Genomic DNA, 55,765 nt, shown 5'->3' with positions numbered 1-55,765 from the left:
GTTGATCTTTACCATTTCCCTGTCTTTACGGCTGCATATTCGTAACAACCGCTGTAATGCAGGCGAAATCTTCCCCACCACTACAGCGGTGTTGGACCCCAGGGGTCTCCGTAAGATACCAACTCACCTCAAACGGCGAACCGTCGGGATGGGGATCAATTAATGTAGTGAAATCGATGCCACGACAGTTCTTCAGTTTTCCTGCATAGGCCTGAACAGAAGGTTCAAAACCATTCTGCCTGGTCTTTCCCCAGACCTCTCCGGATTTCACTTGTTCAATCGCAACAGATTTTGATTGTGTATTGCGGTTTTCACGGCGGTTAAACTGTCCCAGGGCCACTGGCGCACTCTCTTTTAACGTAACAAACGTACAATGCGAACCTGCATCGAACTTGTCAAATGAAGCCCGGTGGCTACCCGACCCTCGGCAGCCGCCTCAAATGCGCTCCAAAATATCGTTTGGTTCGGCTTGTCTTCGCTCCACGCCTTCGGCTGATCCGTCCCAAGCACGAATTGCGAGACGTAGCCCATCGCCGGACTCAAGCATCGTGCCAGGCCCGCAATGGCTCAGGCGTACTATTTCGCGCCGCGCCCCGAGGGAGACTTACCAGAAAAATCACCAAGAGCGGGAGGTGCAGGAACATCAGGTTCCTGCCGGGGTGCAGGGGCAGCGCCCCTGCGAGCGTCACGCCGCCTCCCCCACCGCATCCCCTGCCCGCCCCAGCGGCACCACGATCTCGCAGACAAGCCCGGTCCGTTCCCAGGCCGACGACAGCCCGCCTTCCATCTGCCCGCGCACCACGGCGTCCAGCACGCGCGATCCAAAGCCGCGCCCGGGTTGCCCGGGCACCATGGGGCCGCCGGTTTCGACCCAGCGCAGGACCAGGGTTTGCCCCCCCGCCCGGGCTTCCTGCCGCCAGGTGATCGTGACCAGGCCCCCGGGCACCGACAGCGCGCCGTGCTTGACCGCGTTGGTGGACAGTTCGTGCACCGCCATGGCCAGGGGTTGGGTGATCAATGGCGGCAGGATCACGGCCGGGCCGTCCAGCGTCGCGCGCGGACCCTGGCCATCGTCGCCGCGGGCGGCAAAGGGGGCGAGTTCGGATTCCAGCAGGGCGCGCAGGCTGGCCCCCGTCCAGCGATCGCGGGAGAGCAGGTTTTGCGCCAGGGCCAGCGCCGAAACCCGGCCCTCGACCGCCTTGGCATAGGCTTGCGCGTCGTCGCGCGGGGTCAGGCGCAGGGTGGCCTGGACCACGGCCAGGACGTTTTTGGCGCGGTGGTCGACTTCGCGGGCCAGCAGGCGGACGCGGGCCTCACCGGCCTCGATATCGGCGGTGCGGGTTTTGACGCGCTGTTCCAGGCTTTCGTTCAGGGCATGCAGGTCGCGCGCGCCGCGCTTGGCAAGGAGCGCGAGGGAGAAGAGCGCCACCGACACCGCCAGGGCGAAGACGCCGTAGAAGGCGACGCGCGTGCGCCAGGGGGCCAGGACCTCGGCCCGCGACACGCTATGGGCGATGATGATGTCGAAACGGTCCAGCCGGCGAATGGCGAAGAGGCGGTCCACGCCGTCGAAGGCGGGGTTGACGGCCAGCACCACGCGGTTGGTGCCCGATGCGATGGCCCGGGCCAGGGTGCTGTCCGGGGGGATGGCGGTGCGTTCCTCCGGGTCGAGGGCGGGGCGGCGGGCCAGGATCACGCCATCGTCGCGCAGCAAGGTGACCGAGGCGCTGGGGCCGGGCGTGGCGCGGTCCCAGAAATCGATCAGCGTTTCCTGCCGGATGCCGGCGCCGATCACGCCGACAAAGGCACCGTCGCTGGAGGAGCGGCGCAGGGTGATGAAGACGAGGGGCGAGCCGGTGACCCGGCTGCGCACCGGGGCCGCGACATGCGGCAGCGGCGATGCATTGGCCTGGTGCCAGCGGAAATAGGATCGGTCGCTGACATTGAGGCCGGATGAGACGTCGGTGCGGTGGGAATCGAGCAGCGGGCGGCCATCCGCCGCGAAGACCATCACCCCCAGCGCCTGGCCCGAATGGTGGCGCAGGGCGCTGAGGTAGGCGTGGCCCGCGGCGGCGTCGCCCCGCAACTGGGCGTCGCCGCGGCCGCGCACCCATTCATCGGCGGCGCCGAGGGCGAGGGCCTGGAACTGGAAGACGTTCTCGGCATGGCCGTGCAGGGTGTCGAGCGTGGAGAGCAGGTCGCGTTCGGCGGCCATCAGGGTCTGGTTGCGGTCATAGGCGGCGACGGCGACGAAGCTGAGCGCGGGCAGCACGATGGCGGCCAGCAGCAGGACGTCGACGGCCTGCAGCCGCCATCGTCGCCGGCGCACGCGCACGCGCGGCGGAGCCTGGAGTGGGCCGGGGTCGTCGTTCGGCATCTGATCTCCCGCCAGATGGTGCCACCAGGCCCAGGGGGACCATGCGGTGGGCATCATAGACAACAGACCGGTCGTTACATCAGCACATTTGGCGGAGGTGGCGCGCCGCGATCGTCGCGGCGGGGGTGCGCGCGGGGGCGCGGCATGCTGGAATTGGGGGAATATTGGCTGGAGCCCCCCGCATGCGTCGACGCGATACCCTTGCCCTTTTGCCCTCCGCATTGCTGGCACGGGCGGCGGGGGCGCAAAGCCCCGCGCCGGCAGCAGGCTGGGTGCCGACGCGGCAGGTGACCCTGGTGGTGCCGTTTCCGCCCGGGGGGCCGACGGATCTTTGCGCCCGGGTGATGCAGCCGGGGATGCAGGCGGCGCTGGGCGTGCCGGTGATCGTGGAGAACCGGCCCGGGGCCACGGGGGCGCTGGGGTCGCGGTATGTCGCGGCCGCCGCGCCGGATGGGCATACCCTGCTGGTGGCGGCGGGTGGGACGCTGACCATCAACCCGGTGATCATGGCCCGGCCGGGCTATGACGCGGAGAAGGATTTTGCCCCGGTCACCCTGGCGATGAACGCGCCGAACATGCTGGTCGTGCACCCGTCGGTGCCGGCGCGGACGGTCGCGGAGCTGGTCGCCTGGATCAAGGCGCAGCCGGGCGGGGTGAATTACGCGTCGTCGGGGACAGGCTCGGCCGAGCAGTTGGGGTTCGAGTTGTTCCGCCTGCGGACGGGGACGGAGGGGGTGCATGTGCCCTTCACCGGCGGGGCGGCGTCGGCGACGGCGATCATCCAGAACACGGCGCCGATCGCGATGCTGAATGCCGCGACGGTGGGCGGGTTCGTGAACCAGGGGACGATCCGCGGGATCGCGGTGGCGGGGCCGATCCGCTTCGCGCAGACGCCGGATGTGCCGACGATGGCGGAGCAGGGGTTGGCGGACCTGATCTCGGGGTCCTGGACGGCGGTGGTGGCGCCGGCGGCGACGCCGGTCGCGGCGCTGGACCGGCTGAACGCGGTGATGGTGGCGGCGTTGAAGGCGCCGGATGTGGTGGCGCGGCTGGGCAGCATCGGGTTCGTCGTGGATGCGAGCAGCCGCCAGGTGCTGGCGGATGTGATCGCGGGGGAATTGGCGCGCTGGCGGGCGGTGGTGCGGGATGCGCGGATCGAGGTGAATTAGCAGCGTGATGGCCGTAGGCACGAATGCGCCGCGGGGCTGAATCACGCGACAAGACAACAAGCTGGACCGTGATGCGTGAGCGAAGGCATCGCGGTCCAGGGGCCACCGCCCGGCGGGCTACTCGGCCACGCAGGCGAAGCTGGCGGCCTGGTTCGGATCGCCGCTGCGGTATTGCGGCCAAGTCGGCAGGCGGCACAGCGGGCGGGTGCGGCCGCGCGTCGTGCTGCTGGTGCCGTCGGTGATGATGGCGGCATCGGGCGGCGTGCCGTTCTCCCGCCAGGCGTCGAGCGCCGCGAGGCTTTCCCATTGCGGCGCGAAGCGCCCGCCGCCATGCGCGAGGCCGGGGATCGCGAAGTAGCGCAGGAAGCCGTCGGTGGCGGCGCTGCCCATGCGGGCGACGATCGCCTCGAAGTTGCGGCGGTTTTCCAGCGGGCTGACCGAGGCATCGTCGTGGCCATGCAGCCAGATGATTTTTCCGCCGCGCGCGGCGAAGCGCGACAGGTCGGTGGCCGAGGCGTCGAACAGGCCGGAGATTTCCAGGATGCGGTCGCGCACCGGCCCGGGGGCGGTGACGTCGAGTTGGCGCATGTCCACATGGTTTCCGCCGAAGACGAAGTAGCGGAAGAACTGGTAGGCGAGCGCCGCATGGCGGGCGTTGCGGTCGACGTCGGGCGTGTCCTGCAGGTCGCGCTCGGTGCCGAGTTGCATGGTGATGCCTTCGAGGCTGTTGTAGCCACGATAGTCGCGCGATCCGTTGGCGAAGGCGTAGGGCAGGGTATAGCCCTCGTGATACACGCGCAGCGCGCGGTCGATCTGCGGCGCGGTCAGGCAGTTGTCGGGGTTGCCGGTCTGGCCGGCGGGGCAGCGCAGGGATTCGACATAGGCCGCGGCGCCGAGGCGGCAGCCGTCGGGATGGCTGACCAGGCCGTCGGCCACGCCGTCCAGCGCATCGCAGCGGGCGATCGAATCCCGGGCCAGGCGCGTGACCATTGCCGGCGGAATCCAGCCGGCGGAATTGTCGTCATAGACCGCGCGCGCCAGGGTCGCGCCCCAGAGCCGCAGCCCGGTGTAGCTGGTCACCGGATACCAGGTGATGATGCCGTCATAGGCGTCGGGCCAGCGGATGGCGGCGGTCATGCCCTCTCGCCCGCCGGTCGAGCCGCCGTTGAAATACACGCGGCGCGGGGCCTGGCCGTAATGCGCGGTGGCGACCTGGCGCACGGCGTCCAGCGTCTTGCGGATGTGCTGGTAGCCGAAGTTGTGCAGCGCTTCTTCGTTGACCGCGAAGGAGGCGTCGTCGTTGCGGGCGGCCTGGTGGCCGGAATCGCCGCCGAAGGTGAGGAAGCCGCGCGCGAGGGGTGTCGGCGTGCCCTCCAGCCCATGGGTTTCGAGCCCGGTCGTATTGGGGATGCGGCCGTTGTAGCCGCCGCCGCCGAATTGCAGCGCGCGGCCGTTCCACTGCGCCGGCAGGTTGGCCTGGAACAGGATGCGGGGGGCCGCGGGATCGACCGGCAGGATCGCGCCCATCACGCGGCAATAGGTGCCGTTGGCGTCGGTGACCGGGGCAGCGGAGAGCACCTGCGCGCCCGTCGTCGGCAGGGTGATGGCGGCGGGGTCGATCCGCAGGGTGGCGAGGCGGCCGCAGGTGTCGGGCGCGGGTTGCGCCTGGGCTTGGGGTGCCAGGGCCGCGCAGAGCGCCAGGCCCATGAGGGTCCTTCGCATTCTTTTTTCCTCCCCTGATGGCAGCGCCGGTTTGCCGGGCTCCTTGACCGCGATAGCGGTTCGGGGCCGTCGCGACAACGCGGCGTGTTGGTCAGGGTGCCGGCGGATCGGGCCGCCAGCTTTGCAGGGCGGGGTATCGGACCATGGCGGCATCTGGCCGGCAGGGGCCACCCGCGTCTAGGCTGCGGAAAAATCGGGAGGCGACATGCGCCGCAGCAGCGAACGGATCCTGACCACCCATACCGGCAGCCTGCCGCGCCCGCGCGCGCTGACCAGCCTGCATGCGCGGCGCGCGCGGGGCGATGCGGTGGATGCGGCGGCGCTGGCCGCGCAGGCGGAGGCGGCGGTGCAGGCCATCGTGCCGAAGCAGATCGCCGCCGGGATCGACATTCCGAACAATGGCGAACAGGGGCGGGAATCCTTCGTGCTCTATCTGCGCGATAGGCTCAGCGGGCTGGGCGGGGAAAGCCGGCGTGGCGGGTTCCAGGACGTGGACGATTATCCCGAATTCAAGGAAGCGCTGAAGGCGAGCTTTGAGGGCAAGGAGACCGCCAGCGTCACCAGCAACCTGCCGGCCGCCGTCGGGCCAATCGGCTATGTCGGCCAGGCGGCGATGGCGGCGGAATGCGCGGAATTCCAGCACGCGCTGGCCCCGGCGGCAGGGCGCTATGCGGAGGCGTTCCTGGCCGCCCCTTCGCCGGGTATCCTGGCCGCCGTGGTGCAGAACCAGCATTATGCGAGTGAGGAAGCCTATCTGGCCGCGCTGGGGGCGGCGTTGCGGGTGGAATATGCGGCGATCCTGGACGCGGGCTTCACCTTGCAGATCGACTGCCCGGATTTGGCGCTGGAACGGCACGGGTCGTACCAGGACCGTCCGCTGGGCGATTTCCTCGGCTTCTGCGAACGCGTCGTCAGCGCGATCAACACGGCGATCGAGGGCCTGCCCCGCGACAGAATCCGGCTGCATGTGTGCTGGGGGAATTACGAGGCGCCGCATGACCGCGATGTGCCCTTCGAGGATATCTGGCCTGTCATTAGGCAATTGCGCGTGGGCGGCTTCGTCCTGCCCTTCGCCAATCCGCGCCATGCGCATGAGCATCGGGTGTTTCGGCGCATGCCGCTGGGCGATGACCAGGTCCTGGTCGCGGGGGTGATCGACACGCTGACGAATTTTGTCGAGCACCCGGAGGTCGTGGCGGAACGGCTGGAACGCATCGCCGAGAGCATCGGCGACCCGACGCGGCTGCTGGCCGGGACGGATTGCGGTTTCGATACCTCGGCGGGGCGGGGGCGGGTCGCGGCGGATGTGGTCTGGGCGAAACTGGCCAGCATGGCGGCGGGGGCGCGGTTGGCGTCGTCGCGGATACTGGGCTGACGGCGATGTGCTGGCTTTGCACACTACGTCGCCCACCAAAACCAAAGCCGGGGAAACCGGTGTCACGGGCAAGGAAACCGATCATGATTCGCAGGATGTTTTTTGGTGCCGCGGCGGCCGTGCTGATGGCCGCCCCGGCGCTGGCCCAACCGCTGTCCCCGGCCTGGCCGGGCAATCGCCAGGTGCGGATCGTCATCACCTATCCGCCGGGTGGCACGTCGGATTTCGTCGCGCGGGTCTTTGCGCAGCGGCTGGGCGAGCAGACGGGTGCGAATTTCGTCGTGGACAACCGGTCCGGCGGCGGCGGCGTGGTGGGCTGGACCAATGTCGTGCGCAGCGCGCCGGATGGCACGACCCTGTTGCTGACCGATAATTCGCTGGCGACGGCGCCGCCCTTGCAGCCGAACCTGGGTTTTGACATCCGCACCGACATGACGCCGATCGCGGCGCTGGTGGATTACCCGACCGTGTTCGTCGTGCCGGGCAATTCGCCGGCGCGCAGCTTGCGCGACTTCGTCGATGCGCAGGTCGGCAAGCCCGCGGATTCGCTGTTCTACGGGTCGATGGGATCGGGGTCGTCGCCGCACCTGTACACTGAACATCTGCAGGACATCGCCAATATCCGCATGACGCATGTGCCCTATCGCGGCATGGGGCCGGCCTTTACCGACCTGCTGGCCGGGCGGGTGGCGCTGCTGATCGCCGCACCGCCGACCGTGCTGGGGGCGGTGCGCGACGGGCGGGCGCGGGCGATCGCCATCGGCACCACGGGCGGGCGCATCGCGGCCCTGCCGGATGTGCCGACGGCGCGGGAACTCGGCATCGATTTCCCCTATTCCTTTTGGTACGGGCTGCTGGGGCCGCGCGGGATGGAACCGGCGCTGGTCACCGCGGTCCAGGCGGAAATCGCCCGCGTGCTGGCGAACCCGGAGGTGCGGGAACGCTTCCAGCAACAGGGTGCGACGGTGATGTCGGGTGAGGCCGATGCGCTGCGCGCGGTGATGGACAGCGACCTGGCGCGGTGGAGCGAGGTGGTGCGGGCGAAGGGGATCACGGCGGGGAATTGAACCGCGCCGTCAGGTCATCGCCGTGTAGAGGAACTGCGTCAATTCGATGTTGTAGCCAGTCCTGGAGCCGCAGTAATCGGTCAGGTAGGTGTTGAGTTCCTCCAGCCCGCTGGTCTGGATATCGCCGTGGTTGGGATCGAACAGGATCACCCCGGCGTCATTCAGCCTGGCGGCGACGGCATGGGCAAAAACCTTGTCGGTGCCGCGAACCTGCCCGTCGATGCCGATGAAGAAGAATGTGCCGGTGCCGGAGATCGGCATCTGGTTGGATAGCCGCTTGCGGCAGTTCTTGAGCGTGCTGTTCGTCTTCAGGAACTCCGACATCTCCAGCAGCCGGCCGAGCGAGCCGGTCTTTTCGATGCCTTGCTTCTGCGCCCGCATCATGTCGCGGATCTTGACGACCACGTCGCCTGCGACCGGGTTGACCCGCCCGCTTTGCGGGGCTGCGCGCTGGCCCGCGCCGAGCCAGGCCCAGAAATCCTCGCCACGGGCATTGAGCGCGAGCCAATAGGCGCAAAGCGCGTAGCAGACGCCATCGGAGGTGCTGGTCTTCATCCAGGAGATGAAGCGGTTGCCTTCGATCGAGACACGTTCGCCAGCCTGGTGCGCCGCCCGATAGGCGTCCAGGCCGGGGAGTTCGGTCGGCTCGCCGGCATACCAGCGGATGTCCAGGGCCTGGTTATACGCGAACAGGTTATGCGCCATGACGTTCGCCCCCCGATGGTCTTTGACGAGTGGTAGCGCCAGGACGGGGGGGCGTGTTCGCACATCTCGATGAGCGGCTATTCCAGCGCGAAAACGCTCGTCCCTGTCAGCGATGTGCCGAGGTTGGCGGAAATCCCCGCCTCACGCGTGCCGAGCCGTTGCGGCGTGCCGTCGGCGTCCAGGCGCATCGTCAGATCATGGCCGCAGATCAGCAAGGTTCCCGGCTTTTCGCGCCATAGCGCGTTGATCGCGCGCAGGCTGCGTGCGCTGGCCGCGGCATCCATCGTCAGGTCGGCGGCTTCCTCGGTCAGTTCCGCGAGGTTCTTGGCCGCGTCGCCGGCAAAGATCGTGTCGTGGTCCGCACCGGCCAGGATGAAGGTCAAGTGGAAGGGCGTGTGGCCCGGCGTCAGCACGGTGGAAATGCCCGGCAGCGGTGACGCGCCTGGGGCGATGCGGGCCAGGCGCGGGCTTGTCGCCAGGCTCCGCAGGTCCGGCACCAAGGGATCGTCGATCGGGCGGGACAGCGCCCAGTCCAGTTCCTGCGTGCCGATATGGATCGTGGCCTTGGGAAAGATCGGCCAGTTCAGGCTGTGGTCGTAATGCGAATGGGTCAGCAGCACGTCGGTGACATCGGCGGGCGTGACGCCCAGCACCGCGAGCCGCGCGACCAGAGTGCGGCGCAGCGAGAAACTGCCGGTGTCGAGGATGGCGACACGGCCGGGGGCGCGGGCCAGGGCCACGCTGCTCCAGCCCAATCCGCCATTTCCGCGCGATTTTCCTGGGTAGCCCTGGACCAGGACCACCACATCCCATGTCGTCTTAATCATGACGTCAGTTATGGGCGGCTTCGCGCGCGCGGTCCACCAGGCGGTCGAGCATCGCGACAAGCTGCGCCGTCTCCTCGGGCGACAGGGCGCCGAGTAGTTCATGCTCCAACTGGCGGTCGTGCGGGGCCATGCTCTGGCACAATTCCTCGCCCTGGGGCGTGCAGCGCAGGGCCTGGCGCCGGACGTCGCCGGGGGCGGCGCTGCGCGTGACGTGGCCGGCGCGTTCCAGCACCCGCACGGCGCGGCTGATCGCCATCTTGTCGAGGCCGAGTGCCGCGCTGAGTTCGCTGCCCGATACGCCGGGACGCTTGTGAATACCGATCAGCACGCGCCATTCCGGCAGGCTGATGCTCCAACGTGCTTCATGGACGCGACCGAATGGCCGGGCGGCAAGGCTCACGAGAAGAAACAGCCTGGCCAAGGCCGGGGCGTCGGCTGCCGTGACTTCGGCCGCCTGTGTTTCTGCGTTTCCTTGGTTATGTGCGATGGCGTCCACGCTCAGAGGCGTAACATTGTTTGGATGACAAACTGAAGAGCAGATTATGAATTCGGTGTAACCAACCAATTTACTGCCCATTATTCGCTCTGAGTCGCAGAATTGCGCGGAGAGTAGGAAAGACGGGCATTTAACGCGGCCGGATCGAAGCCCGCGACCATCTTGTATTCAGCCGCCGTGGCCTGAAGCTCGGCCGCGGGGATCACGGCCGTAATGTCGGCGAAACCTTGGGGCGCCCGATCCTGCGCCATCTGCATCACCCGTTCCGGGCCGTTGCGCCGGTTCGCGAGCACGATGGCCGCGGTGGCGGGGCGGCGGGCGTCCTCATACGCCGCCAGGGCCGCGTCGGGATCGGCGGCGGTGGCCAGGTGCCAGGCCAGCACGCGCGCATCGACGATGGCCTGGGACGCGCCATTGCTGCCGATCGGATACATCGGATGCGCCGCGTCGCCGAGCAGGGTGACGCGCCCCTGCGTCCAGCGCGGCAAGGGGTCGCGGTCCACCATCGGGAATTCGTAGACGATTTTGGCAGCGCGGATCAGCGTCGGCACGTCGAGCCAACCGAAATCCCAGTCGGTGAAACGCGGCAGGAAGGTGTTGGTGTCGGCGACACGGTTCCAGTCCTCACGCGGGAAATCATGCGGTGGCACGCGCAGTTCCGCGATCCAATTCACCAGGGCGCGGCCATCCGGCAGGGTGTCGATCGGGTAGCAGACGAATTTCTGGTCCTGGTGGCCGGCCATCACCATGCTGGCGCCGGTGAGGTAGGGCGGCGCGGCCGAGGTCGCGCGCCACAGGATGCGGCCATTCCAGCGGGGCGGGCCTTCGTCGGGGTGGAATTGCGCGCGGGCGGCGCTGTGGATGCCATCGGCGGCGACGATGATATCGGCGGCGGTCGTGCTGCCATCGGCGAAGATGGCGACGGGACCGGGGTCGATGCGGACCAGGCGGCGGCCGTTGCGAATGGCGCCGGGCGGCAGGCGGGCGCGGGCCGCGTCCAGCAGCAGCATCTGCAAGCGGCCGCGATGCAGCGAATACTGTGGCCAGGCATAGCCGGCGGCGCGGCCGCGATCCTCCCGCCAGATGCGCTGGCCGAAGCGGTTGGTGTAGATGAGTTCACGGGTTTCGATGCCGATGGTGGCGAGCGCGTCGCCCAGGCCGAGTTCGGTCAGTTCCCGCACGGCGTGCGGCAGCAGGTTGATGCCGACGCCGAGGGGGCGGGTTTCGGCCACGGCCTCCGCGACCTCCACCGCGATGCCGGCAGCCTGGAGCGACAGGGCGGCGGTCAGGCCGCCGATGCCGCCGCCGATGATCAGGACTTTCATGCAGCACCTCCCTGGCTGCTAACCTGCCCCGAACACGGATTTGGGGGAACAGCATGGCGCGCATCGGTTTCGTGGGTCTGGGCAACATGGGCGGGCCGATGGCGCGCAACCTGGCCCGCGCCGGGCATGAGGTGCGGGTGTTCGACCTGGCGCCCGCCGCGATCGCCGCGGCAACGGGCTGCATACCGGCGGCGTCGGCGGCCGATGCGGCGACGGGGGCGGCGTTCGTGATCACCATGCTGCCCGCCGGCAAGCATGTGCGCGACGCCTGGCTGGGGACGGGCGGCATGGCGGCGGCGGCGGCGGGGGCCGTGCTGATCGATTGTTCGACCATCGATGTCGGCACCGCGCGGGAGGTCGCCGAGGGGCGGCGGATGCTGGATGCGCCGGTCTCCGGCGGCACCATGGGGGCGGAGAACGCGAGCCTGACCTTCATGGTCGGTGGGCCGGAGGAGGCTTTTGCCGCCGCCCAGCCCATCCTGGCGGCGATGGGCAAGACCATCGTGCATTGCGGGGCCGCGGGTGCCGGGCAGGCGGCCAAGGCCTGCAACAACATGCTGCTGGCGATTTCCATGATCGGCACGGCGGAGGCCTTTGTGCTGGCGGAGAAACTCGGCCTGTCGCACCAGGCCTTGTTCGACGTGGCGTCGAAGTCGTCGGGCCAATGCTGGGCGCTGACGACCTATTGCCCGGTACCGGGGCCGGTGCCGACCAGCCCGGCGAACCGGGACTACGTGCCGGGGTTTGCCGCGTCGCTGATGGAGAAGGACCTGGGCCTGGCGCAGCAGGCGGCGACGGCGACGGGGGCGGAGACGCCGCTGGGGGCGCATGCGCTGGCGCTGTACCGGCGATTTGTCGAGGAAGGCGGCGGGGGCACGGATTTTTCTGGCATCGTCAGGATGTTGCGGGGTTAGGTTTTGCTCAACGCCGAATGGCAGGACGGAGGTCACGATGCCCGATGAACCCAAGCCCAACCAACCCAAACCCACGGGCGAACGCAGCTACGTCATCGGCGATGTCGGTGCCGGTGCCAGGGTCGCGCAGGGCGAGAACATCACCTGGAGCGAAGGCATCCGCGGCCTGCCGGATGGCGAGGCGCTGACCGCGCAGTTCAACGCGCTGCTGGACCGCATCGCCAAGGACAAGACGCTGGACGACGACACCCGCGCGCTGGCCGAGGACAAGACCAAGGCGGTGGCGGAGGGGCTGGCGAAGGCCGAGAAGGAGCCGGGGCTGTTGCGCCGCGCGCTGATCGACGCGGGGTCCTTCTTCGGCAGCGTCGCCACCGGGATCGGCCGCGCGCTGGGCGATATCCTGAAAAGCGATGCGGCCCAGAAGACCATCGGCTCGGTGACCGAGGCGGCGACCAAGGCGGCGATCGCCAGCTTCGTGAAATAGCGCGATGTCCGCCGGGCTGGCGCAGTTCCGGATTGGCGACGTCGGCCCGGGCGCGGTGGTCGCGCAGGGCGAGAACATCACGATCAACCAGGCGATCGGCACGCTGGACCTGACCGGCCTGCCGGCCTTCATCCAGGCCTTCAGCGACCAGCAGAACGCCAGCAAGGCGCTGCTGGACGAGGCCATCCGCAAGCGCGACGAGATCGCGGCGAGCCTGGACATCACCAAGGATGCGGTCGGCGGCTTCTTCGACACGCTGCGCGAACAGGATGTGCCGCCGGAGCGGCTGAAGGCCAAGCTGGTCGAAATCGCGTCGCGCTTCGAGGATGCGCGGCAGCACCTGGCGGCCCTGGACCCCGACGACCCCGTGACCGGCGCCCTGGCGGCCGAGGCCAAGGCGGCGCTGGACCGCGGCCGGCCGGATGAGGCATCGGCGCTGCTGCAACGGGCGGAGGAGGCGGAGCTGGCGGCGGCCGCCCAGGCCCGGGCCCTGGCGCGGCAGGCGTCGGCGGCGGCGGATGCGCGCCAGGCCAATGCGGCGAAGGCGCGGGAGGGGCGCGGCGACGTCGCCCTGACCCAGTTGCGCTATGCCGAGGCCGCGGGGCATTTCGGCGCGGCCGTGGCGCTGCTGCCGGCAGCGCTCGCCGCCCAGCGGGGGCGGCTGCTGGCGCGCCAGGCGCTGAGCCTGTTCCGCCAGGGCGATGAATACGGCGACAATGCCGCGCTGATCGCCTGTATCGCGATCTGGGACGATCTGGCGCGGGCGGATTTTTCGCGCGCCACGGCGCCGGTGGAATGGGCCGAGGTCCAGTTGTATCGCTGCAACGCGCTCTGGACCCTCGGCGGGCGAGAGGCCGGCACGGCGCGGTTGCAGGAGGCCGTGGCCGCCTGTGCGCTGGCGCTGGAGGAGATGACGCGCGCGCGCGATCCGGCCGGCTGGGCCAAGGCACAGATGATGCTCGGCCTCGGGCTGACGAGCCTCGGCGGGCGGGAGGCCGGGACGGCGCGGCTGCTGGAGGCCGTGGCGGCCCTGCGCCAGTCGCTTGAGGTGTCGCCGCAGCCGGCGGCACGGATGAACCTCGGCAACGCGCTCTGGGCGCTGGGCGGGCGGGAAGCGGGGACGGCGCGGCTGGAGGAGGCGGTCACCGTCTATGGCCAGGTGCTGCGCGAATGGACGCGGGAGAGCGCGCCCTTCGACTGGGCACGGACCCAGGCGAACCTCGGCAATACGCTCTGGACGCTGGGGATGCGCGAGGCGGGGACCGCGCGGCTGGAGGCCGCGGTCGCGGCCCTGCGGCTGTCGCTGGAGGAATGGACGCGGGGGCGGGTGCCGCTCTACTGGGCCACGTCGCAGGTGAATTTGGGCAATGCCTTGCAGGCGCTGGGGGACCGGGAGGTCGGGACGGCGCGGCTGGAGGAGGCGGTCACGGCCTATCGCCTGGCGCTGGAGGAATTGACCCCGGCGCGCGCCGCCTTCGAATGGGCCAAGGCGCAGAACAACCTGGGCAATCTGCTGACGGCGCTGGGGTCGCGGGAAACCGGGACGGCGCGGCTGGAAGAGGCGGTCGCGGCCTTTCGCCTGGCGCTGACGGAATGGACGCGCGATCGCGTGCCGCTCGACTGGGCGACGACGCAGATGAGCCTTGGCAACGCGCTCTCGGCGCTGGGGATGCGCCAGGCGGGCACGGCGCGGCTGGAGGAGGCGGTCGCGGTGCAACGGCTGGCGCTGGAGGAGGCGACGCGGGCGCGGGTCCCGTTCGAATGGGCCAAGCAGCAGAACAACCTCGGTTCCGCGCTCTGGACACTGGGCATGCGGGAGGCGGGCACGGCGCGGCTGGAGGAGGCGCTGGTGGCGCATCGGCTGGCGCAGGAGGAATGGACGCGCGAGCGGGTGCCTCTCTATTGGGCCGTCGCGCAGTTGAACATCGGCAATGTGTTGAGCGCCCTTGGGCAGCGCGAGGAAAGCCCCGCGCGGCTGGAGGCGGCGGTGGTGGCCTATCGCCTGGGGCTGGAGGAGGCGACCCGCGCGCGTGCCCCCGTCGAATGGGCGAAGCTGCAGAACAGCCTTGGCGTCGCGCTCAGGACACTTGGGATCTGGGAGGGCGGGACGGCAAGGCTGGAGGAGGCCGTGGCCGCGCTGCGCCTGGCCCTGGAGGAATGGACGCGGGAGCGGGCGCCGGCGAATTGGATGATGGCGCAGGGCAACCTGTGCCATGCCCTGGCCGTCCTGGGCGCGCGTGAGGACGGGACCACGACGCTGGAGGAGGCGGTGGCGGCCGGCCGCGCGCTGCTGGCGGCATTGTCGCGGGGCGGGGCGTCGCTGGAATGGGCGCAGAGCATGGGCAACCTGGGCCACGTCCTGGCCGAACTGGGCTTGCGTGAAGCGGGGACGGCGCGGCTGGAGGAGGCGGTGGCGGGTTGGGATGCGTGCCTGGACTGGGCGGCGGGGGATGCGCCGCAGGGGTGGATCGAGGGGTTGCGGCGGAGCCGGGCGGAGGTATTGGCGGAGGTGGCACGGCGGGCGGCTGATCCAAGTGCTGCTGGATGAGTTCCCGCCCCGTCATCGACGGCACCGCATGGGGGTTGGGCCGTGATTGGCCCGGGCGCCGGGCCTTGATCGTTGCGCTTGCCCCGCGCCGCCGCTAATCCTGCCTGGCACCCCGGCGCCCAGCGCAGCCCCGTGCTGCCACGCGGCCCTTGGACGGGAGGCTGCGGCATGACCAGCATCGACCATGGCATCGACCACGGTTTCACCGGCTCGATCCCCGATACCTACACGCGCTGCATGGGGCCGATCTTCTTCGCGCCCTTCGCCGACATCCTGGCGGGGCGCCTGGCCGGCATGACGGGCGGCGATGTGTTGGAATCCGCCTGCGGCACCGGCATCGCGACCCGCGCGCTGCGGGCCGCGCTGCCTGGGGCCGTGGCGATCACGGCGACCGACCTCAACGTGTCGATGCTGGACCATGCCCGGACCCTGCCGGGCGGCGATGGCATCACCTGGCGCCAGGCGGATGCCCAGGCCCTGCCCTTTCCCGATGCGGCCTTCGACGCCGTGGTCTGTTCCTTCGGCGTCATGTTCTTTCCCGACAAGGTCGCGGCCTTTCGTGAGGCCAGGCGGGTGCTGCGCCGGGGCGGGCAATTCCTGTTCACCGTCTGGGACCGGCTGGAGGCGAGCGAGTTGATGTTCCTGGCCCATACCGCCGTCGGGTCGCTGTTCCCGCGGGATCCGCCAGGGTTCTTTCGCCGCACGCCCTGTGGCTACCACGACATCGGGACGATCCGCGCCGACCTGGCCGCGGCGGGCTTCGTCGGCGCCGGGGTGGAGACGCTGGAACGCCCCTGCCGCGCCGCCACGGCCCGCGATGCCGCGATCGGGATGGTGCGCGGCACGCCCCTGTGCGGGGAGGTCGCGCTGCGCGATCCGGCCGGGCTGGACCGGGCGGTGGAAGCGGTGGCCGTGGAGATCGCCAGCCGCTTCGGCCCCGGGCCGGTCGAGGCCCGGATGCGGGCGCATGTCGTGACGGTGCGGCGCCAGGGGATGGAGGCTACTCCGCCGCCGCCGCCGGCTTGACCCCCGGGCGCCAGGCCAGCACCGCATCCTGCTTTTCGCAGAGCACCAGGAAGCCCGCGACCATCGCATAGGCCAGCGCCACCCCGGGGGCGACGGCAAGCCCCACAGCCGGGCCGTGCATCAGGCCGAAAAACGCCATCGCCGCGCCGGCGCCGGCGAAGGCGGCGGCGTTGATGAACTGGCGTTCGATGATGAAGACGGCGATGGCGCCGAGCACCAGGCCGGAGAGGATCGCCCCCTCACCCATCACCGCCAGGCCGGGATAGAGCACGCCCATGCCGGCCAGCTTGTCCATGCCGACGGCGGCGGCATTGGTGCCGGCGGCCCCCAGCGCGCCGTCGATCAGGGTCTTGGCCCAGGCCGCGAGATGCGGGGTCAGGGCCAGGACGACGGCGGGGCCATGGGTTTTTGGGGTTTCCTGGAAGGCCTGCGCCCCGATCAGCATGCCGATGTAGAGCAGGATCGGCGCGATCGCGACGACGGGCACCAGCGCCAGCAGCACCGCCGCGATCCCGGCCCAGGTGAAGACCAGCACCGCGAGGCCGGTCGCGGCGGAATAGCCGATGCGGCCGCCCATCGCCTTCCAGCCCGGATGGCCGATGTAGACGGCGTTGATATAGGGGTTGCCCATCAGGCAGCCGATCAGGCTGACCACGCCATCGGCGGTCAGCACCTGGGTCGTGGGGAAGTGGTCGCCGGCGGCCTCGGCGCTTTCGACATTGTCCAGTGCTTCGACCAGATCGTAGATGCCGAAGGGGATCGCGGTGACGAGGATGATCCCCAAAAACTGGAAGCCGTTGAAGACGTGATCCACCGCCGGCAGGGGCACGGAGAAGCCGATCTGGGCGAAGGACGCGCCCAGCCGGTCCAGCCCCACCCCACCGACGCCCAGGCCGATGGCGGCACCACCCCAGGCGATGACCATGCCAAAGGCGATGGCGATCAGCCCGGCGGGGATGTTGCGCGGGTAACGGAAGCCGCCGAACCAGGCGACCATGATGACGGCGAAGCAGGTCAGGCCCACGACCGGGGTCATGAAGATCTCCAGCGCCGGGCGCATGGAGATGAAGGTGATCGACACGCCGGCCAGCGTGCCGAGCAGTGCCGCGCGCGGCGTGACGCGGCGGATCCAGGGTGCGGCGACGGCGCCGAACATCAACACGAAGGATTGGACGAAAACCCAGGTCAGCCCGGCTTCCCAGCCCTTGATCGGATCGCCCGTCATCTGCGCGATGGGCAGCATGATGACCAGCGACACGACGAACATGTGCGGCACGGAAATGCCCGATGGCAGGGCGCAGACATCGTCGCGCCCGGTCTGCTTCATCAGCCGCCAGCCGAGCCAGGCGTAGTAGCCGGTCGAGAGGAACATCATCAGCCCGGCGGCCGGCAGGATGCGGCCGAAGACGATGGAATCGGGCAGGCCCACGGCAAAACGCAGCAAGCCGGTCAGCACCAGCAGGTTGACCAGGATATTGGTGCCAAAGCCAAACAGGGCGTTCCAGTCGCCGGGGGTCCAGAGTTTGGTGCGGGTCATGGCGCGGACTCCAGGGCGGTGATGGTGGCGGCCGAGGTGGCGACCCAGCCGAAGATCCCGCCCTGGGCATGGATCATGGCGAGCGCCGCGTCGTGGAAGGCGGGGAAGTAGGAGGCGCAGGCATCGCTGATGGCGGCGCAGCGGTAGCCGCGGTCATTCGCCTCGCGCAGGGTGGTGCTGACGCAGACTTCCGTGGTGACGCCGGCGATCAGCAGGGCGGCGATGCCGCGATTGCGCAGGATCAGGTCGAGGTCGGTTTCGCAGAAGGCGCCCTTGCCGGGCTTGTCCAGCACGACCTCGCCGGGGATGGGGGCCAGGGTCGGGATGATCTCGTGGCCGGCTTCGCCGCGGATGAGGATGCGCCCCATCGGGCCGGGATCGCCGATGCGCAGGCCGGGCGGCGCGCGCAGGCGCTTGGCGGGCGGGCAGTCGGACAGGTCGGGGCGGTGGCCTTCGCGGGTGTGGATGACCAGCAGCCCGGCCGCGCGCGCGGCGTCGAGCAGGGCGCGGCAGGGGCCGATCGCGCGGGACAGCAGGCTGACGTCATTGCCGAGGGCGGCGCCGAAGCCGCCGGGTTCGAGGAAATCGCGCTGCATGTCGATGATGACGAGCGCCGTGGCGGCCGGGTGGAAGGAGAATGCGCTTGGCAGGGCGGCGGCGTGACGCACCAGTGATCTCCCGCGGGGAACCATCGCAGCAGATCAGGTTTTTGCCGGGCGCAACGGGCGAATTCTTGGGCGAAAGTGGTGCCGGGCGGGGGCCGCCGCTTGCGAATTATGCAAAGCGGCGGCGGTTGCCCAGGATCATGTCAGCCGGGCGGCATCGCCTGCCACGGAGTGTGGCTGTCCACAGGCCGTTCCATGCGCGGGATCAGCCCCAGGGCATCTCGCCCTTGGCGACCTTGGCGCCGATGTCCAGCGCCACGCCCATGCCGGCATTCGGGAAGCGCGCCTGCATCGCGGCGATCAACGCGGCGCTGTTGGCGGCCTTGGGCAGTTCCTCGTCAAAGGCCACGAGGTAGGCGCGGGTATAGGCGATGGCCGTGGCATCGGTCGCCGCACCCGGCATCATGTGGCCGGGCACCACGACGCGCGGTTGGCGGGCGGCCATGGCATCCAGGTTGGCGACCCAGGCCGCGCGCAGGGCCGGCGAATTGGTATCGGCGGTCCAGACATGCACGCCCGAGAAGACCAGCACGCCGCCAAAGATGGCGCCGAGCGACGGTGTCCACAGGTACCGGCGGTCGGTCATGCCGGCGGCATCAACGATGTCGATCGACTGGCCATCGACGGTCAGCGCGCGCAAATCCGACGCCGCGGGCACCACCACATCGGCCAGGGTGCGCGGGCCGTTGTCGCCAAGCTGCGGGCCCCAGGTGTCCAGCTTCTTCTGCACATTGGCGTTGATCGCCGCGACCGTCGCGGGGGCGGCGATGATGCGGGCCTGGGGGAAGGCGGCGCGGACCGGGCCAAGCCCGAAGTAGTAATCGGGGTCGCTCTGGCTGACGAAGATGGTGGTCAGGGTCTTGCCGGTGGCGGTAATCGCCTCGGCCAGGGCGCGGCCGTCGGACAGGGTGAAGCCGCCGTCGATCAGCACCGCTTCACGCGCGCCGGAGACCAGCACGGGGGCGCGGAAGAAGCCGGTGGGGCCGGCGGGGAAATGCCGCCAGGCGAGTGGCGCGGCGGTCTGGCCGGTGGCGGCGGTGGCAGCGCTGGCGGCGACGGCGGTCATGGCGAGTCTCCGGGTGAACATGGTCTTGGCTCCTGGTTGGTTCACGTCGCCTGCAACTGCGCGACGAGGGTTTGGGGTGGGCCGAACAGCAGGCTGCCGGGCACGAGGCGTGGCACCCCACCGGTGGTGACGACGAGGCTGGGCACGCCCTGGGCACCAACCGACCGCATCAGCGCCTGGGCACGGGCGGTGCGGGCGGCGGTGGCGGCGCGCAGCGCGGCATCCGGCACGGCATCCAGGCCGAGGGCGGCCAGGACGCCGAGGTCGGTGACGTCCCGGCCCTCGACATAGCGGGCGTGCTGGATGGCTTGCAGCGCCGGGCGCACCTGCTCCGGCTTCGTCAGGGCCATGGCGACCAGGGCCAGCGTGGCGGGGCCGGAGTCGAAGGCCCGGGTGCGGTCGGCCAGCACCTGGTCGCGGTACGCCGTCGAGAAGGGCTGGCCGGTCAGCTTTTCGATGCGCTGGTCATTGGTCCAGGCATAGGCGGCGAAGCCATCATCCATCGGCCGGGCGCCGGCGCCGGAAAACAGCCCGGTCGGGACCAGGTCGAGGTCGATGCCCGGCGTTTCCGCCAGGGCGCGCAAGGCCGGGGCGGCGCCGTAGCACCAGCCGCAGAGCGGATCGAAAAGATAGGTGGCCTGGGTCACTCGGGGTCTCCGTCGGGGGAGACCATGCGCGCGCCGGGATTTGCGAAAAAGACAAACGATAGAGACAGACTGTATGCTATTGACTGACAAATGCGCGCGACAGCGAACCTCAATCGACTGGCCTATTTCGCCGCGGTGGTGGAGACCGGGTCCTTCACCGCCGCCGCCCGGCGCCTGGGCGTCACCAAGGCCGTGGTCAGCCAACAGGTCGCGCGGCTGGAGGAGGCGACCGGCACGAGCCTGCTGATCCGCACCACCCGCCGCGTGCACCCGACCGAGGCGGGGCGCGTTTTCCACGCCCGCTGCGCCGTGATCCTGGGCGAGTCCGAGGCGGCCTTCGAGGAGATGGCCCAGGCCCAGGCGGAACCCAGCGGCACGCTGCGGGTGACGGCGACGATGGACTACGGCACGGCGGCGGTGGTGCCGGCGCTGGTCGCCTTCGGCCGCCGCTACCCGGATTGCGCCACCGAACTGACCCTGAGCGACCGGACGCTGGACCTGGCGGGGGGTGAGATCGATATGGCGATCCGGGTCGGCTGGCTGGCCGATAGCAGCCACCAGGCGCGACGAATCGCGACATTCCGCCAGTTGCTGGTGGCCGCCCCCGGCTTTGCCGCGGCAGAGCCGGCGGCGCTGGAGGCGCTGCCCTTCGTCGCCAATACCGCCCTGCGTGCGCCGTTGCAGTTGGGCTTCACCCGCGATGGCCAGGCGGCGCCACCTGTGCGGCCGCAGTCAACCATGGCGATCGATGCGACGCTTGCGGTGCATGCAGCGGTGCTGGCCGGGGCCGGGTTGTCGGTGCTGCCGGAATTCGTCGTGGCGGGCGATCTGGCCGCCGGGCGGCTGGTCCATGTGCTGCCGGATTGGCGCCTGCCGGATGTCGGCGTTCACGCGGTCTTCCCGGCGGCGCGCTTCCGCCCGGCCAAGGTCAGCGCCTTCGTCGAGACGCTGATCGCGGCCGAGCGGGGACGACGATCAGGCTGATGCCGGCGTCAGATGCGTCAGGATGCATTTCCAGCCGGCGTCGGTCCGGCGATAGACATCCGTGACCCATTCATCGGTCGTGAAATCCTGGCCGTGGTAGCGGCCGGTGTTCTGGGCGCGGGCGGTGACCACCGCCATGTCGCCCTGCACCGCGGCATGGCTGGCGGTCGAGGTCATGACGGAATGGGTCAGCGCGCCGCTGGCGATCAGGGCCAGCATCTCCGCGCCCTTGATCGGGCCGCGTTCGGGCGTGACCACGACCCAATCCTCGGCGACGCAGGCGGCGATTTGCGCGGGGTCGTTGGAGACCATGGCTTGGTTGAAGCGGTCTTCCAGGTCCATCAGGAATGCGGGGATGTCGGGGGTCATGGCTTGGCTCCCTTGCGGCGCGGTTGCGCGTGGTTCCAGGCCATCGACACCGCGCTGACCAGGTCTTCGGTTGTCAGGTCGGCGAGCGTGGCCGTGGTCCAGCCCTGCCGGCCCCAGGCGTTCGGCACCGGGGAAAACGCGTCGGGCAGCATCGCGCATTTCAGCGCCTGTTCGTCCGGGGTGAAGCAGAAATTCGCGGTCAGGCCATCGGCCGCCAGGGTCACGTAGATGCGCGCCACCTTGAAGGCGGCGCGGTCGACATGCGGCGCTTCGCTGGTGCCGTCCAGCGCCAGGGCGGCGCGCCGCAAATCCTCTGCCGATGCCATGGCCCATCGTGGCCATGGCATCAGGTTCAGTTCAAGATTAGAACGTGAAGCGCGTCCCGATCATCGCGCCGCGCCCGCCGACGACAAAGCCATTGGCCGGTTCGTAGCGCGTGTTGCCCAGGTTCTGCGCCGTGGCGAAGACCGTCACTTGCGGACGCCAGGCGTAGCTGGCCGTCAGGTTCAACAGCGCCCCCGCGTCATTATCCGCCGCCACCGAGACGAACTGCCCGGTGTTGCTGTAGGAGAAGCCTTCGCGGTAGCGGCCGATGATCGTCAGTTCCGGCGAGATCACCCATTTGGGCGCGGGCTGCCAGCGGGCGATCAGGCTCCATTGGTTTTCCGGCCGGCGGGCCAGGCGTTCATCGGTCGCGGCATTGCGCGCATCGGTGATGGTCCAGGCGCCGACCAGTTCCCACTTTTCGGAGATCCGCGCCGTGGCGGTCAGTTCGGCGCCCTTGATGCGTGCCGCGCCGACATTCACCAGCGAGGTGAAGGAGGTGTTGAAATCGATCAGGTCGCGGATGCGGCTGTCGTAGTACAGCGCGCCCAGGGTCAGGCCATCGGCGCGGCCAAAGATGTTGAAGTCGGTCTCGACCCCGGCTTCCCAGGATTCCGAATATTCCGGCCGCAGGTTGGGGTTGCCGCGGAAGGAGGTGCCGATCGTGCCGTAGCGCTGGTAGAGGGAGGGGGCGAGGAAGCCCGACCCGGCCGAGGCCTTGATGCGCGACGACAATTCCGGCACCGCCAGCACGCCGCCAAGCCGCCAGGTGGTGGCCTCGTCAAAATCGCTGGTGCGGTCCTGGCGCAGGCCGGCGGCGACATCCAGCCGTTCGGCCACGCGGAACTGCCAGGCGGAATAGGCCGCGTTGTTGGTGGCGGAGGCATCGGTCAGGGTGCGGAAGCTGGCGCTGCCGCTGGACTGGTCGATGCTGTCGTTCTGCTGGGTGATGCCCAGCACCAGGGATGACGCGGTGATCGCCCCCAGGTCGGGCAGGCGGATGATGTTGTTCCAGTCGATCACCTGGCGCGTGCCGCTGAACAGGTCGTCGGTGGAGGAGCGGCTGAAGTTGTCGACCATGTTGGTGTAGCGGCGGCGGTCCTCGACCTGCGCCAGGCGCAGCCCGCTGGTCCAGACGCCGTCGAACATCACCGCCTGGCCGCGCAACTGGCCGTAGAAGTTGCGGTCGTTGCCGTCGTAGTTGGGGTCGTCGTTCGGCACGCTGTCGAGTTTCAGATGGTTTTCGCGCCAGCGCAGCAGCCCCTCCAGCCGCACGCCCTGGGTCGGCGTGACGCCGAGGCGCGCGGTGGCGGCAGCACCCTGGAAGCCATCGCGTTCGCTGGTGCGGTTCTGGCTGAGGCGGGGGGCGACGGCATTGCTGCCGCGGGTGGTCAGGCCCTGCAACGCGGTCATGTAGTCCCAGGCGCCGACGGTGCCTGTCGCGCCGATCACGCCGCGCGCGGTGTCCTGCGTGCCGCCGGCGGCTTCGCCAAAGGCCTGGAACTGGCGGTCGGCGGGGGCCTGGCGGGTGACCATGTTGATCGCGCCGCCGATGGCCGAGGAGCCGTAGAGGGCGGAGGCCGGGCCACGGATCACCTCGATCCGTTCCAGATCGCCCAGCAGGGTATTGCCGAAGTTGAAGGCGCCGCTAGCCGTGGAGGGGTCGTTGATCGGGATGCCGTCGAGCAGCACCGCGACCTGGTTGGAATTGGCGCCACGCATGAAGCCGCTGGCCTGTTGGCCGATGCCGCCGGTCTGCACGATGGTGAAGCCGGGGACGGAGCGCAGGGCCTCGACCAGGGTCTGGTAGCCGCGTTCCTCGATCTGCTGGCGGGTGATGACCGTGGTGGCGGCGGGGACGCGGTCGGCGGGGGTGGGGACGCGGGTGCCGGTGACGATGGTGTCGGGCAGGTCGGGGGTCGGGGCTTGGGCGAAGGCAGGTATTGCGGTGGACAGGGCAGTGGCGGTCAGGAGAAGCAGGCGGCGCATCGGAAAATCCCCGTGCTGGCAGTCAACGACAAGTCCCGCCGTCACCTTACGGCGAAAGCGGGACGGCTGGCGTCGTGATCACACGGAAACGACAAGGCCGGGGGCCGGGTCGTCATGGTCCGTTGCGCCGGTGCACCCCGCCCGGCACGCGCGATACGTCTCTGCGTCGGCCGGTCTCCTGGCTCGCGGCGCGGTGGGGTGTGACCCACTTGCCGGCCCCGCCTTCTCACGGTCGCAAGCGACCGCAATGGCGTTGGGGGCTGGCATCGCCGCATACAGTTGCGGGGGCAGCCGCGGTGCCGGGGGGCAAGCCCCCCGTTCGCGTTCCCGTTTCAACCCTTTCGGGTCACCGTCGCATGGGGGCAGGCTTTAGGGCATGACCGCGCCCGGCGGAAGCGGTCACTCTTTGTTAATCAGATGACCCAGCCGAGAGCCTGGATCGCCAGCCAGCAGATGAAGCCGAGCACGGCGGTGGCGAAGGCGCAGCCCGCGATGCTGAGCGCGACACCCAGCCCGATGGTGCGGTTGTCGGCCTCGACCACGCCCAGGGCCATGACGATGTTGCCGAAGGCCGGCGGGCCATTGGTGCCCGGCCCGGGCAGGATCAGCATGATCGCGACATAGACGGTGATCCAGCCGACCAGCTTGTCGCCGGCGGCGGAGGTGAACCAGCCCGGCCGGGGCTTCACGTAGCGTTCGATCTTGCTGATCCATTTGGAGGAGGCGGTGGCCAGGCGCAGCAGGTCGGTCCGCTTGACCGATTGTCGCGCGATGAAGCCGGGCAACTTGGGGTTGCGCCGCCCCATGCCCATCTGCACGCCCAGGATCAGCATGGGCGTGCCGAAGACGCTGGCCATGCCTGGCAGCAGCGACGGCAGGCAGAGCAGCAGGATCAACAGGCCGAAAGCCCGGTCGCCGAAGAATTCGGCCATTTCGCCTAGGGTGATGCGTTCGCCCGGAAAGGTCGCCGCGACCTCGGCCACGATCCGGCTGATCGGCGCCGATTCATGGGCGGCGTGCAGGTCCGTGGTCACGCTAAGCGGTGCTGGCACGCCGGATGTGTCGAGGGTACCGTCCATGCAACTGCGTTTCCCTGGTGATGCGACGATGCCCGTTTTTTGAGGCGACGACCGCGGTATTGAAGCCCCTTCGGATCGCGGCGGCTTTTTGGGCAGCCCCCGTCGCATCCGATTGCACAGCATACCCGGCCCAGCGCGCAGCGCGAGTCTTCTATGCGATACGATCGGCACTGATTTGGATCGAAAGGATGAAGATTCTCGAAAAACGCAACGCGCGGCCTCGGTTCAACCCGTGCAATGCTTCAGCGGCAGGCGCAGGTCGGCCCGCAACCCGTCCGGCAGCCAGACCGAGGCGAGGGTGCCGTGCATCGCCTGGACGAGGCGCCGCATCAGGGCGGTGCCGGTGCCGGCGTGATCGGGGGCCGATGCGATCGGCGGGCCGCCGTGTTCCCGCCAGGTCAGGGCGACCTCCGTCCCCTGCAGCGCGATGGTCACCGCGACCTGGCCCTGCGGCGCCGACAGGGCACCGTGCTTGGCCGCGTTGATCGCCAGTTCGTGCAGCAGCATGGCGAAGGACTGCACGACCGACGGCCGCAGCGCCAGCACCGGTGCCGCCGAGACCACGACCTGGCCGCCAAAGGCCGCCGTTTCGTTCACCACGACGGTCCTGAGGTCAGTCTGCCAGGCGCTGCGGGCCAGCAGGTCATGGGTCCGCGCCAGGGCCAGGATGCGCGCCTGCACCGCCGCGCGAAACCCGGGGACGTCATCGGCGCGGGTGATGGCGACCAGGGCCTGCGCCACGGCCAGCACGTTGTTGGCGCGGTGGTTCACCTCGATGGACAGCAGGCGCTGGCGTTCCTCGGCCTCGACCAGGGCGGTCACGTCGCGGCACATGCCGACGATGTGGGTGCGGCGTGCCAGGGGGCCGAAGATGCGGCCCATCACCTCCAGCCAGCGGATCTGGCGGGTCTGCTGGTGGATGATGCGGACGCGTTCGAAATAGGTGTCGCGCGTGCGTTCCCGGCGTGTGTCGCCATTGGTGCGATAGCCGTCCGGGTCCTGGTCGTCGGGGTGGAAACAGTTCCAGAACAGCCTGCGCGGGACATCGGTGCCTTCCGGTTCCGGTATCGGCAGGCCGAAGATGGCGAACGCATTGGCCGTGGCCTTGACCGTGTCGCGCAGCAGGTCCGTCTCGTAGAAAGCCAGGCCCAGGTTGTCCATCGCCAGGCGGACGCGTTCGATGCCCGCGGCGCCGTGGCCGCCGATTTCGGGCAGGAAGCCGGGGCCGGGGACCATGCCCGCGACCTCGGCCAGGTCGTCATCCGTCGCGGGATCGGCGGGCAAGACGTTCCTCATGCGGAGTCATCCTTGGCAAACCGGACAGGGTCACCGGGCTGGCCCAAAACGAATTTGGACAAACCGGTGGCTGCTGGCGGCGGAACATTCTCGTCGGCGTTTGCTTTCTGCGAAAATTCATTCCTTCGACGCAGTCTGTCGGGGAAACGGGCGCGGATCCGATGGCGCATCGCAGCATGCGAAACGAAGAGGGAGGCTAGCGGTGATCGGCCAGGGCGAACAGACGATACGTGCGGATCGATGGCGCGGATCGTCGATCACATCATGGTCAAACGCGACAACGCCGCATGCAAAGCCATGGTGTCGTCACAGGCGTGATGGAAGATTGCAACGATGACCGCGCGCCCCATCCTGCTTGCCATGATCCTGTTGCTGCCGGCGCTTGGCGCGGCCGCGCAGACCACCCGCCAATACGACGCGCAAGGCCGCAGCACCGGCCGGATCGAACAGGATTCCAGCGGCAACCAACGTCGGTATGACGCGCAGGGTCGCTACCAGGGGCGGGTCGAGGTGCATCGCGACGGATCGAGCCGCAGCTACGACGCGCAGGGCCGCTCCACCGGGCGCACCGAACGCAGCGGCAATACCATCCGCGAATACGATGCCCAGGGGCGCAGCACCGGCCGGCAGGAGATCCGTGGCGACACGGTGCGCGACTACGACGCGCAGGGCCGCAGCACCGGGCGCCAGGAAACCCGCGGCGGCACGGTGCGGGCGTACGATTCCCGCGGCCGCTACGAGGGCCGCAAGGACACCCGGTAAGAGCTAGGGCGTGATGGCCGTAGGCGCGAATGCGCCGCAGGGCTGAATCACGCGACAAAACAACAAGCTAGACCGCGATGCGTGAGCGAATGCGAACGCATCGCGGTCTAAGGTCTGTGGGGATTTAGGATTCCCTTGCGGCGTCGGATGTGATTCACGCTGTGGATGGACCGCTATGTGCTGACGGACGCCCAATGGGCGAAGATGGAACCGCATTGTCTTGGGAAGCCGACCGATCCGGGACGGAGCGGGAGCGACAATCGGCTTTTCGTGGAGGCGGTGCTGTGGATCGCGCGGACGGGCAGCCCGTGGCGTGATCTGCCGGCGATGTTCGGCAATTGGAGCACGGCGTTCCGGCGCTACAGCGACTGGCGCAAGGCGGACGTGTTCGTGAGACTTTTCGAAGCCTGTTCGGATGAGCCGGATATGGAATACGCGATGATCGATGCCACGATCGTCAAGGTCCACCGCCACGGGCAGGGCGCAAAAGGGGGACTCAAAGCCAGGCCATAGGCCGCTCCAAGGGCGGTATGACGACCAAAATTCTCGCGCTGACCGATGCGCTCGGCAATCTGGTGCGCTTTGAACTGCTGCCAGGGCATCGGTTCGATACTGCCGGCGTTGAGCCGCTGCTCGATGGCGTCGATTTCGGCGGTCTCATCGCCGACAAGGCCTTCGACAGCAACACCATCATCGCCGACCTCAACGCCCGCGGCGCCAGCATCGTCATCTCGCAGCATTCCCGACGCACCAAACCGCTGCCGCTTGATCGCGCTCTCTACAAATGGCGGCACCTCATCGAGAACTTCTTCTGCAAGCTCAAGGAGTTCAAACGCATCGCCATGCGCGCCGACAAAACAGACCATAGCTTCTCAGCCATGATCTATCTCGCCGCAGCCGTCATCAACTCCAGATGAATCCCCACAGACCTTAGTCCGGCTGGAAATTCGCCAACCGCAGCAGCGCCGCGTTGCGCGCCACATCCGCGTCGATGAAGGCCGAGACCTGGTCGAGGTTTTCCGCCACAGGCTCGAACCCCTGGCCGGTCAGGCGGGCGACCACGGCAGGTTCCTGCAGGCCCTCGACCAGGGCCTGGTTCAGCCGCAGCGCGATCTCACGCGGGATGCCGCGCGGGGCCCAGACGCCGTACCAGGAATAGAATTCGAAATCGGGCAGCCCCGCTTCGATCAGGGTCGGCAGCCCGGGGGCCAGTGCCGTGCGTTCGCGGGTGGCGATGCCGACGCCGTGCAACTGCCCGCCGCTGACCATCGGCAGGGTCGCCAGCACCGGGTCGAACATCAACTGCGCATTGCCGGCCGCGACATCGGTCAGCGCCGGGGCGGAGCCGCGATAGCCGACGATTTCGATATTGGCGCCGGTCAGGCGGTTGAATTCGATGGTGCCCAGATGCCCCGCCGAGCCCAGCGAGGAGGTGGCGAAGGACCAGCGCGCGGGCTCGGCCTTGGCCGCCGCCACGATCTCGGGGATCGTGCGCTGCGGGCGGCGCGGGTCCATCACCAGGACCAGCGGGCCGCGCGCCGTGCGGGCGATGCCGATGAAATCGGTGACCGGGTCATAGGGCGCGTTGCGCATGACGTGCCGGGCCATCGGGTGGATGCTGGCCGAGGCCATGATGGTATAGCCATCAGCGGGCGCCGCCAGCACCGCCTGGCTGCCGACCGAACCATTCCCGCCGGCGCGGTTTTCCACGATCACCGTGACGCCAAGCTTTTCCTGGAGCTTCTGGGCCGACAGCCGGGCCATCGCATCGGTCGCGGCACCCGGGGTATAGGGCACGATCATGCGGATCGGCCGTGCGGGCCAGGCCTGGGCCAGGGCCGCGGGGGCCGCCAGCATCGTGGCCCCGGCCATTGCGGTGCCCGCCACCAGAAATTCACGCCGCCGCATTGTGGTTTCCTTTGCCGAAGGCCTCAATCTACGGCGCGGAATACGCATCGGCAAGACCTGGGGTGTCAGCGCAGGATTTCGAAGAATCCCGTCTCCTCATTCTGGCGGCGGTGTTCGTCGGCGCGAAAATCGTACCGCGAGACGATGCCGACGACCCGCCCCTGGTCCACCACCGGCAGGTGGCGAAAGCCCGCATCCTCGAACAGGCGCAGCGCGTCTTCGGCATGGGCGCCGGGCGGCAGGGTGGTCGGATCGCGCTTCATCGCGTTCTTCAGCTTGGTGCGGCGGGGGTGGCAATCCTCCGCCAGGCAGCTCAAGGCGTCGCGCCCGGTGAAGATGCCCAGCAGGTGCATGTCGTCATCGACCACCAGCACGGCGCCGACGCGGCGCTGGCGCATCGCGGCACTGGCTTCCTGCACCGTCGCGTCGGGGCCGAGGACGAGCGGGTGCTGGTCGCGCACGATTTCACGCATGGTGCGGTGCTGCATGGACGGCCTCCGTCATTCTTGTGATCTTGGGCGGGCCGGCGGGACAATGCGTTGATCCGGCGCAACTTGGCGGTGCGGACCCATATGGCCGGGATGGAACCGATCGATCTTGCCCTGTGCCTCGCCGTCGATGTCTCGGCGAGTGTGGATTTCGACGAATTCGCGCTGATGCTGGGGGGGTTGGCCGGGGCCTTCCGCCAGGCGGATGTGCAGGCCGCCTGCGTGGCGGGGCCGCGCGGGGCGATCGGGGTCTGCCTGTTGCTGTGGTCGGGGCCTGGGGCGCGGGAGGTCGCGGTCCCCTGGACCCGGCTGGACAGCCCCGCCACCGCCGATGCGCTGGCCGAGGCGATCGAGATGGCGCCCCGCCTGCCGCCCCCGGGTGCGACGGCCATCGGCGATGGCATGGCGGCGGGGCTGGCGCTGCTGGCGACGGCGCCGGGCGGGCCGACGCGGCTGACCCTGGATGTGTCGGGCGATGGGCGGCACAACACGGGTCGCGCGCCGGGGCCGGTGCGCGACCTGGGGGTCGCGGCCGGGGTCACGCTGAACGGGCTGGCGGTGCTGAACGAGGAGCCGGACCTGCTGGACCACTATGTATCGGAGGTGATCGGCGGGCCGGGATCCTTCGCCATGGTCTGCGCCGACTACGCCGATTTCGCCGATGCCATGCGCCAGAAACTGCTGCGGGAGATTGGCGGCGCGCTGATCGCTTGATGCGGCGTGCCGGGGCGTGCAGAACCCGGCCATCACCTTGGACGTCGCAAGAACATGCTGCTGTTGATCCCCGGCCCCGTGCAGACCGACCCCCGCGTGCGGGCCGCGATGGCCGAGGATATCGCCCCCTGGGACGATGAGTTCCGCGCCGAATACGCCGCGATGCGGCCGCGCATCGTGGCCATCGCCGGGGGCGACGCGGCGGACCATGCCTCGCTGCCCCTGCCCGGTTGCGGCCACATGGTGATCGAGGCGGCGATCCGCACCTTCGTCCCGGCGGGGAAGACATTGCTGGTGGTGCGTAACGGCGGCTACTCCGACCGCCTGGTGCGCATGGCGACCGAGGCGGGGCGCCTGGTCGTGACCCTGGACGGGCCGGACAATGCCCCGATGCCGGCCGCGCGCCTGGCCGAGGCCTTGGCGCAAAACCCCGACGTCGGGCACGTGGCGCTGGTGGTCAGCGAAACGGGCAGCGGCATCGTCAATGACCCGAACGTGCTGGGGCCGGTGATCGCGGCGGCCGGGAAGCGGATGATCTGCGACGCCGTGTCGGGGTTCGGCGCCCTGCCCTTCGCCATGCGCGACCATCCGGAATGCGACGTGGTGGTCTTCACATCGAACAAATGCCTGGAGGGGATGCCGGGGTTCGGCTTCGCCGTGGCGCGGATCGATTCCCTGGTCGCGGCGAAGGGCAATGCCGGATCCTGGGTGCTGGACCTGGCGGATGTCTATGACCACGCGCTGAAGAACGGGTTTGGGTCGTTCCGCTTCACCCCGGCGGTACAGGCGCTGCGGGCCTTTGGCGTCGCGATGGACCTGTATGACGCCGAAGGCGGGCAACCGGCGCGGTATGCGCGGTATCGGCGCAACGCCGATGTGCTCTACGCCGGGCTGAAAGGCCTGGGCTTCACCCCCTATGTCACGCCGGAACACCAGGGGCCGATCATCGTGAACGTGCACCAGCCGGCCGATCCCGCCTGGGATTTCGGCCGGTTCCAGGTGGCGCTGAAGAAGCGCGGCGTGGTGGTCAGCAACTTCTGGACGACCGCGGCACCGACCATGCGCATCGGCTGCATCGGGGCGATCAATGAGGCGGATATCCGCTTCGCCCTGGCGCAGATGGAGGCCGTGCTGGCCGAGATGGGGATTGGCCAGCGCGCGGCTGCCTGATTGGTGCGGCAGGCGGTCAAGTAACGGGGAGGTTGCGCTTTGAAAGGGGCTTTGCCCCTTTCAAACTTTCCCCAGCAAGGGGCCGTGGCCCCTTGCAACCCACGGGGTTTGGCAAAATAAAGGGAGGGGCATGGAGCACGCTGGATCAATGGCGCGACCTTGAGGCCCCTCCCTTTATTTTACCAATACATCGCGCCGGTCCAGGGGCGGCGGCCCCTGGTTGGGGGAGGTGTGGAGGGGGCGAACAGCCCCTTCCACGGCGCCACCCACCATTGCTTCACCCCGCCGGTTTCCAGTGCGGCGGCCAGGTTTTCTGGATGATCGGCAGTGCCGTCATCCGCGCCATCCATGCGGCCAGGCGCGGCCCGGGCAGGTCGCCGTCGAGCATGCCGGGATTGATCTGTGCGATGCGTTGCCCCAGCGCGATTTCCGGGAAGAGGGTGTAGTCGGCGGCGGAGAGGTCGCCGGCCAGCCAGTCGCCGCGGATCAGGCTTTCCCATAGCGCCAGTTCGCTGCGCATGGCGTGCCAGGCGGCCTTGATCTTGTCGGGTGAGTGGCGTTCGGGCGGGGTGCCGAAGACGGCCCGGACCAGATGTTCCAGGCCCTCGACGAAATACGCGTCGGCTTCGCGGATCAGGCGGCGTTCGATGGCGCGCTGGCGCAGGTCGGGGGAGAAGAGGCGCGGGCTGTCGGGCCACTTGTCTTCCAGATACTCGACGATCGCAGCGGATTCGTAGAGGACGAAGCCGTCGTCATCGATGACCGGCACCTGCCGCCGGGGGTTGAGCGCGGCGTATCCGGGCGTCTTCAGGTCGCCCGCGTCGTAGGACATGGTCTTGCACTGGAACGGGATCCCCTTGTGTTCCAGGGCCAGCCATACGCGCCATGCGTAGGGCGATCCGGACAGGTAATACAGGGTGAGCGCCATCCGAGCCTCCCGTGACCGGGCCGCGGGCCGCGTCGCGACCGCCGCCGCTTGTGTGGGAAGGGGACCACGGGCGGCGGGTGCGGCGCAATCGCGATGACGCGCGGCCTGGTCAGGTCGCGCGGACGACCGCCGGCGGGATCCAGCTCTGGTTGAGGATCGAGAAGGCCGGGAGGTCTTTTGGCCAGTAGAGGCGGAACATCAGGACGAAGTCGGCGGTCGGTGCGGGCAGCCAGTTGGATTGGCGTTCCGGCCCCGGATCCTCGGCCTGGATGTACAGGTCGAGCGAGCCATCGGCGTTGGTCTTCAGGGCGTTGCGTTCGCTGAGCGTGTAGCGGTTCAGCGGGTTGGCGACGAAGAAGTATGCGGCGTTGTACATCGTCAGCGACCAGAAGCCGCGCGCCGGGGGCAGCATGCCGGGCGGGATGCGCAGGACGTAGCGGTTGGCGCCGTTCAGCTTGCGGCCTTCGCTGTCCAGCGCCGTCAGCGGATAGACCGCATCCTGTGGGCGATTGGCGCCGAGGCCGACGACCGTGACGGTCGCGCGCTGGGCGTAGTTGGTGCCGTAGATGCCCGTCTCCAGCAGGATGGACCAGTTGTTGAGGCGGCGGCCCTTCGCTTCCAGGTCGCGCAGACTGGCCTCGACCACAGCGGCCGCGGCGCGGGGGGCGGCGGCGATGGCAGTCTTCACCGTGGCGGGCAGGCGCGTGGGGTCGAAGGGGCGGCCCGGGACGATGCCGATGCGCGCCATGCGCGCCAGGATCGGCGCATCGGCGGCGACGGGCGGGTTGGTCATCATCAATTCGGCGAGGCGCTTGAAGTAGTCCTCGCCGCTCATGCGATCGACCTGGGCGCGGACGGCCGTGGTCATGTCGACCGAGGGATCGACGCGGCCGGCGGGCGGGGTGAAGGGGCGGTTGTAGGAACTGAGCGGCACCAGCTTGATCTGGTCCTGGATCGCGTGGACCGCCGCATAGTCTTCCGGCGTGCCGGTGCAGTAGATGCGGCCGAGGATCCAGAGGGTGTCGGTCGGCGAGGAGATCACCGGCACGCCGGCGGGCAGCGGGCCGTTGTACTTCGGCCCCTTCAGCACATAGGTCTGCGCGGCCCCGCCGGTGGTGCGCGCGCCGGCGACCGCGATGACGTTGGTCCAGCCGTCGAGCATCGGCATCAGGTAATAGCGCGAGCCCATGTCGGGCCAGGTGATCACCCACGGTTCGGCGCCCAGGTCCATGAAGGCGCTGCTGTAGAGCGTGTCGGCATTCGGCGCGGTGACCGCGTTGAAGCTGGCGTCGGGGTATTCGCGCAGCATCGCGAACTGGTTCATGGGCGCGTGGAACCCCTCCGGCCGCGCGCGGTTGGTGCTGACGCGGCGCGTCAGGTCGACCGTCACGAGGGGGTAGCCGAAGAGGTAGGCGTCGCGGGCAATCTCACGCGCTTGCAGCAGGGTCAGCGCGGCGGCTTGGGCCTGGGCGGCGGTCGCCGTCACCGTCGTGGCGGCGGCAAGCAGGGCGGGGAGGGTCAGCGCCTGGCGGCGCGGCAGTTCGTCTTTCATTGATGTCACCTTGCGGTTATTTCATGTTGACGCAGCATAATTACCGGACTGGCGGTCGAAGACTTGCGACAGCCAATGATACTTGACGCCGACGTAGCGTGGTTGCCAATGCGTCGCAATGGCTAAAACGGGCGCCGCTTGGTTGATCCCATGCATGACGCGGCCTAGGGTTTTGCCCGGCTGTTGCTGCCTGCCGCTCGCCCCCGGAAGGGGATGGTGACAGCATCACGAGAGATCCTCCGCATCGCATCCCCTCCAGAGGCGGCGACTGCGTCGGCAAGGCGAGCCCCGACACCTGTTCGCCGAACCCGAGGATGGTTTCATGCGCCCGCTCCCCGACCCGAAGACCATGGCCAAAGCCCTGCGCACTGCTTTGCAGAAGCGCGAGATCGACATCCCGCACAGCCTGGCGCTGGACGTCGTGGCCGCGCAGCACGGCGTCGAGAATTGGAACGTGCTCGCCGCCATGATCGGCGATGGCGACATCCGTTTCAGCCAGACCTGTCCGATCCTGCGTATTTTCGACGAGGCCTTGGCACGGGAATTCTACCTCGGCTTTCTGGGATTCCAGCTCGATTGGGAGCACCGGTTTGGTGACAACTTCCCGCTGTATGCGCAGGTGTCGCGGGCTGGGCTGGTGCTGCATCTCAGTGGGCATCATGGCGATGCGACGCCGGGATCGACGGTCTTCGTGCGGATGCATGGCGTGCGGGCGTATCAGCAGGAACTGGCGCGCAGGAATTACAAGCACAACAAGCCGGGCGTGGAGGATGCGCCATGGGGGTTGGTGATGACGGTGACCGACCCGTTCAGCAACCGTATCCGGTTCTGCGAGGACAAGGCCTAGGCTCGACGACGCGGGGTTTGACCCGGTAGACTTCGCGGGCCGGTCTTAATCAGGCGACGCCAAAACACAGCAATCGATGCAAGCGAACGCGCCGGCGAGGTGAGGTTCGAGTGAATAGTCTTGGCAGGCGTGGCCTGTTGGCGGGTGTCGCGGGCTTGGTGACGCCGGCGGTGGCGCAGGAGCGCTATCCCTCCCGCCCCGTGCGGATGATCCTGCCGGTTGGGGTGGGCGGGTTGACCGATGCGGTCGGTCGTATCCTGGCGGAGCGGATGGGGGGCGTGTTGGGCACGCCGATGGTGCCGGAGAATGTGGTCGGCGCGGGCAGCACGCTGGGCGCGCTGGCGCTGCTGCGCAGCCCGGCGGATGGCTATGCGATCATGACGGTGACCAACAATCATCCGGTGATGCAGGCGCTGTATCCGAATTTTCCCTATGATCCGGTGACGGCGTTTTCGCCCATCGCGCTGACGACGCGCCAGGCGTTTTTGTTGACGGTGCATCCGGATGTGCCGGCGCGCGACATGCCGACATTCCTGGCGTGGCTGCGGCAGCAGAAGGATGCGGTGAATTTTGGCGCGGGCACGCCGGGCACGACGAACAACATGGCGGCGGAATTGCTGAAGCATACGATGGGGCTGGAGTTCACCATCGTGCCCTATCGCACCTCACCAGCCGCGGTGCAGGATTTGGTGGCGGGGCGGGTGCAGGCGATGATCGAGACACCGACCTTGATGGGGCCGCTGGTGCAGGCGGGGCAGTTGCGGGCGCTGGCGATCTCCTCGGCGGAGCGGTCGGATGCCTGGCCCGATGTGCCGACCCTGCGGGAATCGGGTGTGACGGATTTTGATGTGACGGCCTGGCAGGCGATGCTGGTGCGGCCGGAAACGCCGCCGGCGATGCAGGCGGCGTTGCGACAGGCGGCGGTGGAGGTGCTGGCCGATCCGGTGACGAAGGAACGGTTGTCGCGGATTGGGGTGGAGATCTGGCCGGATACGTCGCCGGAGGCGGCGACGGCGCATATGCGGGCGGAGGTGGCGCGGTGGTTGCCGTTGGCGGCAAGGATGCGGCCGGGGTGAGGCCATGGGTGGGATCGGCCTACATCGACACAACTCAGACCTACGCGGTTGGTAGCATTCGGCAGAGATGCTGGCAGGGCGACTCAGTCCCGGTCCCCACGTAGGGATGAAAACATTTCGGAAATGCTTCGATCACCGTCCCGGTCGAAGCGGGAACGCTCCTTCCATTCGTCCTGCATGTGATCGGCATATTCGTCCGCATGCTCCTCGAACTCCGCCCTTGCCTCTTCCACCCTTTCGATCAGCCGATCGACGTTGACGCCGAGGCCATCACGAAAAAGTTCAAGATCCTCGATCAGTCCATCAAACTGCTCGTCTGATCTGCATTCCCGCAGCTCCGAGTAGAATCCGTGCTGCTCAATGTGAGCAAAGCTCGCCTGCGCAGCCAGAACCGCCGGGGCTGCCCGGTCCGTGGTATCGACAACGCTAAGCAGTTCGCGCAGCTCATCAACGCGGCAACCAGTACGGGCCTCTATAAGGATCGCGCCCAGAATCAGCCTGTGCAGGACCTCTACCTCAGTGGCCGGCAGCGAGTTTGCGACGTCAAGTGCGCGCAACAACTCCACTCCGTCGTTGATGTCGGCCTGACCGGACTGCCATTCCGCAACGAGCCGAGCCATCGTTGGCGCAAACAACTCTAAGAATTGGCTGCTGCCTAGCCTATCGGCCATTTCCAAAATGATGACCAAGCGCCGCTCGTAACTCGGGCTACGAAATGCCGCGGCACCGCCACCCAGATCGATGCGTCGGTGCTCAATCGCGAGCCGCGCGACCGTCGGAGTAACGCGCCAAGCATTCTGACCTAACGCGGCCAGCACACCACCATTTGAGTGCGCTTTTGCAAACGTCCAAACTTTTCCGATTTGGTCGAAGCCGGCTGCACCCGCAACGATATCGGCGGCATTGTCAGGCGCGGTGCGGATCACGGCATTTAGAAGGTCCAGCACCGACGGGTCAATGACTTCGAAGCCGCCTACCCCGGTTGGTTTGATGAAGCTATTCGCCAACTCACTTAGGCCCAAGCCAAAATCCTCGGGGCGTGTTGAGAAATGGTGGCGGGCCGCTCTAGCCGCGTGAAGCTCGGAGAACGCCGCGAGCAGCGCTGGCTCCCACGATTTTCCGCCCAGAGACCAAAGGGAAAGGAGCATAGATCGACCCGCTTCGGTTAACTCCTGTTCGTAGGCATGGCGCCAAATCTCGGAGGGGTCGCGGAGTAGGTTTTCGACGAACGCGCGATAGTGCTCGACGGATACAGTGCGCAGCCGCCGAAAGCTCGACAACCACTCGATCAGACGTGGGTTGAATTTCTCGTGCTTGACGATCTTCAGATAAAAATCGTCACGCAGCAATTCTTCCACATGTGCGGTTGGTAGATCGCTAAAATACAGATGGTTGTAAAGGATGCACGCTCGCTGACGCTCAGTGTAACTCGGCATGGCAAGAAGGACGCGGAGGTCGCCAAGAGCAGCTTGGCGCAGACGCTCGGATCGATCGAGCGCCTGCGCATAGACGTGCTCGCGTGTCGTCAGAATGAGCCGCGCGGTCGGCGTGGCGCGAACCATCGCGATGAAGTCAAGAAGCGCGCGATCATCGACGCCAGTGCCAGCACCGTAGCGATCACCGGAAAATGTCGCGCCCATGAAATCGTCAAAGTAGAAGATCTGGCGCACACCGGGCTGGAAAAGCCGTGCACCCTCCTTGATGTCACGCTGGACCAAAACCGCCTGATAGCCCCGCTCCAGATGCGAGTAGAGTAGGAGGTCGGCCAGTGTCGTCTTGCCGACGCCTGGCGGGCCAGCGATGATTACCACACGCTCCTCTTGAAGCATCTTCATCGCCTCGGGATATGCATTGCCCGCGACATAGCGTTTGGCCTTTTCATAGACCTGCTGGACCTTGAACTCGCTCAGCGTGACAGCCGCGTTGTGGATAACCCGGTCGAGGATCGCGCGGCTTGCGAGCCAGAGTTTGAAGTGCCCGCCTTCGATGCTGGGATGCTGACCGAGCAGGTTGTTAAGGTCCCCCGCGCCCAATACATCCATCGGCTTGAGTATGTCCGCCCCGATCGCGGCAATGATCTCGTCCTTGTTGGAAGGCGACAGCGAAACCGACGTGACGAGTACGTATCGGCGCGGTTGAAGACGACGGGCCTTAACCGCTTCGACCTTGAGGTCGCGTAGGAGGCCATTGAGCCCTGTACGAAGGTAGTGTTTCACTTGGACGATGGTTTTGTCCGGTCCAGGCGCGTAGCGAAGATCCACGCCACCATCGCGGCCGACCTTGAAGCTCTCGAGCGTCACGCCCCAGTGCGCCTGCAGCAGATCGCGTGCCAGTATCTCCAGGTCATAGGGAGAGAGCTGATGAAAGTCGTACTCGGGCATTTTAAGAAAATTCCACCGTTTATGTTCGCTTTTTTCGATTTTGTTTCAGGGATGAACTTTCAAAATGCCCGACAAACCTCATCCCACCAAGTGTCAATTCGCGGTCTGAAGTCGGGGCCGCACCAGGAAATCGTCAAGCCGGGGCCGCTCGCCGGTTACGGGTTTACGACCTACTCAGCAAATCGCCGCATCAACGCCTCACCCAACCTCGACACCTGCCGCCCCTGCGGCCGGGCGTAGCTGCCGCTCGTCGCCTTGCGCAACCCAAGCCGCACCAGCGCCTCGGCCAGCACCACCGCGCAGGCGACGCCTTCCATCACCGGGACCGGCACGCGGTCGGCGATCTGCGCCGGCATGCCGGCCATCACGGCGCTGGTCAGGATGACGGAATCAGTCTGGTCTTCCTCCACCAGGGCGCAGGCGGTGCGGATAACGGCATCCTTCACGGCATCGGGGTCGTTCAGCGTGTACTGCGCCTCGATGTTCGTCGCGCGGATGCCGGCTAGGCGTGAGGTCAGGCCGTAGGCGGCCACCATCTCCCGCAGGATCGTCCCGGTGCGGGCCGAGGACACGACCAGACCAAAACGCCCGCCGACCAGGCAGGCGGTATGCAGCGCCGCTTCGGTGATGCCGATGACCGGCACGTCCATCATCTGCCGGATCGCCGCCAGCCCGCTGTCGATCGCCGAGGCGACGATCACCGCATCGCAATCGCCGCCTTCGCTCGCGACCAGTTCCAGGTTGGCATAGTCGCCGATGGTCATTTCCATCCGGCTGGCGATGACGCTGGCGCCCAGGCGGCCGGTGGCGGGCTTGATCTCGGTGCCGGGTGCCGCGACGGCGCGGGCGGCGGCGGCCATGCGCTCGGTGATGGCGGGGGTGGTGTTCGGATTGGCGAGTAGCAGCTTCATGACGGGGTCCCCATCGTGGGCGTGAATAGCCCGTTCAAAAATCCCGCGACATCGCGCCGCACCTCGGCGCCAGCAACAGCATGGCCACCGACATGCGCCGATGTCGCGACGCAGGCATCGGCGTAGGTGAATGGCAGGCCGGTCGCGGCATTGACCAGCAGGCCGGGCGCGCGTTCCTCGATCCGGCAATCGCGCACGGATTGCGCGCCGGCGATAAGGGTCGCGCTGCCCAGCGGATTGTCGAAACCGTGGTGGGCGTCTGCGTATTCGGTCAGCGCCACGTCGTGCCCGGCTTCGCGCAAACGCGCGACATGTGCGCGCACTGGCGCGATGGGGTTGAAGTCATCGGGCACGCCGTGGAAAATCCGCAAGGACGTGGGCAACAGATCCGTGTCGTCGATGTAGCGCGTGCCGCAGTCGGGATAGAGCGCGATCGTCGCCGCCGGGCGCGGGCCATCCGCGTTCCACATCGCGCGAAACCGCGTCATCCCGGCATAGACCGCGCCCTGCCCGCCCCGCGAAAACCCCATCACCACGATGCGCGCGGGATCGATCGCTGGATGCCGCGCGAGCAAGGCCAGCGCGCGATAGATGTCGAGCACGAAGGCCAGCCGCCCAAGCCGGGCCTGGTCGGTGGAGACGGAGACCAGCCCGCGCCCGGTAAACCCGTCGAGCACAAAGGCCGCCACCCCCATCGCATTCAGTTGCCGCACCCAGAGCGCCACGCCCGGGCCGATCCCGCCCGAGCCATGCATCAGCACCACGGCGGGTTGCGGCGTGGCGCCCTGCGCCAGGCTCAGCATCCCGGTGATGGTGGTGGGCACGCCCCCCGAATCGCCCACCAAAAATTGCTGGTCGGTCAGGGTCAGGGTCGGGATGGCATGCAGTTCGGTTCGTGCCGGCAGGGTTTTGTCCACGCGGCTATTCCATGGTGATGCGGCGGGCACGGATAATCTCGCCCCAGCGCGCGGTTTCGGCGGCGAGGTAGGCGGGAAATGCCTCCGGCGTGCCGACCTGGGGGATGAAGGCGGCGGCGCGCAGGCGCTCCAGCAGGGCGGGATCGCGCATGGCCGCATCCATCGCCGTCCAGAGCCGGCGGATGATCGGCGCGGGGGTCGCCGCGGGGGCGAGCAGCGCGAATTGGGAGGAGATTTCGTAGCCGGGCAGCGTCTCGGCGATGGTCGGCACCGCCGGCGTCAGGGCGAAGCGCGCGGCACTGCCGATGGCGATGCCCTGCACCGTGCCGGCCTGCATCAGCGGCAGGGCGGTGACGGCATCGACGAAGGCCATCTGGACCTCACCCGTGATCAGCGCCTGCACGGCGGGGGCGCCGCCGCGATAGGTGACGTTCTGGACCTCGATCCCCGCCATCGCGAGGAAAAGTTCCGTCGCGATATGCGCCGAGCTGCCGGCGCCGGAGGAGGCGTAGTTGAGCTGCCCCGGCCGCGCCTTGGCCACAGCGATCAGCGCCGGCACGTCGCGCGGCAAAAATTGGTTGTTGACGCAGAGGTAGATCGGCGTTTCGCACAGCAACCCTATGGCGGCGAAGTCGCGCGCATCGTCATAGCCCCGGTTGCCCATCAGGTGCCCCGCCATCGCGAAAGTGCCGCGGCCGGACATCAGGATGGTGTAGCCATCCGGCCGGGCGCGCGCGACCGAGGCCTGGCCGATGGTGCCGGAGGCCCCGGGGCGGTTTTCCACCACCACCGGCTGGCCGAGGGTCTTGGACATCTGTTCGGCCACCATGCGGCCGACCAGGTCGCTGGACCCGCCAGGCGCCCAGGCCACGACCAGGGTGATCGGCCGCGACGGGAAGGCGTCCTGCGCCTGGGCGGCGCCGCTGGCGAGGCTGACACCGGCGATGGATTGGATCAGGCTGCGGCGCGGCGTCATGCGGCGGTCTCCCGGACGGGTTCTTGGTCTGCCGTCCGTTTACCGCATGTCGTGCCTTCGTCGAGATGGGTCAGACGCGGGTGGCGGGCTTGCGCGCCGCATCGACCAGGGCGCGGATCGCCCAGTGCTTCACCGCCCGGGCGCTGGCGTCGTCGATCTGCAGGACGTCCTTGAAGACGATGAAGGCCTCCGTGCCGATGACGAGGGCGAGCGCCCGGGCCAGCCGTTGCAGGGCCGCCGGGTCGAACTGGTCGCGCGCGGGGGCGAGCGCTGCCTCGATCAACGGCGAGCGTCGGTTCTGGCGACGCGGCAGGTCGCCATCCGCATCGCCCCGGGCGATGCGTTCGACGGATTGCGCCAGCATCATGCGAAGCTGCGTTTCGTTGGCGCGCATCATCTCGTGAAACGCCGCTTCGACGTGTTGCACGCGCGCGACGGGATCTTGCGCGTCGGCGCCGCGAAAAAGCGTCTCGGCATCGGGGATGGCGACGTCGAGGGAGGCTTCCAGCAGCAGCGTCTCGACACGCGGAAAATAGCGATAGGCGGTGGTGCGGGAGACGAGGGCTTCCTCGGCCACCTCCTCCAGGCTCGGGCGGCGACCCTGTTTCAGCAGGCGCGACGCGGCCTGGAGCAGGTCCTTCCGCGTGCGCTTCTTCTGATTGGCCTGGCCGTTCCTGTCACCGCTGGGCATGTCAGACCTGGGGCAGTTGCCGGATGATGGCGGCAAGGTCGACCCAGACGTTTTCGCGTTTGATGTCGCTGTTGTCGGCGAATTCGATCACATGCAGCAGGCGGAATTCGAGCGGGCGGTCGCGGCCTTCGAGGCCGAAGGGACGGCCAGGCGCGCGGCCGCGCCAGATCGATTCATCGACCAGGAAATCATCGCCGTAGAGGCGCTTCAGGCATTCGACCTTGCCGTCGGACAGGTCGGCGAACAGGGCCTCGTAGAAGGGGCGCGCGCCGTCGCGGCCATGGGTCGGGCCGGTGGGCCAGCCGACGATGTCATGTTCGACCTGCGGCGCCAGGGTCGCCAGGACGCCCTGGACGTTGTCACTGGCCTCGAAGCTGAAGTGTTCGTCGATCTTCCGATCCATCTCGGTGCGGGTCAGCGACATGGCCGGTTCCTCCTCTCGTGGGATGTTGTGGACGAGAAAGAGCATAGCGGGACAAAAGTTCCATTTCAACACAAAAATTCCATTCGCCCGCGAATCGGCACGGCGCGCCGCCGCCGGCGCGCCGTGCCAGGTCCAGAATGATCCTCGAAGGCTCGCGATGGGCGCTGCGGGAGGGGCGAAGAGCCCCTTTTCACAGCGCCGCCCGGGCTATTCCGGCCGGATGTTCGCCGCCGCGATCACGCCGCGCCAGCGGGCGATCTCGGCCTGCTGGAAGGTGCTGTATTCCTCCGGCGTATTGGCGACGACGGTCAGGCCGATACTGCCCAGGCGTTCGGTGACCTGCGGTGTTTTCAACGCCGCGATGACGGCGCCCGCGACCTTGTCGCGCAGGGCGGGCGCCATGGCACCCGGCGCCATCACCGCCTGCCAGGAGGTGACGACGAAATCGGGCAAGCCGGCCTCGGCCGCCGTCGGCACGTCGGGGATGACCGCGCTGCGGGTCGGGCCGGTCTGCAGGATGGCGCGCAGGCGGCCGCCGGAGATATGCCCCGCGACGGTGCCGAGGTTCTGGAACGACAGCTGCACATTGCCCGCGATCAGGTCGGTCGCGGCCGCGGCCCCGCCGCCATAGGGGATATGGGCGATGTCCGCCCCGATGCGCTGCTTGAACAGTTCCGAGGTCAGGTGATCCGACGACCCCACGCCGCTGGTGGAATAGGAGGCGCGGCCCGGATTGGCGCGCAGCCAGGCGATCAGTTCGGGCAGGGTGCGCACCGGCACCTTCTCGGGGTTCACCACCAGCACGTTGGGGGTGGTGACGGCCAGGGTGATCGGGGTGAAGTCCTTCACCGGATCGTAGCCGAGGTTGGGGCGCAGGGCCGCGTTGATGGCGAAGACGCCGATCGATCCGGTCATCATCGTGTAGCCATCGGGGGCGGCGCGGGCCATGGCGCGGCCGGCGACCTCGCCATTCGCGCCGGGGCGGTTTTCGACGACGACGGGCTGGCCGATGGTGGTGGACATCGCCTGGGCGATCGAACGCCCGGTGATGTCGGAGGGTCCGCCGGCGACGAAGGGGATCAGCATCGTGGCCGGGCGGGTCGGCCAGTCGGGGGCGGGCTGGGCGCGCGCGATCCAGGGGGCGGCGAAAGGCGCGGCGGTCAGCGCCAGCACGGCGCGGCGGGGCCAGGTCTTGGTCATGGGCTGTTTTCCCGGGGTTGTTTCCTCGGTGTCATCCTGCCGTTAGGTTCCGCGGAAGGCCAGTGGTCCTATTGCGTGGTCCTATTGCGCGGCGGCCGCCATCGCCTGGAGCCGCTGGCGGGCGGCGGCCACGATCGCCGCCTGTTCGGCCTCGGTCGCCGTCGGCCAGGCGCCGATCTCGGCCAGGGTGCGCCCGCAGCCGAGGCAGAGCGCGCCATCTGCCCGCAGCACACAGGATTTGCGGCAGGGGCTGTCCATCGGCGCTGTGTGCCGCATCGCCGCGCGCGCCGCCAGCGTCGGCTTGCTTTGGCCCGGCTTGCCGCGCCCCGGAAGGCCACGTAATCCGGCCGGTAGGGGGGACCACCATCGCATGAGTACCGACCTCGAAATCGCCCGCGCCACGCCGCTGCAACCGATCGCGCGGATCGCCGCGCGGGCCGGGATCCCGGAGGAGGCGGTGCTTCCCTATGGCCGGTCCAAGGCCAAGGTCGATCCGGCGCTGATCCCCGACACGGGGCGGCGCGGCGCGCTGGTGCTGGTCACCGGCATCACCCCGACCCCCGCCGGGGAGGGCAAGACCACCACCACCATCGGGCTGACCGATGCGCTGGCCGCGGCCGGGGTGAATGCCATCGCCGCCCTGCGGGAGCCGAGCCTGGGGCCGTGCTTCGGCGTCAAGGGCGGGGCGACGGGCGGCGGGCGCGCGCAGGTCGGGCCGATGGAGGACATCAACCTGCATTTCACCGGCGATTTCCACGCCATCACCAGCGCCAACAATTTGTTGGCCGCGATGATCGACAACCACATCTACTGGGGCAACGCGCTCGGCATCGACACGCGCCGCGTGGGATGGCGGCGGGCGGTGGATATGAACGACCGGGCGCTGCGGCACATCACCGGGTCGCTCGGCGGGGTCGCGAACGGGTTTCCGCGTGACGACGGCTTCGACATCACCGTGGCGTCGGAGGTGATGGCGGTCTTCTGCCTGGCGACCGATCTGGAAGACCTGCAGGACCGGCTGGGGCGGATGGTGGTGGCGCAGACGCGCGACGGGCATCTGATCACCGCGCGCGACCTGCAGGCCGATGGGGCCATGGCGGTGCTGCTGCGCGACGCGCTGATGCCGAACCTGGTGCAGACGCTGGAGGGCACGCCGGCGCTGATCCATGGCGGGCCGTTCGCCAATATCGCGCATGGCTGCAACAGCGTGATCGCGACGCAACTGGCGCTGCGGCTGGCCGATATCGTGGTGACCGAGGCCGGCTTTGGCGCCGACCTGGGGGCGGAAAAATTCCTGGACATCAAGTGCCGCCAGGCGGGGCTGTCGCCCGCGGCCTGCGTCGTGGTCGCCACGGTCCGGGCGCTGAAGATGCACGGCGGGGTGCCGAAATCGGCCCTGGGGGCGGAGGATGTCGCGGCGGTCCGGCGCGGGGTGGTGAACCTGGCGCGGCATGTCGAGAATTGCCGCGGTTTTGGTTTGCCGGTGGTGGTCGCGCTGAACCGCTTTTCCGGCGACACGGCGGCCGAGATCGAGGCGGTTCGCGCCGCGATGGCGGCCCTGGACACCGAGGCGGTGCTTTGCACCCATTGGGGCGATGGCGCCGCCGGGGCGGCGGAACTGGCGCAGGCGGTGCGCCGCCTGGTCGATGGCGGAACCGCCCGATTCGCGCCGCTGTATGACCTGGACCTGCCGCTGGCGGAAAAAATCCGCGCCATCGCGACGGGGATCTACCGCGCCGCCGACATCGCCCTGCCCGCCGCCGTCGCCAAGAAGTTGCTGGCCTTCGAGGCGCAGGGGTTTGGCCACCTGCCCGTCTGCATCGCCAAGACGCAATATTCCTTCAGTTCCGACCCGACCGAGATGGGCGCCCCCAGCGGGCACCTGCTGCCGGTGCGGGATGTGCGGCTGTCGGCCGGCGCGGGCTTTGTCGTGGCCGTGTGCGGCGACGTGATGACCATGCCAGGCCTGCCGCGCAGCCCGGCGGCGGAACGCATCGGGCTGGACGCGGAGGGGCGCATCGACGGGCTGTTCTGACGCCCGATGCGAGAAACCTCCGGCGCGGGGGTTGCGGGGTCGCGGCGGCGGCGGTAAGAGCGCGCCTCCGCAGGATTTTCTGGTCCGGCGGATGTGTGGGGCCATAGCTCAGTTGGTAGAGCGCTTGAATGGCATTCAAGAGGTCGGCGGTTCGATTCCGCCTGGCTCCACCATTAAATTGCGCCAAACCCGTTGATTTTTCTATGATTTTTGGTTGGCGTCAGACCGTTGCCCCAACATACGCCCCAACGGGCTCTCGGTTTTCGCGGCCCGACGGCCCTGAATTGCCAGCCGTCTTCGCCCGCGAACTGTCATCGCCCGAGGCGCCAGCGCCGCATCATGTCCGGCGGAATGTCCTCCAAGTAGCAGATCGGCGATCGCCCCGCAGGGCGGGAATAAGCGCTGCGCCCGCCGCAGGCCGCACCATTCCGCATGACCGAATAAGGGCAGGCGCAGACGGATGGATACTGCGCGATGCTCTCTGCAATGATCGCCCGTCGCACCGCGTCGTCGGACAGTGCCTCGCCGCGACCAACAGCCGGCGCGTTCCAAAGCAGAACCAGCAGCGCAGTACAGGGGGCGTATCGCGCAATCGGTCCACGCGCGCGGGCTGAAAGTTCCATTTCGGGTCAGCCTACGGGCGTTGCAACCGGATCCGGCGACGCGCCGGGTGTGACGAGAAGGCTGAACACGCGATCCCCGCCGCGTCCATTCCTCCCGCTTTGAAGGCGCGGAATCAGGCGGTGTGGATCGGCAGCGCGACAAAGGCGATCGAATAGCCGTCGCCGATCGAGCCGCATTCTGTCCGGTCCGAATGGTCCGCTTCACAGTCGCCAAGCTGCCCCCTTCTCCCCCTATCCGGTGGGCCGGAGGACAACTGCGCTCAGACCACCCCATGGCCTCGTGGGGGCAGGCGCTGCGCGCTGGCGGGCTTCGCGCTCCATGAGGTCAGGGCGGATACCAGACAACACGGCAGGGGACTGATTGTCAGCCTTAGCGCCACGGCATGGGACGCTGGAGGCCGGATAGATACCAACCGGGCTAGTGTTCGCCGATGAAGTCAGGGCCGGGTGGTGCGCCAGGCGGCCGGCATCGTTCGCAGGTCCGCGCGCGTGGATCGATGCTGGAACCGCTGCCGTGGTCGCTGGCCGGGCGCCCCCCCCATTATCCGCTTCGGGGGGGGGGGTCTAGATATGGCCCTACCCGCGAATTTTCTCTTGAGTGCATTGGAGTTTCAAGGGGGCGCTGCCGGCCACACCGAATTTCCGACACGAAACCGATGCACAAACGAACTGAGGTGTGTCATTCTCCGATGATAGCGGGGGAAACTACGTGGCGCACAATCTATTCCGTGATTCGATGGTCTATGTCGGTGAAACGCCGTGGCACGGACTCGGTAAAAAGGTAGAGTCGTCAGCGAGCGCCGCCGAATTTCTGCGGGCCGGCAACCTCGACTGGCAAGTCCGTTTGGCGCCGGCGGCAGGGGCCAAGCAGGACGGCCGCGGTCGATGGAACCGCATGACGATCATGCGCGATCCTGTCGAGCCTGAGCCTGACCCCGTCGCGCTCGGAATGGTGACATCCCGCTACAAACCGCTTCAGAACACCGAAGCCTTCGCGTTCTTTGACCCGCTCATCGCGACCGATTGGGCACGTTACGAGGCCGCAGGCGCGCTCGGCGATGGAGAGACTGTCTGGGTGCAGGTACGGCTCCGGGACGACATGAAGGTCCAGGAAGATGAGACAATTGAACGCTACCTGCTCTTGCGGAATCGGCACAACGGAGAGGGTGCCGTCAGCATCCGGTTCACGCCAATCCGCGTCGTCTGCCAGAACACGTTGTCCGCTGCCGAGTGTGGATCAACGACTTTCGCGAAAGTGCGCCACACAGGCGCCATGCATGACCGCTTAGCCGGGGCGGCAGCAGATGCGATGATGAACGAGATCGAAGCCTTTGCGGAGCGGTCAAGGCGCACGTTCGCGGCGATGGTCGCGCGGGCCTTGAAGGCGCAGGAACGCTTGGACCTTCTCACTCAACTTTGCGGCCCCCCGCCGAAAGGGCCGGCGCCGGACAACCTGCCGTCGCGGCGGGAAATGGCCGAGACGCGACTGGCGGCACAGTCGGCTGTTGATCCGCAGGCCGGCAGCGAGACGGCCTGGGCGCTCTACAACGCCATCACCTGGGCTGAGGATGAGCGGGCGCGACTGCGCGCAAGAAAGGACCCGGAGGCGGGGCTGAACGCCATGTGGTTCGGCGGCGGCGCGGACAACAAGATCAAGGCATTGAAGGTGCTGGCCGCGGTTTCGGGAATGGCCTGATGGGTTTGGTGGTTTTTTCCCTCTTCGCGATCCCAGCAGCCTGCCTGGTCATTTTCGCCGGCTATCGCGCGATCATGGACTTCCGATTCGAGGCGCAGCAACAAGCCGATGTGGTAAGCCAAACGGTAGCAGCGGTCCGTGATAGAAAACCCACCCCGTCCCATTCGTCGGGCCGTTCAGCGCATGGCCCGGAGGCGGCGCCGGCACGCTTCACGCACGGTGAACTGGTCTTTATGACTGTCGAAGGAAACGGATCAAAAATCTGGCGTGTGATCGGTGAGACGACGGAATCGAGGCGAGGGCGGCGGATTGTCGTCGAAAGCGTCGACGGTTCAGACATTCCCTGGCGGATGACACACTTCGACGGGGCGCAACTGTCCCGTTTGCGTCCCGCCGCCGCGTTTGGCGACCGCGTTCAATTGGAGCGGGTTGCAGCGCCCCAGACCGCACAGTCTCATGGGGTTGACATCGTGGGGAGTCGTCGAAAACGCATGGTGATCGGATCCACTGCAGCTGTATTTTTCATCGCCGGATGCATCGTCGGTGGCTCTGCCGATTGGTCTTTCGGACGACCGTCGTCGCCTGAAGACGCTAGGGCGGGATGTGTGCTGCGACACTCTAACCGTCTGCCGCGCGCGAGCGGGTCAAATGACCTCGGCATGCGATGGCTCATCGGTGAGTGTTTCAGAAATCCGGACCTTCGCGCACCATGACAGATGAACCACGGATTGAACTTTCTAACAGCAGGGCAGACCACATCGCGGCCGTCCAGGCGCTGCTACCCTATGGTTGGCAGATCGTGGATGAGCACGGCGCCGTGTCGATCCTGGACCAGCACGGCGACTACGTAAGCCAGAGCGACGATCCCCCGAAGACGCCAGACGAGGTAGCGGGTCTGCTGGCGCAGGTAGATCGGTTGCTGCGCCATGACCAGGAGAACGGTTTCAACGCCACGATTGCTTTAAACGTCGAGGAAGCCATTGCGACACCCTCTGCCGTGACGACGCGCGCCACCATGCCAACCACTCCCGACCTGGCGAATGCCCGCGCGCTGACCGTTGTGGAATCACCATCTTCTGTCCTTGCTGCGCCGGAACCGAAGTCTCAGCCGGAGCCATTCCCGATGAAGCAGAAGCGATCTGAGAGGACGGCTGATAACGGTCAGCAAATCGGGCGACGCCTTTTCCAAACCGTTATTGCCTTATTTTTTGCAGCAGCCGGATGGTTTTGCGGCACAATGTTTCTCGGCTGCTGCTACAATTCCCAATGGTCGGTCTTTGGCGAACTAGTCCCGGCCGGATATCTGGCGCAAGTCGATCCGGCAGAAATCGCGAGGGCGATGGTCGCTGGAAATATCCAAATCGTAGAATTTTTGCGGCTTCCCTACGCCAGTACGTGGTTCCGGTTGCCGCTCAATATCAACGGCGTGATCGTTGCTATTTTGCTGACAACGGGGTTTGGCCTCATCGTTGGCCTTGTTGTCGCAAAGCGTATCCGAACGCCGAAATGATGGATGGCGGGGCGGCATAGACACCCCCACTTCGCCCCAGGTGGTCGGACAGGTGGAACTGGTCGGTCTGCGGGCGTGGATCAGGCTGGCCGTTCCACATCTTAGATAAATCGATGGATGCCCGTGCAATAGGCGGCATAGTCAGAGTTGAACCAATGGTCCCTTTTCTTTTGGTTGCAGCTTGCGTGCCAACGCATTCCCGCTGACCGTTCCACATCCGTGCGGTCTCGTTCAGTCTGCGCCGCCCCGCCAACACGACTGCCCCAGGAACCGAACGCCCGCCCATGAGCCAGTCCCTGTCCCTTTCCGCCCTCATCTGGTCCGTCGCCGACCTGCTGCGTGGTGACTACAAGCCCTCCGAATACGGCAAGGTCATCCTGCCCTTCACCGTGCTGCGCCGCCTGGACTGCGTGCTGGCCCCCACCAAGGCCGCCGTGCTGGCCGAGAAGGCGACCAGGGAGACGATGGGCCTCAACCCCGATCCCTTCATCCAACGCCTGACCGGCCTGGCCTTCGCCAACACCTCCCCGCTCGACCTCAAGACGCTGATGGGGGACCAGGACCACTTGGCGACCAACCTGGCCGCCTACATCCAGGGCTTCTCCCCGGCCGTGCGGGACGTGTTCGAAAGGTTCCGCTTCACCGAACAGGCCGACCGGCTGCAAAAGGTCGGGCTGCTCTATCAGGTGACGGAGAAGTTCGTCGGCTTCCCGCTGCACCCCGACACGGTGAACAACCATGACATGGGGCTGGCCTTCGAGGAGCTGATCCGCAAGTTCGCGGAAATCTCCAACGAGACCGCCGGCGAGCATTTCACCCCGCGCGACGTCATCAAGCTGATGGTCAACCTGCTGTTCATCGAGGACAGCGACATCCTGACGCCCGGCACATCGGCCGTTCGCACCATCTACGACCCCACGGCCGGCACGGGCGGCATGCTCTCGGTCGCCGGGGAGCATCTGTTGGCGCACAACCCGAACGCCCGCCTGACCATGTTCGGGCAGGAGTTGAACGACGAAAGCTACGCCATCTGCAAGGCGGACATGCTGATCAAGGGGCAGGACGTCCGCAACATCGTGCCGGGCAACACCCTTTCGGACGACGGGCATGGCGCCCAAAAATTCGACTACATGCTGTCAAACCCGCCTTTTGGTGTGGAATGGAAGAAGGTCGAAAAGGAGGTCCGCAAGGAGGCCGATCAGATGGGCTTTGCCGGGCGCTTCGGGCCGGGCCTGCCGCGGATCTCCGACGGGTCGCTGCTGTTCCTGTTGCACCTGCTGTCCAAGATGCGGCCGGCCCAGGACGGCGGTAGCCGGGTCGGCATCGTGCTGAACGGATCGCCGCTGTTCACCGGCGGCGCCGGGTCGGGCGAGAGCGAGATCCGCCGCTATGTCCTTGAGAACGATCTGGTCGAGGCGATCATCGCCATGCCGACTGACATGTTCTTCAACACCGGCATCGCGACCTATGTCTGGGTGCTGTCCAACCGCAAGCCGGCGGCGCGGAAGGGCCGGGTGCAGCTGATCGACGCCTCCGCCCTTTGGCAGAAGATGCGCAAAAGCCTGGGCAGCAAGCGTCGGGAGATGAGCGAGGAGGACATCGCTACCGTGACCCGGCTGTTCGGCGACAACGTCGAGGCGTGGCTGGCGACCATCACCACGGCCGATGGCAAGACCAGCACGGTGGCGGTGCCGGAGGGCAAGACGCCGCCGCCCGCGCCGCAGGGCGGCCAGTTGAAGCTGGCGCCGCTGTCCCGCATCTTCCGCACCGAGGATTTTGGGTATCGCACCATCACGGTGGAACGCCCCCTGCGGGACGATAAGGGCCGGGTCGTCCTGGGCCAGAAGGGCAAGGCCAAGGGCAAGCCACAACCTGACAGCGCGCTGCGGGACACGGAGAACGTGCCGCTGAGCGAAGAGGTCGAAGTCTACTTCAAGCGCGAAGTGCTGCCGCATGCACCGGATGCCTGGATCGACGACGAGAAGACAAAGACAGGCTACGAGATTCCCTTCAACCGGCACTTCTACGTGTTCGAACCACCCCGGCCGCTGGCGGTCATCGATGCCGAGTTGAAGCAGGTGACCGACCGCATCCTGACGATGATCGGGGGGCTGGCCGCGTGAGCGATGGCCTGCCGCCCTCAAGCCTTCTTCTCTACCAGACCGAGGATGGAAGCACCCGGCTGGAATGCCGCTTCGCCGACGAAACCCTATGGCTGACGCAGGTGCAGATGGCGGAGCTGTTTCAGACCAGTGTGCCCAACATCAACATCCATCTGCGCGCCATATACGCCGATCGCGAACTGACCCCGGAGGCAACTATTAAGTCCCACTTAATAGTTCGCGCCGAGGGCCAGCGGCAAGTCTCCCGCCCCATCCAGCACTACAGCCTGCCCGCCATCCTCGCCGTCGGCTTCAGGGTGCGCAGCGCGCGCGGTACCGAATTCCGGCAATGGGCGACCGCGCGGCTGGAGGAATACCTCCGCAAGGGCTTCGTCCTGGATGATGAGCGCCTGCGCAACCCGCCCGGGGTGGGGGTGCCGGATTACTTCGATGAATTGCTTGAACGCATCCGCGACATCCGTGCCAGTGAGCGGCGGGTGTATCTGCGGGTGCGGGAGATCTTCGCCCTGGCCGCCGATTACGTGCCGGGAGCGGCGGAAACCCAGGCGATGTTTCAGGTGGTGCAGAACAAGCTGCATTTTGCGGCCACGGGCATGACGGCGCCTGAACTGATCGCCAGCCGTGCCGATGCCAGTAAGCCGAATATGGGCCTGACGACGCAGCCGGGGGAGCGGGTGCGGAAGGCGGATATCACGGTGGCCAAGAACTACCTGAACGCAGCGGAGATCGGCGAACTGAACCGAATCGTGGTGATGTTCCTGGACTTTGCCGAAGACCAGGCGCGGCGCCGCAAGCAGATCTTCTTGAACGACTGGAAGGCCCGGCTGGATGATTTTCTGCGCTTCAACGACCGCGACGTGCTGCCCAATGCCGGCCGGGTGACTCGGGAGGCAGCCGACCGCAAGGCCGCGGCGGAATACGAGGTGTTTGCCGCCCACCGCCGCGCCGCGCTGGAGGCGGAAGGCGAGGCGGATGCGCTGCGGCGGTTGGAGGATGCGGCGAAGAAGCTGCCGAAGCGCCGCAAGCCGGCGGCGCGCGGAGGAAGCGAGGAATGACGTTCCCGGTTTATCCGGCGTACCGGGAAAGTGGGGTGGAATGGTTCGGCGCGATCCCACTCGGTTGGAAGGTAATCGCGCTCAAGCGGGACCTCCACTTCCTCACAAGCGGCTCACGCGGATGGGCGGATCACTACGCGGACGAAGGCGCGCTGTTCCTCCGTATCGGAAACCTCCCACGCGACGGCCTCGAACTTGATCTTGCGGACATACAGCGTGTCGAGGTGCCCGCTGGCGCGGAAGGCGAGCGGACGCGCGTCCAGCCCGGGGATGTTCTATTCTCGATCACAGCCTTCATGGGCTCCGTGGCAGTCGTGCCCAACAACCTCGAATGCGCCTATGTCAGCCAGCATGTCGCGCTCGCCCGGCTGCGCGGCGACCTCCTGCTGCCGCGGTGGGTTGGCTACGCTACACTATCCGCAGCGGGAAAGGCCTACCTGGACGCCCAATGCTACGGGGGAACGAAAATCCAACTCAGCCTCGACGATGTCGCCAACCTGCCCGTGACAGTTCCGCCTGCCGAGGAGCAACGCGCGCTGATAGCCTTCCTCGATCGTGAAACCGGCAAGATCGACGCGCTGGTGGCCGAGCAGGAGCGGTTGATCGCGCTGCTCAGGGAGAAGCGGCAGGCCGTCATCTCCCAGGCGGTTACCAAGGGCTTGGACCCCAACACCCCGATGAAGGATTCCGGGGTGGCATGGCTAGGGCAGGTGCCAGCGCATTGGAAGGTGCAGCGCCTTGGCGCGCTGTTTCGAGAAGTCATTGAGGAAGGAGAGCACGATCTTCCTGTCCTCAGCGTCTCCATCCATAATGGTGTTTCAGACCGCGAGCTTGCCGATGTTGAGATGGATCGGAAGGTCACGCGCAGCGAAGATCGAACGAAGTACAAGAAGGTCGCGGTAGGTGACCTCGTCTACAACATGATGCGTGCTTGGCAGGGCGGCTTCGGGACGGTCGCCGTTGTCGGCATGGTCAGCCCGGCCTATGTCGTGGCGCGGCCGAGAGGTGACCTGCGAACGGCATTCGTTGAATTCGTTCTGCGAACCCCACAAGCAATCGAGGAAATGCGCCGCTATTCGAAGGGCGTTACCGATTTCCGCCTTCGTCTCTATTGGGACGAGTTCAAGCAAATCGTCATCGCTGTGCCGCCGCTGACCGAACAGGTCAGAGTTCTTGCGGCTATCGACGCCCAAGCGGCGCGCTTCGACGCCCTTACAACCGAAGCCCATCGCGCCATTGCCTTCCTTCGCGAACGTCGCGCCGCCCTGATCTCCGCCGCCGTGACTGGCAAGATCGACGTGCGCGGCCTCAGCCCGAAAGCACTGGAGGCCGCATGAATATCGAACCCACGCTCCGACACCTTCCCGACATGTCCCCCGAGGAGCGCGCCCGCCTTCGAACTAACGCGGAACGTTTGCGTGACATGGGGACGACGGCGCAGAAGGCGTCAGCCAACCAAGTCTTGGACGCTATGGCGCGTTTGACCGAAGTCGAACACCAAACGTTAGTTGTGCGGCTTGGTGGCCTGACCGTCGCCCAGCGGGTCGACGAGGCGTTCAAGGCTGTTCGGATGACGGAAACCGAAGCCAGGCTCATTCAGGTCCTGCTTGACCACCCTGGCTCGACCTCGGCCAAACTGTCGGCGGCGCTGGGTTGGGATGGACAGGCCTGGCACATGCATTTTGGCACAATGTGCGCGAAGCGAGGCGTCTACCTGTGGCCTGCACCCTGGGCCGAGAAGCGCAATGCCGACTTCTTCTCGGGCATCCTGGCCGACTTCGTCGATGACGGAAGCCTGTTCACAATGAAGCCCGAGGTGACAGCGGCGTTCGCGACGATGGGTATCCGGACGCGTTCTGCGTGAGCGTCCACAAGGAGATCGCCTTCGAGGACGGCCTCTGTGCCCACCTCGCCACGCATGGCTGGCTTTACGACCCCACCGGCGCCGCCCGCCACGACCGCGCCCGCGCGCTCTTCCCCGAGGACCTGATCGCCTGGGTGCAGGCCACCCAACCCGATGCCTGGGCCAGCCTGACGAAAACCCACGGCCCCACCGCCGGCACGGTTCTGGCCGACCGCCTGCGCGTCGCCTTGGACAAGCAGGGGCTGCTGGAGGTGCTACGCGGCGGCCTGGACGTAGTCGGGCTGTCGAAGCGCATAGTCCTTTGCCAGTTCCGACCCGCGTTGGGCATGAACGGCGACCTGCAAGCCCGATACGACGCCAATCGGCTGCGGGTGGTCCGGCAGCTACGATACTCGGTCCACAGCGAGAACAGCCTCGACATCGTGCTGTTCCTCAACGGCATCCCCGTGGCTACGGCCGAGTTGAAGTCGGACTACACGCAGGGGCTTCAGAACGCGATCGACCAGTACAAGTACGACCGCTTGCCCAGGACTCCTGCCGGCAACCAGCCGGAACCGCTGCTGGCCTTTCCGGGCGGCGCGATGGTCCACTTCGCCGTCAGCAACAGCGAGGTCGCCATGACCACGTTGCTGGCCGGGGTGGACACCACCTTCCTGCCCTTCAACCGCGGTGTCGACTTCGGGGCCGGCAACCCGCCCAACCCGAACGGCGCACAGACCGCCTATCTGTGGGAGGCGATCTGGCAGCGCGACAGCTGGTTGGAAATCCTCGGCCGCTACGTGGTCCCGGTGAAGGACGACAAGAAAAAGCTCCGGCGCTGGATCTTCCCCCGATTCCATCAACTGGACGCCACCCGCGCACTGGTCGCGCAGGTGCTGATCGATGGGCCGGGCGGCAAGTATCTGATCGAGCACTCCGCCGGTTCGGGCAAGACCAATTCCATCGCCTGGACGGCCCACTTCCTGGCCGATCTGCACGACGCCGCGCACAAGAAGCTGTTCGACACGGTCGTCGTGGTGTCCGACCGCACGGTGCTGGACAAGCAGTTGCGCGAGGCCATCGAGAGCTTCGAACGGACGCCAGGCGTGGTGGAGGTCGTGACAGGCGAGGGGGCGGCCAAAAGCGCCCAGCTGGCGGCGGCGCTGTCGGCAGGCAAGAAGATCGTCGTCTGCACGATCCAGACCTTCCCCTTCGCCATGAAGGAGGTGCAGCGCCTGTCGGCCAGCAAGGGCAAGCGATTTGCCGTGGTCGCCGACGAAGCCCATTCCTCCCAAACCGGAAAGGCCGCCGCCGAACTCAAGCTGGTGCTGACGGCCGAGGAACAGGCGGCGCTGGAGGATGGTGGTGAGGTCGGGCTGGACGACCTGCTGGCGGCGCAGATGGCGGCGCGGGCGGATCAGGATACCGGCATCACCTACGTGGCCTTCACCGCGACCCCCAAGGCTAAGACGCTGGAAATCTTCGGCCGTCGCCCCAACCCCGACATGCCGGCCAGCAAGGACAACCTGCCGGCCGCCTTTCATACGTATTCCATGCGCCAGGCCATCGAGGAGAAGTTCATCCTCGACGTGCTGAAGAACTACACGGCGTACAAGATGGCGTTTCGCCTGACCCACGGCGGCAAGGATTTCACCGAGAAGGAGGTCGATGCCAGCGAGGCCAAGAGAGGCATCATGGGATGGGTGCGGCTGCACCCACACAACATCGCCGCCCGCGTCGAGATCGTGGTCGAACACTTCCGCCAGAACGTGGCCCACCTGCTGGGCGGCAAGGCCAAGGCTATGGTGGTCACCGCCAGCCGCAAGGAGGCGGTGCGCTGGATGAAGGCGATGCAGGGCTACATCGCCCGCCGCGGCTATGGGATCGGGCTGCTGGTGGCCTTTTCGGGCGAGGTGACGGACCCGGAGACGGGGCCGGACGAGT

General features: G+C 67.5%; 52 protein-coding genes, 1 tRNA gene and 1 riboswitch (2 of these 54 cut by a window edge). Of the genes, 24 read left to right on the top strand and 29 right to left on the bottom strand.

Annotated features, from left to right (window positions below; genetic code table 11):
• The 3 genes from ACQW02_RS28080 to ACQW02_RS28070 all read right to left on the bottom strand — a co-directional run.
• Window positions 1-15 carry the 5' portion of a hypothetical protein gene (locus tag ACQW02_RS28080; RefSeq protein WP_431283214.1) on the bottom strand. 672 nt of this gene lie to the left of the window's left edge, so the window shows 15 of its 687 coding nt (coding positions 1-15); it begins with the start codon at window positions 13-15; its stop codon lies off the left edge, out of view.
• Between the two features lie 10 nt (window positions 16-25).
• The gene (locus ACQW02_RS28075) at window positions 26-340 is read right to left on the bottom strand and encodes a hypothetical protein (protein WP_431283213.1); all 315 of its coding nucleotides are present in this window, start codon (window positions 338-340) and stop codon (window positions 26-28) included.
• Window positions 341-685: 345 nt separating this feature from the next.
• On the bottom strand, window positions 686-2,377 hold the full coding sequence (locus ACQW02_RS28070; protein ID WP_431283212.1) for an HWE histidine kinase domain-containing protein: 1,692 nt from the start codon (window positions 2,375-2,377) through the stop codon (window positions 686-688).
• 182 nt (window positions 2,378-2,559) lie between these two features.
• Between ACQW02_RS28070 and ACQW02_RS28065 the strand changes: the two genes are divergently transcribed.
• Window positions 2,560-3,546: a Bug family tripartite tricarboxylate transporter substrate binding protein gene (locus ACQW02_RS28065; protein ID WP_431283211.1), complete on the top strand. Its 987-nt coding sequence runs from the start codon at window positions 2,560-2,562 to the stop codon at window positions 3,544-3,546.
• Between the two features lie 117 nt (window positions 3,547-3,663).
• Here the strand turns inward: ACQW02_RS28065 and ACQW02_RS28060 are convergent, their stop codons facing one another.
• On the bottom strand, window positions 3,664-5,268 hold the full coding sequence (locus tag ACQW02_RS28060; RefSeq protein ID WP_431283210.1) for a tannase/feruloyl esterase family alpha/beta hydrolase: 1,605 nt from the start codon (window positions 5,266-5,268) through the stop codon (window positions 3,664-3,666).
• Window positions 5,269-5,473: 205 nt separating this feature from the next.
• On the opposite strand from ACQW02_RS28060, the gene ACQW02_RS28055 reads away from it, so the two are divergent.
• Together ACQW02_RS28055 and ACQW02_RS28050 are read left to right on the top strand one after the other, a co-directional pair.
• Entirely contained in the window at window positions 5,474-6,643 is a 1,170-nt protein-coding gene (locus tag ACQW02_RS28055) for a hypothetical protein (RefSeq protein WP_431283209.1), read from the top strand.
• Between the two features lie 83 nt (window positions 6,644-6,726).
• A complete protein-coding gene (locus tag ACQW02_RS28050) occupies window positions 6,727-7,710 on the top strand; it encodes a Bug family tripartite tricarboxylate transporter substrate binding protein (RefSeq protein WP_431283208.1) in 984 nt (327 codons plus the stop codon).
• Window positions 7,711-7,719: 9 nt separating this feature from the next.
• Here the strand turns inward: ACQW02_RS28050 and ACQW02_RS28045 are convergent, their stop codons facing one another.
• The 4 genes from ACQW02_RS28045 to ACQW02_RS28030 all read right to left on the bottom strand — a co-directional run bounded on the left by ACQW02_RS28045 (window position 7,720) and on the right by ACQW02_RS28030 (window position 11,063).
• Entirely contained in the window at window positions 7,720-8,415 is a 696-nt protein-coding gene (locus tag ACQW02_RS28045) for a YopT-type cysteine protease domain-containing protein (RefSeq protein WP_431283207.1), read from the bottom strand.
• Between the two features lie 77 nt (window positions 8,416-8,492).
• Window positions 8,493-9,242: an MBL fold metallo-hydrolase gene (locus ACQW02_RS28040; RefSeq protein ID WP_431283206.1), complete on the bottom strand. Its 750-nt coding sequence runs from the start codon at window positions 9,240-9,242 to the stop codon at window positions 8,493-8,495.
• Between the two features lie 4 nt (window positions 9,243-9,246).
• Entirely contained in the window at window positions 9,247-9,642 is a 396-nt protein-coding gene (locus ACQW02_RS28035) for a MarR family winged helix-turn-helix transcriptional regulator (RefSeq protein ID WP_431283205.1), read from the bottom strand.
• 176 nt (window positions 9,643-9,818) lie between these two features.
• On the bottom strand, window positions 9,819-11,063 hold the full coding sequence (locus ACQW02_RS28030) for a flavin-dependent oxidoreductase (protein ID WP_431283204.1): 1,245 nt from the start codon (window positions 11,061-11,063) through the stop codon (window positions 9,819-9,821).
• Between the two features lie 53 nt (window positions 11,064-11,116).
• On the opposite strand from ACQW02_RS28030, the gene mmsB reads away from it, so the two are divergent.
• The 4 genes from mmsB (at window position 11,117) to ACQW02_RS28010 (ending at window position 16,035) form a co-directional block, all read left to right on the top strand.
• On the top strand, window positions 11,117-11,977 hold the full coding sequence (gene mmsB, locus ACQW02_RS28025) for a 3-hydroxyisobutyrate dehydrogenase (RefSeq protein ID WP_431283203.1): 861 nt from the start codon (window positions 11,117-11,119) through the stop codon (window positions 11,975-11,977).
• A gap of 37 nt (window positions 11,978-12,014) precedes the next feature.
• Window positions 12,015-12,461, top strand: coding sequence for a hypothetical protein (locus ACQW02_RS28020; RefSeq protein ID WP_431283202.1), 447 nt, complete (start codon window positions 12,015-12,017; stop codon window positions 12,459-12,461).
• A gap of 4 nt (window positions 12,462-12,465) precedes the next feature.
• On the top strand, window positions 12,466-15,009 hold the full coding sequence (locus tag ACQW02_RS28015; protein ID WP_431283201.1) for a hypothetical protein: 2,544 nt from the start codon (window positions 12,466-12,468) through the stop codon (window positions 15,007-15,009).
• A gap of 168 nt (window positions 15,010-15,177) precedes the next feature.
• Window positions 15,178-16,035, top strand: a complete 858-nt coding sequence (locus tag ACQW02_RS28010; RefSeq protein WP_431283200.1) for a class I SAM-dependent methyltransferase — start codon at window positions 15,178-15,180, stop codon at window positions 16,033-16,035.
• Here ACQW02_RS28010 and ACQW02_RS28005 read toward each other — a convergent pair.
• The 4 genes from ACQW02_RS28005 to ACQW02_RS27990 all read right to left on the bottom strand — a co-directional run bounded on the left by ACQW02_RS28005 (window position 16,010) and on the right by ACQW02_RS27990 (window position 19,950).
• The gene (locus tag ACQW02_RS28005; RefSeq protein ID WP_431283199.1) at window positions 16,010-17,572 is read right to left on the bottom strand and encodes a hypothetical protein; all 1,563 of its coding nucleotides are present in this window, start codon (window positions 17,570-17,572) and stop codon (window positions 16,010-16,012) included. The genes ACQW02_RS28010 and ACQW02_RS28005 overlap by 26 nt on opposite strands.
• Window positions 17,569-18,240 (bottom strand): cysteine hydrolase family protein, encoded by a 672-nt coding sequence (locus tag ACQW02_RS28000; RefSeq protein ID WP_431283198.1) that lies wholly within the window; start codon window positions 18,238-18,240, stop codon window positions 17,569-17,571. Before ACQW02_RS28000 ends, ACQW02_RS28005 begins: the two co-directional genes overlap by 4 nt.
• Window positions 18,241-18,442: 202 nt before the next feature.
• On the bottom strand, window positions 18,443-19,303 hold the full coding sequence (locus ACQW02_RS27995) for an MBL fold metallo-hydrolase (protein ID WP_431283197.1): 861 nt from the start codon (window positions 19,301-19,303) through the stop codon (window positions 18,443-18,445).
• Window positions 19,304-19,344: 41 nt separating this feature from the next.
• Window positions 19,345-19,950 carry a DsbA family protein gene (locus ACQW02_RS27990; RefSeq protein WP_431283196.1) on the bottom strand — a complete coding sequence of 202 codons (606 nt, stop codon included), beginning with the start codon at window positions 19,948-19,950 and terminating at the stop codon, window positions 19,345-19,347.
• A 90-nt stretch (window positions 19,951-20,040) separates the two neighbouring features.
• On the opposite strand from ACQW02_RS27990, the gene ACQW02_RS27985 reads away from it, so the two are divergent.
• The gene (locus ACQW02_RS27985; protein WP_431283195.1) at window positions 20,041-20,934 is read left to right on the top strand and encodes a LysR family transcriptional regulator; all 894 of its coding nucleotides are present in this window, start codon (window positions 20,041-20,043) and stop codon (window positions 20,932-20,934) included.
• Here the strand turns inward: ACQW02_RS27985 and ACQW02_RS27980 are convergent.
• The 5 genes from ACQW02_RS27980 to ACQW02_RS27960 all read right to left on the bottom strand — a co-directional run bounded on the left by ACQW02_RS27980 (window position 20,926) and on the right by ACQW02_RS27960 (window position 25,991).
• Complete coding sequence (locus ACQW02_RS27980; RefSeq protein ID WP_431283194.1) at window positions 20,926-21,303, bottom strand: nuclear transport factor 2 family protein; 378 nt, start codon at window positions 21,301-21,303, stop codon at window positions 20,926-20,928. The genes ACQW02_RS27985 and ACQW02_RS27980 overlap by 9 nt on opposite strands.
• Entirely contained in the window at window positions 21,300-21,629 is a 330-nt protein-coding gene (locus ACQW02_RS27975) for a hypothetical protein (RefSeq protein WP_431283193.1), read from the bottom strand. Before ACQW02_RS27975 ends, ACQW02_RS27980 begins: the two co-directional genes overlap by 4 nt.
• Before the next feature lie 37 nt (window positions 21,630-21,666).
• Entirely contained in the window at window positions 21,667-23,616 is a 1,950-nt protein-coding gene (locus tag ACQW02_RS27970) for a TonB-dependent receptor plug domain-containing protein (protein ID WP_431283192.1), read from the bottom strand.
• Between the two features lie 151 nt (window positions 23,617-23,767).
• A riboswitch (cobalamin riboswitch) is annotated at window positions 23,768-23,985 on the bottom strand.
• Between the two features lie 44 nt (window positions 23,986-24,029).
• Window positions 24,030-24,695 carry an exopolysaccharide biosynthesis protein gene (locus ACQW02_RS27965; RefSeq protein WP_431283191.1) on the bottom strand — a complete coding sequence of 222 codons (666 nt, stop codon included), beginning with the start codon at window positions 24,693-24,695 and terminating at the stop codon, window positions 24,030-24,032.
• 225 nt (window positions 24,696-24,920) lie between these two features.
• Window positions 24,921-25,991, bottom strand: a complete 1,071-nt coding sequence (locus ACQW02_RS27960; RefSeq protein ID WP_431283190.1) for an HWE histidine kinase domain-containing protein — start codon at window positions 25,989-25,991, stop codon at window positions 24,921-24,923.
• A 333-nt stretch (window positions 25,992-26,324) separates the two neighbouring features.
• Here ACQW02_RS27960 and ACQW02_RS27955 point away from each other — a divergent pair, with 333 nt between their 5' ends.
• Both ACQW02_RS27955 and ACQW02_RS27950 read left to right on the top strand, forming a co-directional pair.
• Entirely contained in the window at window positions 26,325-26,753 is a 429-nt protein-coding gene (locus ACQW02_RS27955) for a type IV secretion protein Rhs (protein WP_431283189.1), read from the top strand.
• A 165-nt stretch (window positions 26,754-26,918) separates the two neighbouring features.
• Window positions 26,919-27,670, top strand: a protein-coding gene (locus ACQW02_RS27950; protein WP_431283188.1) for an IS5 family transposase whose coding sequence is annotated in 2 segments (ribosomal slippage) — window positions 26,919-27,249 and window positions 27,249-27,670 — 753 coding nt in all. Because the reading frame shifts where the segments join, the coding sequence is not laid out codon by codon here.
• Between the two features lie 13 nt (window positions 27,671-27,683).
• Here ACQW02_RS27950 and ACQW02_RS27945 read toward each other — a convergent pair.
• Both ACQW02_RS27945 and ACQW02_RS27940 read right to left on the bottom strand, forming a co-directional pair.
• Window positions 27,684-28,661 (bottom strand): Bug family tripartite tricarboxylate transporter substrate binding protein, encoded by a 978-nt coding sequence (locus ACQW02_RS27945; protein ID WP_431283187.1) that lies wholly within the window; start codon window positions 28,659-28,661, stop codon window positions 27,684-27,686.
• Between the two features lie 65 nt (window positions 28,662-28,726).
• Window positions 28,727-29,149, bottom strand: coding sequence for a CBS domain-containing protein (locus tag ACQW02_RS27940; RefSeq protein WP_431283186.1), 423 nt, complete (start codon window positions 29,147-29,149; stop codon window positions 28,727-28,729).
• Window positions 29,150-29,200: 51 nt separating this feature from the next.
• Here ACQW02_RS27940 and ACQW02_RS27935 point away from each other — a divergent pair, with 51 nt between their 5' ends.
• Both ACQW02_RS27935 and ACQW02_RS27930 read left to right on the top strand, forming a co-directional pair.
• Window positions 29,201-29,863: a DUF1194 domain-containing protein gene (locus tag ACQW02_RS27935; protein ID WP_431283185.1), complete on the top strand. Its 663-nt coding sequence runs from the start codon at window positions 29,201-29,203 to the stop codon at window positions 29,861-29,863.
• Between the two features lie 54 nt (window positions 29,864-29,917).
• Window positions 29,918-31,033, top strand: a complete 1,116-nt coding sequence (locus tag ACQW02_RS27930) for a 2-aminoethylphosphonate--pyruvate transaminase (RefSeq protein ID WP_431283184.1) — start codon at window positions 29,918-29,920, stop codon at window positions 31,031-31,033.
• A gap of 277 nt (window positions 31,034-31,310) precedes the next feature.
• Here the strand turns inward: ACQW02_RS27930 and ACQW02_RS27925 are convergent, their stop codons facing one another.
• Entirely contained in the window at window positions 31,311-31,961 is a 651-nt protein-coding gene (locus tag ACQW02_RS27925) for a glutathione S-transferase family protein (protein WP_431283183.1), read from the bottom strand.
• 109 nt (window positions 31,962-32,070) lie between these two features.
• Window positions 32,071-33,513: a DUF1254 domain-containing protein gene (locus ACQW02_RS27920; RefSeq protein WP_431283182.1), complete on the bottom strand. Its 1,443-nt coding sequence runs from the start codon at window positions 33,511-33,513 to the stop codon at window positions 32,071-32,073.
• A gap of 322 nt (window positions 33,514-33,835) precedes the next feature.
• On the opposite strand from ACQW02_RS27920, the gene ACQW02_RS27915 reads away from it, so the two are divergent.
• Window positions 33,836-34,360, top strand: a complete 525-nt coding sequence (locus tag ACQW02_RS27915) for a glyoxalase superfamily protein (protein ID WP_431283181.1) — start codon at window positions 33,836-33,838, stop codon at window positions 34,358-34,360.
• 137 nt (window positions 34,361-34,497) lie between these two features.
• On the top strand, window positions 34,498-35,436 hold the full coding sequence (locus ACQW02_RS27910; protein ID WP_431283180.1) for a Bug family tripartite tricarboxylate transporter substrate binding protein: 939 nt from the start codon (window positions 34,498-34,500) through the stop codon (window positions 35,434-35,436).
• A gap of 83 nt (window positions 35,437-35,519) precedes the next feature.
• Here the strand turns inward: ACQW02_RS27910 and ACQW02_RS27905 are convergent, their stop codons facing one another.
• The 8 genes from ACQW02_RS27905 to ACQW02_RS27870 all read right to left on the bottom strand — a co-directional run bounded on the left by ACQW02_RS27905 (window position 35,520) and on the right by ACQW02_RS27870 (window position 43,212).
• Entirely contained in the window at window positions 35,520-37,817 is a 2,298-nt protein-coding gene (locus tag ACQW02_RS27905; RefSeq protein ID WP_431283179.1) for a restriction endonuclease, read from the bottom strand.
• A 170-nt stretch (window positions 37,818-37,987) separates the two neighbouring features.
• On the bottom strand, window positions 37,988-38,728 hold the full coding sequence (locus ACQW02_RS27900) for an aspartate/glutamate racemase family protein (RefSeq protein WP_431283178.1): 741 nt from the start codon (window positions 38,726-38,728) through the stop codon (window positions 37,988-37,990).
• On the bottom strand, window positions 38,725-39,645 hold the full coding sequence (locus ACQW02_RS27895; protein WP_431283177.1) for a dienelactone hydrolase family protein: 921 nt from the start codon (window positions 39,643-39,645) through the stop codon (window positions 38,725-38,727). The genes ACQW02_RS27900 and ACQW02_RS27895 overlap by 4 nt, the downstream gene beginning before the upstream one ends.
• 4 nt (window positions 39,646-39,649) lie before the next feature.
• Entirely contained in the window at window positions 39,650-40,621 is a 972-nt protein-coding gene (locus ACQW02_RS27890) for a Bug family tripartite tricarboxylate transporter substrate binding protein (protein WP_431283176.1), read from the bottom strand.
• Between the two features lie 70 nt (window positions 40,622-40,691).
• Window positions 40,692-41,312, bottom strand: coding sequence for a TetR/AcrR family transcriptional regulator (locus tag ACQW02_RS27885; protein WP_431283175.1), 621 nt, complete (start codon window positions 41,310-41,312; stop codon window positions 40,692-40,694).
• Window position 41,313: 1 nt separating this feature from the next.
• Complete coding sequence (locus ACQW02_RS27880; protein WP_431283174.1) at window positions 41,314-41,736, bottom strand: ester cyclase; 423 nt, start codon at window positions 41,734-41,736, stop codon at window positions 41,314-41,316.
• Between the two features lie 207 nt (window positions 41,737-41,943).
• The gene (locus ACQW02_RS27875; protein WP_431283173.1) at window positions 41,944-42,936 is read right to left on the bottom strand and encodes a Bug family tripartite tricarboxylate transporter substrate binding protein; all 993 of its coding nucleotides are present in this window, start codon (window positions 42,934-42,936) and stop codon (window positions 41,944-41,946) included.
• A gap of 81 nt (window positions 42,937-43,017) precedes the next feature.
• Complete coding sequence (locus ACQW02_RS27870; protein ID WP_431283172.1) at window positions 43,018-43,212, bottom strand: DUF1289 domain-containing protein; 195 nt, start codon at window positions 43,210-43,212, stop codon at window positions 43,018-43,020.
• Between the two features lie 94 nt (window positions 43,213-43,306).
• On the opposite strand from ACQW02_RS27870, the gene ACQW02_RS27865 reads away from it, so the two are divergent.
• The 10 genes from ACQW02_RS27865 to ACQW02_RS27820 form a co-directional block, all read left to right on the top strand.
• Window positions 43,307-44,971, top strand: a complete 1,665-nt coding sequence (locus ACQW02_RS27865; RefSeq protein ID WP_431283171.1) for a formate--tetrahydrofolate ligase — start codon at window positions 43,307-43,309, stop codon at window positions 44,969-44,971.
• A 97-nt stretch (window positions 44,972-45,068) separates the two neighbouring features.
• Window positions 45,069-45,144: transfer RNA gene (locus tag ACQW02_RS27860), tRNA-Ala, on the top strand.
• Between the two features lie 1,159 nt (window positions 45,145-46,303).
• Window positions 46,304-47,290 (top strand): DUF932 domain-containing protein, encoded by a 987-nt coding sequence (locus ACQW02_RS27855; RefSeq protein WP_431283170.1) that lies wholly within the window; start codon window positions 46,304-46,306, stop codon window positions 47,288-47,290.
• On the top strand, window positions 47,290-48,003 hold the full coding sequence (locus ACQW02_RS27850; protein WP_431283169.1) for a hypothetical protein: 714 nt from the start codon (window positions 47,290-47,292) through the stop codon (window positions 48,001-48,003). The genes ACQW02_RS27855 and ACQW02_RS27850 overlap by 1 nt, the downstream gene beginning before the upstream one ends.
• Window positions 48,000-48,800 carry a hypothetical protein gene (locus ACQW02_RS27845; RefSeq protein WP_431283168.1) on the top strand — a complete coding sequence of 267 codons (801 nt, stop codon included), beginning with the start codon at window positions 48,000-48,002 and terminating at the stop codon, window positions 48,798-48,800. Before ACQW02_RS27850 ends, ACQW02_RS27845 begins: the two co-directional genes overlap by 4 nt.
• Before the next feature lie 284 nt (window positions 48,801-49,084).
• Entirely contained in the window at window positions 49,085-50,923 is a 1,839-nt protein-coding gene (locus ACQW02_RS27840) for a type I restriction-modification system subunit M (protein ID WP_431283167.1), read from the top strand.
• On the top strand, window positions 50,920-51,978 hold the full coding sequence (locus tag ACQW02_RS27835) for a virulence RhuM family protein (RefSeq protein ID WP_431283166.1): 1,059 nt from the start codon (window positions 50,920-50,922) through the stop codon (window positions 51,976-51,978). Before ACQW02_RS27840 ends, ACQW02_RS27835 begins: the two co-directional genes overlap by 4 nt.
• Window positions 51,975-53,315, top strand: a complete 1,341-nt coding sequence (locus ACQW02_RS27830; RefSeq protein WP_431283165.1) for a restriction endonuclease subunit S — start codon at window positions 51,975-51,977, stop codon at window positions 53,313-53,315. The genes ACQW02_RS27835 and ACQW02_RS27830 overlap by 4 nt, the downstream gene beginning before the upstream one ends.
• Window positions 53,312-53,842, top strand: a complete 531-nt coding sequence (locus ACQW02_RS27825) for a hypothetical protein (RefSeq protein ID WP_431283164.1) — start codon at window positions 53,312-53,314, stop codon at window positions 53,840-53,842. Before ACQW02_RS27830 ends, ACQW02_RS27825 begins: the two co-directional genes overlap by 4 nt.
• On the top strand, window positions 53,839-55,765 hold the 5' portion of the coding sequence (locus tag ACQW02_RS27820; protein WP_431283163.1) for a type I restriction endonuclease subunit R. The gene runs 1,184 nt beyond the window's last position; only the first 1,927 of its 3,111 coding nucleotides appear in the window; the start codon lies at window positions 53,839-53,841; its stop codon lies off the right edge, out of view. The genes ACQW02_RS27825 and ACQW02_RS27820 overlap by 4 nt, the downstream gene beginning before the upstream one ends.

The organism is Humitalea sp. 24SJ18S-53 (genome assembly GCF_050632385.1).
In the GTDB taxonomy this organism is placed as follows: domain Bacteria; phylum Pseudomonadota; class Alphaproteobacteria; order Acetobacterales; family Acetobacteraceae; genus Humitalea.
Note: the sequence above shows the minus strand (reverse complement) of the source record. Positions and strands in the feature narration are given on the sequence as shown.

Bases quoted from the DNA above. Each gene is read 5' to 3' on its own strand.
- ACQW02_RS28055 (WP_431283209.1), top strand. From the start codon at position 5,474: ATGCGCCGCAGCAGCGAACGGATCCTGACCACCCATACCGGCAGCCTG.
- ACQW02_RS27915 (WP_431283181.1), top strand. From the start codon at position 33,836: ATGCGCCCGCTCCCCGACCCGAAGACCATGGCCAAAGCCCTGCGCACT.
- ACQW02_RS28015 (WP_431283201.1), top strand. From the start codon at position 12,466: ATGTCCGCCGGGCTGGCGCAGTTCCGGATTGGCGACGTCGGCCCGGGC.
- mmsB (WP_431283203.1), top strand. From the start codon at position 11,117: ATGGCGCGCATCGGTTTCGTGGGTCTGGGCAACATGGGCGGGCCGATG.
- ACQW02_RS27865 (WP_431283171.1), top strand. From the start codon at position 43,307: ATGAGTACCGACCTCGAAATCGCCCGCGCCACGCCGCTGCAACCGATC.
- ACQW02_RS27890 (WP_431283176.1), bottom strand. From the start codon at position 40,621: ATGACGCCGCGCCGCAGCCTGATCCAATCCATCGCCGGTGTCAGCCTC.
- ACQW02_RS27920 (WP_431283182.1), bottom strand. From the start codon at position 33,513: ATGAAAGACGAACTGCCGCGCCGCCAGGCGCTGACCCTCCCCGCCCTG.
- ACQW02_RS28050 (WP_431283208.1), top strand. From the start codon at position 6,727: ATGATTCGCAGGATGTTTTTTGGTGCCGCGGCGGCCGTGCTGATGGCC.
- ACQW02_RS27970 (WP_431283192.1), bottom strand. From the start codon at position 23,616: ATGCGCCGCCTGCTTCTCCTGACCGCCACTGCCCTGTCCACCGCAATA.
- ACQW02_RS28045 (WP_431283207.1), bottom strand. From the start codon at position 8,415: ATGGCGCATAACCTGTTCGCGTATAACCAGGCCCTGGACATCCGCTGG.
- ACQW02_RS27940 (WP_431283186.1), bottom strand. From the start codon at position 29,149: ATGCAGCACCGCACCATGCGTGAAATCGTGCGCGACCAGCACCCGCTC.
- ACQW02_RS28010 (WP_431283200.1), top strand. From the start codon at position 15,178: ATGACCAGCATCGACCATGGCATCGACCACGGTTTCACCGGCTCGATC.
- ACQW02_RS27965 (WP_431283191.1), bottom strand. From the start codon at position 24,695: ATGGACGGTACCCTCGACACATCCGGCGTGCCAGCACCGCTTAGCGTG.
- ACQW02_RS27870 (WP_431283172.1), bottom strand. From the start codon at position 43,212: ATGCGGCACACAGCGCCGATGGACAGCCCCTGCCGCAAATCCTGTGTG.
- ACQW02_RS28060 (WP_431283210.1), bottom strand. From the start codon at position 5,268: ATGCGAAGGACCCTCATGGGCCTGGCGCTCTGCGCGGCCCTGGCACCC.
- ACQW02_RS27995 (WP_431283197.1), bottom strand. From the start codon at position 19,303: ATGACCGCCGTCGCCGCCAGCGCTGCCACCGCCGCCACCGGCCAGACC.
- ACQW02_RS27960 (WP_431283190.1), bottom strand. From the start codon at position 25,991: ATGAGGAACGTCTTGCCCGCCGATCCCGCGACGGATGACGACCTGGCC.
- ACQW02_RS28040 (WP_431283206.1), bottom strand. From the start codon at position 9,242: ATGATTAAGACGACATGGGATGTGGTGGTCCTGGTCCAGGGCTACCCA.
- ACQW02_RS27905 (WP_431283179.1), bottom strand. From the start codon at position 37,817: ATGCCCGAGTACGACTTTCATCAGCTCTCTCCCTATGACCTGGAGATA.
- ACQW02_RS27830 (WP_431283165.1), top strand. From the start codon at position 51,975: ATGACGTTCCCGGTTTATCCGGCGTACCGGGAAAGTGGGGTGGAATGG.
- ACQW02_RS27955 (WP_431283189.1), top strand. From the start codon at position 26,325: ATGACCGCGCGCCCCATCCTGCTTGCCATGATCCTGTTGCTGCCGGCG.
- ACQW02_RS27975 (WP_431283193.1), bottom strand. From the start codon at position 21,629: ATGGCATCGGCAGAGGATTTGCGGCGCGCCGCCCTGGCGCTGGACGGC.
- ACQW02_RS27850 (WP_431283169.1), top strand. From the start codon at position 47,290: ATGGGTTTGGTGGTTTTTTCCCTCTTCGCGATCCCAGCAGCCTGCCTG.
- ACQW02_RS27845 (WP_431283168.1), top strand. From the start codon at position 48,000: ATGACAGATGAACCACGGATTGAACTTTCTAACAGCAGGGCAGACCAC.
- ACQW02_RS27880 (WP_431283174.1), bottom strand. From the start codon at position 41,736: ATGTCGCTGACCCGCACCGAGATGGATCGGAAGATCGACGAACACTTC.
- ACQW02_RS28070 (WP_431283212.1), bottom strand. From the start codon at position 2,377: ATGCCGAACGACGACCCCGGCCCACTCCAGGCTCCGCCGCGCGTGCGC.
- ACQW02_RS27900 (WP_431283178.1), bottom strand. From the start codon at position 38,728: ATGAAGCTGCTACTCGCCAATCCGAACACCACCCCCGCCATCACCGAG.
- ACQW02_RS27840 (WP_431283167.1), top strand. From the start codon at position 49,085: ATGAGCCAGTCCCTGTCCCTTTCCGCCCTCATCTGGTCCGTCGCCGAC.
- ACQW02_RS27825 (WP_431283164.1), top strand. From the start codon at position 53,312: ATGAATATCGAACCCACGCTCCGACACCTTCCCGACATGTCCCCCGAG.
- ACQW02_RS27925 (WP_431283183.1), bottom strand. From the start codon at position 31,961: ATGGCGCTCACCCTGTATTACCTGTCCGGATCGCCCTACGCATGGCGC.
- ACQW02_RS27945 (WP_431283187.1), bottom strand. From the start codon at position 28,661: ATGCGGCGGCGTGAATTTCTGGTGGCGGGCACCGCAATGGCCGGGGCC.
- ACQW02_RS28020 (WP_431283202.1), top strand. From the start codon at position 12,015: ATGCCCGATGAACCCAAGCCCAACCAACCCAAACCCACGGGCGAACGC.
- ACQW02_RS27875 (WP_431283173.1), bottom strand. From the start codon at position 42,936: ATGACCAAGACCTGGCCCCGCCGCGCCGTGCTGGCGCTGACCGCCGCG.
- ACQW02_RS28030 (WP_431283204.1), bottom strand. From the start codon at position 11,063: ATGAAAGTCCTGATCATCGGCGGCGGCATCGGCGGCCTGACCGCCGCC.
- ACQW02_RS27930 (WP_431283184.1), top strand. From the start codon at position 29,918: ATGCTGCTGTTGATCCCCGGCCCCGTGCAGACCGACCCCCGCGTGCGG.
- ACQW02_RS27980 (WP_431283194.1), bottom strand. From the start codon at position 21,303: ATGACCCCCGACATCCCCGCATTCCTGATGGACCTGGAAGACCGCTTC.
- ACQW02_RS27885 (WP_431283175.1), bottom strand. From the start codon at position 41,312: ATGCCCAGCGGTGACAGGAACGGCCAGGCCAATCAGAAGAAGCGCACG.
- ACQW02_RS27985 (WP_431283195.1), top strand. From the start codon at position 20,041: ATGCGCGCGACAGCGAACCTCAATCGACTGGCCTATTTCGCCGCGGTG.
- ACQW02_RS28005 (WP_431283199.1), bottom strand. From the start codon at position 17,572: ATGACCCGCACCAAACTCTGGACCCCCGGCGACTGGAACGCCCTGTTT.
- ACQW02_RS28065 (WP_431283211.1), top strand. From the start codon at position 2,560: ATGCGTCGACGCGATACCCTTGCCCTTTTGCCCTCCGCATTGCTGGCA.